The 54,388-nt window shown below is 73.1% G+C and carries 58 protein-coding genes (1 of these 58 cut by a window edge); 35 read left to right on the top strand and 23 right to left on the bottom strand.

The window, feature by feature from the left end; genetic code table 11:
- Positions 1–776: the 3' portion of a LysR family transcriptional regulator gene (locus ACA514_RS23725; protein WP_375043412.1), read on the top strand. Its footprint begins 139 nt before the window's first position; only the last 776 of its 915 coding nucleotides appear in the window; its start codon lies beyond the left edge, outside the window; its stop codon occupies positions 774–776.
- A gap of 50 nt (positions 777–826) precedes the next feature.
- Here the strand turns inward: ACA514_RS23725 and ACA514_RS23720 are convergent, their stop codons facing one another.
- On the bottom strand, positions 827–1,387 hold the full coding sequence (locus ACA514_RS23720) for a TetR/AcrR family transcriptional regulator (RefSeq protein WP_375043411.1): 561 nt from the start codon (positions 1,385–1,387) through the stop codon (positions 827–829).
- An 86-nt stretch (positions 1,388–1,473) separates the two neighbouring features.
- Here ACA514_RS23720 and ACA514_RS23715 point away from each other — a divergent pair, with 86 nt between their 5' ends.
- Entirely contained in the window at positions 1,474–1,935 is a 462-nt protein-coding gene (locus ACA514_RS23715) for a nuclear transport factor 2 family protein (RefSeq protein WP_375043410.1), read from the top strand.
- 117 nt (positions 1,936–2,052) lie between these two features.
- Positions 2,053–2,646 (top strand): hypothetical protein, encoded by a 594-nt coding sequence (locus ACA514_RS23710; protein ID WP_375043409.1) that lies wholly within the window; start codon positions 2,053–2,055, stop codon positions 2,644–2,646.
- A 124-nt stretch (positions 2,647–2,770) separates the two neighbouring features.
- On the opposite strand, the gene ACA514_RS23705 is transcribed toward ACA514_RS23710, so the two are convergent.
- Positions 2,771–3,688 carry an RNA polymerase sigma-70 factor gene (locus ACA514_RS23705; RefSeq protein ID WP_375043408.1) on the bottom strand — a complete coding sequence of 306 codons (918 nt, stop codon included), beginning with the start codon at positions 3,686–3,688 and terminating at the stop codon, positions 2,771–2,773.
- A complete protein-coding gene (locus tag ACA514_RS23700; protein WP_375043407.1) occupies positions 3,685–4,617 on the bottom strand; it encodes an NAD-dependent epimerase/dehydratase family protein in 933 nt (310 codons plus the stop codon). Before ACA514_RS23700 ends, ACA514_RS23705 begins: the two co-directional genes overlap by 4 nt.
- A 449-nt stretch (positions 4,618–5,066) precedes the next feature.
- On the opposite strand from ACA514_RS23700, the gene ACA514_RS23695 reads away from it, so the two are divergent.
- The 16 genes from ACA514_RS23695 (at position 5,067) to ACA514_RS23620 (ending at position 24,672) form a co-directional block, all read left to right on the top strand.
- Positions 5,067–5,936, top strand: a complete 870-nt coding sequence (locus ACA514_RS23695) for a Gfo/Idh/MocA family protein (protein ID WP_375043406.1) — start codon at positions 5,067–5,069, stop codon at positions 5,934–5,936.
- Positions 5,933–6,604: a hypothetical protein gene (locus ACA514_RS23690; protein WP_375043405.1), complete on the top strand. Its 672-nt coding sequence runs from the start codon at positions 5,933–5,935 to the stop codon at positions 6,602–6,604. Before ACA514_RS23695 ends, ACA514_RS23690 begins: the two co-directional genes overlap by 4 nt.
- The gene (locus ACA514_RS23685; protein WP_375043404.1) at positions 6,595–7,437 is read left to right on the top strand and encodes a sugar phosphate isomerase/epimerase family protein; all 843 of its coding nucleotides are present in this window, start codon (positions 6,595–6,597) and stop codon (positions 7,435–7,437) included. The genes ACA514_RS23690 and ACA514_RS23685 overlap by 10 nt, the downstream gene beginning before the upstream one ends.
- The gene (locus ACA514_RS23680; RefSeq protein ID WP_375043403.1) at positions 7,434–8,288 is read left to right on the top strand and encodes a sulfotransferase; all 855 of its coding nucleotides are present in this window, start codon (positions 7,434–7,436) and stop codon (positions 8,286–8,288) included. Before ACA514_RS23685 ends, ACA514_RS23680 begins: the two co-directional genes overlap by 4 nt.
- On the top strand, positions 8,285–8,716 hold the full coding sequence (locus ACA514_RS23675; RefSeq protein WP_375043402.1) for a VOC family protein: 432 nt from the start codon (positions 8,285–8,287) through the stop codon (positions 8,714–8,716). The genes ACA514_RS23680 and ACA514_RS23675 overlap by 4 nt, the downstream gene beginning before the upstream one ends.
- Before the next feature lie 2 nt (positions 8,717–8,718).
- Positions 8,719–9,993: an MFS transporter gene (locus tag ACA514_RS23670; protein WP_375043401.1), complete on the top strand. Its 1,275-nt coding sequence runs from the start codon at positions 8,719–8,721 to the stop codon at positions 9,991–9,993.
- Between the two features lie 73 nt (positions 9,994–10,066).
- On the top strand, positions 10,067–11,314 hold the full coding sequence (locus tag ACA514_RS23665) for a condensation domain-containing protein (protein ID WP_375043400.1): 1,248 nt from the start codon (positions 10,067–10,069) through the stop codon (positions 11,312–11,314).
- Positions 11,308–12,723, top strand: a complete 1,416-nt coding sequence (locus ACA514_RS23660) for an Ldh family oxidoreductase (RefSeq protein WP_375043399.1) — start codon at positions 11,308–11,310, stop codon at positions 12,721–12,723. Before ACA514_RS23665 ends, ACA514_RS23660 begins: the two co-directional genes overlap by 7 nt.
- A gap of 29 nt (positions 12,724–12,752) precedes the next feature.
- Positions 12,753–13,463: a polysaccharide deacetylase family protein gene (locus ACA514_RS23655; RefSeq protein ID WP_375043398.1), complete on the top strand. Its 711-nt coding sequence runs from the start codon at positions 12,753–12,755 to the stop codon at positions 13,461–13,463.
- Positions 13,442–14,245, top strand: a complete 804-nt coding sequence (locus ACA514_RS23650; protein WP_375043397.1) for a glycosyltransferase family 2 protein — start codon at positions 13,442–13,444, stop codon at positions 14,243–14,245. Before ACA514_RS23655 ends, ACA514_RS23650 begins: the two co-directional genes overlap by 22 nt.
- Before the next feature lie 115 nt (positions 14,246–14,360).
- Positions 14,361–14,594: a phosphopantetheine-binding protein gene (locus ACA514_RS23645; protein ID WP_375043396.1), complete on the top strand. Its 234-nt coding sequence runs from the start codon at positions 14,361–14,363 to the stop codon at positions 14,592–14,594.
- A 5-nt stretch (positions 14,595–14,599) separates the two neighbouring features.
- Positions 14,600–17,590 (top strand): AMP-binding protein, encoded by a 2,991-nt coding sequence (locus ACA514_RS23640; protein ID WP_375043395.1) that lies wholly within the window; start codon positions 14,600–14,602, stop codon positions 17,588–17,590.
- A complete protein-coding gene (locus tag ACA514_RS23635) occupies positions 17,587–20,232 on the top strand; it encodes an amino acid adenylation domain-containing protein (RefSeq protein ID WP_375043394.1) in 2,646 nt (881 codons plus the stop codon). Before ACA514_RS23640 ends, ACA514_RS23635 begins: the two co-directional genes overlap by 4 nt.
- A 23-nt stretch (positions 20,233–20,255) precedes the next feature.
- Positions 20,256–21,269 (top strand): guanitoxin biosynthesis L-enduracididine beta-hydroxylase GntD, encoded by a 1,014-nt coding sequence (gene gntD / locus ACA514_RS23630; RefSeq protein ID WP_375043393.1) that lies wholly within the window; start codon positions 20,256–20,258, stop codon positions 21,267–21,269.
- 41 nt (positions 21,270–21,310) lie between these two features.
- On the top strand, positions 21,311–22,570 hold the full coding sequence (locus tag ACA514_RS23625; RefSeq protein ID WP_375043392.1) for a nucleotide sugar dehydrogenase: 1,260 nt from the start codon (positions 21,311–21,313) through the stop codon (positions 22,568–22,570).
- Positions 22,567–24,672, top strand: a complete 2,106-nt coding sequence (locus ACA514_RS23620) for an iron-containing redox enzyme family protein (protein WP_375043391.1) — start codon at positions 22,567–22,569, stop codon at positions 24,670–24,672. Before ACA514_RS23625 ends, ACA514_RS23620 begins: the two co-directional genes overlap by 4 nt.
- On the opposite strand, the gene ACA514_RS23615 is transcribed toward ACA514_RS23620, so the two are convergent.
- Positions 24,602–25,291 carry a response regulator gene (locus tag ACA514_RS23615; protein ID WP_375043390.1) on the bottom strand — a complete coding sequence of 230 codons (690 nt, stop codon included), beginning with the start codon at positions 25,289–25,291 and terminating at the stop codon, positions 24,602–24,604. The two genes, ACA514_RS23620 and ACA514_RS23615, sit on opposite strands and share 71 nt — an antisense overlap.
- A gap of 529 nt (positions 25,292–25,820) precedes the next feature.
- Here ACA514_RS23615 and ACA514_RS23610 point away from each other — a divergent pair.
- The 3 genes from ACA514_RS23610 to ACA514_RS23600 are packed head-to-tail and all read left to right on the top strand — an operon-like array spanning position 25,821 to position 28,362.
- On the top strand, positions 25,821–26,738 hold the full coding sequence (locus ACA514_RS23610) for an SDR family oxidoreductase (protein WP_375043389.1): 918 nt from the start codon (positions 25,821–25,823) through the stop codon (positions 26,736–26,738).
- Positions 26,735–27,667, top strand: coding sequence for an alpha/beta fold hydrolase (locus ACA514_RS23605; protein ID WP_375043388.1), 933 nt, complete (start codon positions 26,735–26,737; stop codon positions 27,665–27,667). Before ACA514_RS23610 ends, ACA514_RS23605 begins: the two co-directional genes overlap by 4 nt.
- Entirely contained in the window at positions 27,664–28,362 is a 699-nt protein-coding gene (locus ACA514_RS23600; RefSeq protein WP_375043387.1) for an SDR family oxidoreductase, read from the top strand. Before ACA514_RS23605 ends, ACA514_RS23600 begins: the two co-directional genes overlap by 4 nt.
- A gap of 24 nt (positions 28,363–28,386) precedes the next feature.
- On the opposite strand, the gene ACA514_RS23595 is transcribed toward ACA514_RS23600, so the two are convergent.
- The 6 genes from ACA514_RS23595 to ACA514_RS23570 form a co-directional block, all read right to left on the bottom strand.
- A complete protein-coding gene (locus ACA514_RS23595) occupies positions 28,387–29,052 on the bottom strand; it encodes a winged helix-turn-helix transcriptional regulator (RefSeq protein ID WP_375043386.1) in 666 nt (221 codons plus the stop codon).
- A gap of 63 nt (positions 29,053–29,115) precedes the next feature.
- On the bottom strand, positions 29,116–29,781 hold the full coding sequence (locus tag ACA514_RS23590) for a response regulator (RefSeq protein WP_375043385.1): 666 nt from the start codon (positions 29,779–29,781) through the stop codon (positions 29,116–29,118).
- A complete protein-coding gene (locus tag ACA514_RS23585) occupies positions 29,778–30,872 on the bottom strand; it encodes a sensor histidine kinase (protein ID WP_375043384.1) in 1,095 nt (364 codons plus the stop codon). The genes ACA514_RS23590 and ACA514_RS23585 overlap by 4 nt, the downstream gene beginning before the upstream one ends.
- A gap of 23 nt (positions 30,873–30,895) precedes the next feature.
- Positions 30,896–31,615: a hypothetical protein gene (locus tag ACA514_RS23580; protein WP_375043383.1), complete on the bottom strand. Its 720-nt coding sequence runs from the start codon at positions 31,613–31,615 to the stop codon at positions 30,896–30,898.
- Positions 31,612–32,331 carry an ABC transporter ATP-binding protein gene (locus ACA514_RS23575; RefSeq protein ID WP_375043382.1) on the bottom strand — a complete coding sequence of 240 codons (720 nt, stop codon included), beginning with the start codon at positions 32,329–32,331 and terminating at the stop codon, positions 31,612–31,614. Before ACA514_RS23575 ends, ACA514_RS23580 begins: the two co-directional genes overlap by 4 nt.
- 102 nt (positions 32,332–32,433) lie before the next feature.
- A complete protein-coding gene (locus ACA514_RS23570; protein WP_375043381.1) occupies positions 32,434–33,183 on the bottom strand; it encodes an SDR family oxidoreductase in 750 nt (249 codons plus the stop codon).
- A gap of 136 nt (positions 33,184–33,319) precedes the next feature.
- On the opposite strand from ACA514_RS23570, the gene ACA514_RS23565 reads away from it, so the two are divergent.
- Positions 33,320–33,919, top strand: a complete 600-nt coding sequence (locus tag ACA514_RS23565) for a TetR/AcrR family transcriptional regulator (RefSeq protein ID WP_375043380.1) — start codon at positions 33,320–33,322, stop codon at positions 33,917–33,919.
- Here ACA514_RS23565 and ACA514_RS23560 read toward each other — a convergent pair.
- Together ACA514_RS23560 and ACA514_RS23555 are read right to left on the bottom strand one after the other, a co-directional pair.
- Positions 33,916–35,055, bottom strand: coding sequence for a sensor histidine kinase (locus ACA514_RS23560; protein ID WP_375043379.1), 1,140 nt, complete (start codon positions 35,053–35,055; stop codon positions 33,916–33,918). The two genes, ACA514_RS23565 and ACA514_RS23560, sit on opposite strands and share 4 nt — an antisense overlap.
- Positions 35,056–35,090: 35 nt before the next feature.
- On the bottom strand, positions 35,091–35,747 hold the full coding sequence (locus ACA514_RS23555) for a response regulator transcription factor (RefSeq protein WP_375043378.1): 657 nt from the start codon (positions 35,745–35,747) through the stop codon (positions 35,091–35,093).
- A gap of 118 nt (positions 35,748–35,865) precedes the next feature.
- On the opposite strand from ACA514_RS23555, the gene ACA514_RS23550 reads away from it, so the two are divergent.
- The 5 genes from ACA514_RS23550 to ACA514_RS23530 all read left to right on the top strand — a co-directional run bounded on the left by ACA514_RS23550 (position 35,866) and on the right by ACA514_RS23530 (position 40,420).
- A complete protein-coding gene (locus ACA514_RS23550; RefSeq protein WP_375043377.1) occupies positions 35,866–36,372 on the top strand; it encodes a hypothetical protein in 507 nt (168 codons plus the stop codon).
- A gap of 8 nt (positions 36,373–36,380) precedes the next feature.
- The gene (locus ACA514_RS23545) at positions 36,381–37,550 is read left to right on the top strand and encodes a hypothetical protein (protein WP_375043376.1); all 1,170 of its coding nucleotides are present in this window, start codon (positions 36,381–36,383) and stop codon (positions 37,548–37,550) included.
- On the top strand, positions 37,547–38,293 hold the full coding sequence (locus ACA514_RS23540) for an ABC transporter ATP-binding protein (RefSeq protein ID WP_375043375.1): 747 nt from the start codon (positions 37,547–37,549) through the stop codon (positions 38,291–38,293). The genes ACA514_RS23545 and ACA514_RS23540 overlap by 4 nt, the downstream gene beginning before the upstream one ends.
- Positions 38,290–39,492, top strand: coding sequence for an ABC transporter permease (locus ACA514_RS23535; protein WP_375043374.1), 1,203 nt, complete (start codon positions 38,290–38,292; stop codon positions 39,490–39,492). The genes ACA514_RS23540 and ACA514_RS23535 overlap by 4 nt, the downstream gene beginning before the upstream one ends.
- Positions 39,493–39,643: 151 nt before the next feature.
- Positions 39,644–40,420 carry an oxidoreductase gene (locus ACA514_RS23530; protein WP_375043373.1) on the top strand — a complete coding sequence of 259 codons (777 nt, stop codon included), beginning with the start codon at positions 39,644–39,646 and terminating at the stop codon, positions 40,418–40,420.
- A 36-nt stretch (positions 40,421–40,456) separates the two neighbouring features.
- Here ACA514_RS23530 and ACA514_RS23525 read toward each other — a convergent pair whose 3' ends face one another.
- The 3 genes from ACA514_RS23525 to ACA514_RS23515 all read right to left on the bottom strand — a co-directional run bounded on the left by ACA514_RS23525 (position 40,457) and on the right by ACA514_RS23515 (position 42,373).
- On the bottom strand, positions 40,457–41,353 hold the full coding sequence (locus ACA514_RS23525) for a LysR family transcriptional regulator (protein ID WP_375043372.1): 897 nt from the start codon (positions 41,351–41,353) through the stop codon (positions 40,457–40,459).
- 109 nt (positions 41,354–41,462) lie between these two features.
- The gene (locus ACA514_RS23520) at positions 41,463–41,828 is read right to left on the bottom strand and encodes an STAS domain-containing protein (protein ID WP_375043371.1); all 366 of its coding nucleotides are present in this window, start codon (positions 41,826–41,828) and stop codon (positions 41,463–41,465) included.
- 185 nt (positions 41,829–42,013) lie between these two features.
- The gene (locus ACA514_RS23515; protein ID WP_375043370.1) at positions 42,014–42,373 is read right to left on the bottom strand and encodes a hypothetical protein; all 360 of its coding nucleotides are present in this window, start codon (positions 42,371–42,373) and stop codon (positions 42,014–42,016) included.
- Between the two features lie 217 nt (positions 42,374–42,590).
- Between ACA514_RS23515 and ACA514_RS23510 the strand changes: the two genes are divergently transcribed.
- The 4 genes from ACA514_RS23510 (at position 42,591) to ACA514_RS23495 (ending at position 44,449) form a co-directional block, all read left to right on the top strand.
- A complete protein-coding gene (locus tag ACA514_RS23510; RefSeq protein ID WP_375043369.1) occupies positions 42,591–42,950 on the top strand; it encodes an STAS domain-containing protein in 360 nt (119 codons plus the stop codon).
- A gap of 177 nt (positions 42,951–43,127) precedes the next feature.
- Positions 43,128–43,574 (top strand): Hsp20/alpha crystallin family protein, encoded by a 447-nt coding sequence (locus ACA514_RS23505; RefSeq protein WP_375043368.1) that lies wholly within the window; start codon positions 43,128–43,130, stop codon positions 43,572–43,574.
- A 56-nt stretch (positions 43,575–43,630) separates the two neighbouring features.
- Positions 43,631–43,972 (top strand): MerR family transcriptional regulator, encoded by a 342-nt coding sequence (locus ACA514_RS23500; protein ID WP_375043367.1) that lies wholly within the window; start codon positions 43,631–43,633, stop codon positions 43,970–43,972.
- Positions 43,973–44,089: 117 nt separating this feature from the next.
- Positions 44,090–44,449, top strand: coding sequence for a hypothetical protein (locus ACA514_RS23495; RefSeq protein ID WP_375043366.1), 360 nt, complete (start codon positions 44,090–44,092; stop codon positions 44,447–44,449).
- A gap of 9 nt (positions 44,450–44,458) precedes the next feature.
- On the opposite strand, the gene ACA514_RS23490 is transcribed toward ACA514_RS23495, so the two are convergent.
- Both ACA514_RS23490 and ACA514_RS23485 read right to left on the bottom strand, forming a co-directional pair.
- The gene (locus ACA514_RS23490; RefSeq protein WP_375043365.1) at positions 44,459–45,367 is read right to left on the bottom strand and encodes a hypothetical protein; all 909 of its coding nucleotides are present in this window, start codon (positions 45,365–45,367) and stop codon (positions 44,459–44,461) included.
- Positions 45,367–46,065, bottom strand: coding sequence for a GntR family transcriptional regulator (locus ACA514_RS23485; protein ID WP_375043364.1), 699 nt, complete (start codon positions 46,063–46,065; stop codon positions 45,367–45,369). Before ACA514_RS23485 ends, ACA514_RS23490 begins: the two co-directional genes overlap by 1 nt.
- A gap of 133 nt (positions 46,066–46,198) precedes the next feature.
- Between ACA514_RS23485 and ACA514_RS23480 the strand changes: the two genes are divergently transcribed.
- The gene (locus ACA514_RS23480; protein ID WP_375043363.1) at positions 46,199–46,732 is read left to right on the top strand and encodes a YbhB/YbcL family Raf kinase inhibitor-like protein; all 534 of its coding nucleotides are present in this window, start codon (positions 46,199–46,201) and stop codon (positions 46,730–46,732) included.
- An 84-nt stretch (positions 46,733–46,816) separates the two neighbouring features.
- Here the strand turns inward: ACA514_RS23480 and ACA514_RS23475 are convergent, their stop codons facing one another.
- The 6 genes from ACA514_RS23475 to ACA514_RS23450 form a co-directional block, all read right to left on the bottom strand.
- Positions 46,817–47,440 carry an acetate uptake transporter gene (locus ACA514_RS23475; RefSeq protein WP_375043362.1) on the bottom strand — a complete coding sequence of 208 codons (624 nt, stop codon included), beginning with the start codon at positions 47,438–47,440 and terminating at the stop codon, positions 46,817–46,819.
- 399 nt (positions 47,441–47,839) lie between these two features.
- On the bottom strand, positions 47,840–49,189 hold the full coding sequence (locus ACA514_RS23470) for an ATP-binding protein (protein WP_375043361.1): 1,350 nt from the start codon (positions 49,187–49,189) through the stop codon (positions 47,840–47,842).
- A complete protein-coding gene (locus ACA514_RS23465; RefSeq protein ID WP_375043360.1) occupies positions 49,186–49,860 on the bottom strand; it encodes a response regulator transcription factor in 675 nt (224 codons plus the stop codon). Before ACA514_RS23465 ends, ACA514_RS23470 begins: the two co-directional genes overlap by 4 nt.
- A 99-nt stretch (positions 49,861–49,959) precedes the next feature.
- Positions 49,960–50,427 (bottom strand): DUF5666 domain-containing protein, encoded by a 468-nt coding sequence (locus ACA514_RS23460; RefSeq protein ID WP_375043359.1) that lies wholly within the window; start codon positions 50,425–50,427, stop codon positions 49,960–49,962.
- Between the two features lie 87 nt (positions 50,428–50,514).
- On the bottom strand, positions 50,515–52,353 hold the full coding sequence (recQ, locus tag ACA514_RS23455; protein WP_375043358.1) for a DNA helicase RecQ: 1,839 nt from the start codon (positions 52,351–52,353) through the stop codon (positions 50,515–50,517).
- A 45-nt stretch (positions 52,354–52,398) separates the two neighbouring features.
- Positions 52,399–53,052 carry an HAD family hydrolase gene (locus ACA514_RS23450; protein ID WP_375043357.1) on the bottom strand — a complete coding sequence of 218 codons (654 nt, stop codon included), beginning with the start codon at positions 53,050–53,052 and terminating at the stop codon, positions 52,399–52,401.
- 195 nt (positions 53,053–53,247) lie between these two features.
- Between ACA514_RS23450 and ACA514_RS23445 the strand changes: the two genes are divergently transcribed.
- Positions 53,248–53,754 carry a hypothetical protein gene (locus tag ACA514_RS23445; protein ID WP_375043356.1) on the top strand — a complete coding sequence of 169 codons (507 nt, stop codon included), beginning with the start codon at positions 53,248–53,250 and terminating at the stop codon, positions 53,752–53,754.
- Positions 53,755–53,871: 117 nt separating this feature from the next.
- A complete protein-coding gene (locus ACA514_RS23440) occupies positions 53,872–54,261 on the top strand; it encodes a phage holin family protein (RefSeq protein ID WP_375043355.1) in 390 nt (129 codons plus the stop codon).
- Positions 54,262–54,388: the final 127 nt, after the last annotated feature.

The following is a 54,388-nucleotide window of genomic DNA, read 5'->3' as shown; positions in this document are numbered from 1 at the left end:
AGCTGCTGGAGCGCACCACCCAATCCACTTCACTCACCGAGGCCGGGCTGCTGTTGCAGGAGCGCGGGCAGGTGCTGTGTGCGGACGCCGACCGGCTCTGGCACGACGTACGCGGCTTCTCCTCCGGCGCGCAGGGCAGCCTCATCTTCGGCTACAGCGCCAGCACCGGCTACGAGACCGCCCCCACCGTGCTGGAGGCGCTGGCCGAGGCCCACCCCGGCATCGACGTCACCACCCGGTTGCTGTCCACCGGCGAGATCGTCTCCGGCGTCGGCGACGGCACCCTCGACGCGGGCCTGGTCCGCTGCCCGCCGCCCACCCCGCAACTCGTCCGCACCCTTGTACGACTGGAGCCGCAAGGGGTGCTGATGCACGATGCGCATCCCCTGGCCGGCCACGACCGGATCGATGTCGCCGCGCTCGCCGACGAGACGGTTCTCATCCACCCCCGCGAGGCCAACCCCGGCCACCATGATGCGATCATCGCCATCTTCGACCGCGCCGGCTTCGCACCGAATCTGCGCCGGCGCCAACTGTTCGACGCCGCCCATACCCCGGTGGCACAGGGCCGGGCCGTCTCCATCGTCGGCGCCTCCGCCCTTCCCGGCCTCCCCGCCGGCCTGACCTGGCGCCCGCTCACCCCCACCACGGGGATCGAGATCCACCTGCTCACCCGAGGCGATACCCACCACCGTCCCGCCCTGGCCCACCTGCTGCGCACCGTCGCCGAAATCACCCGCAGTCACGGCTGGCTCCTCCTGAAAACCGCCCCCTGATATCCATGAACCCGGACATGTGATCCGGCTCGGCGCAAGACGATCGTCGGTCAGCCGATGAGGGCTTCGGTGGCCGCTCGCGCGGCGCGAGCCGCCTTCACGTCTCCCGTGATGGACGCGGTGACGATCGCGCCCTCGGCGATGAGGCACACAGGCTGCGCCGGCGCGTCGGAGGCCGCCTCGACCCACCTCGCGATCTGATCGTGGAAGGCCTGCTTGTGCGAGCGCACTTCGGCGAGGACCGCGGGTGAGGCGGAGCCCAGTTCGCCGTAGGCGTTGATCCAGGCGCAGCCGCGAAAGCCGGGCTCGGCGAACCATCGTTCGAGCCAGTCGAAGATCGACAGCACCCGTTCACGGGGGTCCTCGCGCTGCTCCACGTACTCGGCGAGGCTTGCCCGCCATCGGCGGTCCCGTCGTTGCAGCACCGCGACGACGAGGGCTTCCTTCGTCGCGAAGAGCCCATAGATCCGCTTCAACGGCATCCCTGCGGCGGCGCGAACGGCGTCCATGCCGACCGCCTGGATACCGCGCTCGTAGAAGAGCGCCTCGGCGGCGTCCAGGAGCGCCTCGCGGTCGCGGGACAGCCGTTCTTCGCTGATCGGCGCAGGCAACGCGAGCCTCCTTGACGTTGAGAACGATCGTTCCCTACGGTAGTCGACATCAGTGGAGAACGACCGTTCTCAACAGAGAGGGCATCATGAGCGAACCCCGCCCGCCGTTCCCGCCGTTCACCGAGGAGACCGCACTCCAGAAGGTGCAAGCGGCCGAGGACGCGTGGAACACCCGCGACCCCCGGCGTGTGGCGTCGGCCTACACGCTCGATTCGGTCTGGCGGAACCGCGACGTGTTCGTGACGGGTCGTGAGGAGATCGTGGAGTTCCTGACCTCCAAGTGGGAACGCGAACTCGACTACGCCCTGCGCAAGAGCCTGTGGGGATTCCGCAAGAATCGCATCGCCGTCCGATTCCAGTACGAGTGGCACGACGCAGCCGGGCAGTGGTGGCGCAGTTATGGCAACGAGCTGTGGCAGTTCAGCGCGGACGGCCTCATGGAACGACGCGAGGCCAGCATCAACGACGTACCGATCGACGCGGCCGACCGGCGAATCTTCGGCCCGCGTTCCGTGGAAGATCGCGGTATCGAGATTCCCCTCCAGTAGCCGGCACGGTGACTCGTCCCCGCTGGTCGTCGTTCCTGCTCCAATGGCCTCCTGCATTTAGCATGACCGCTGGAGTGCCCTGCATGACGTCGCGGAAGCAGAGGCCGGGAGGCAACGATGCTGTTCAGGCGGGAGGTCCTCGAGGGGATCGCGGGCGGGCGGATCGACCGGGTGTTCCGGGTGTGGGCCGAGCCCCGGGTCCGCGCGGGGAGCACCCAGCGCACCTGGGCGGGGATCGTCGTCATCGACTCGGTCACGGCCGTCACCCCCGAGGAGATCACCGAGGAGGACGCCCTCCGTTCGGGTTTCGAGAACCGCGCGGCGCTGCTCACCGCCCTGTCCAAGAGCACCAAACAGGGCGGCTACCACCGCGTCATGCTTCATCTCGGCGGCCCCGACCCCCGCGCGGAGCTGGCCGCCAACGCCGACCTGACCGATCGGGAACTGGCCGACCTCAAAAGCACCCTGGACGCGATCGACTCCCGCAGCCGCCGCGGCCCCTGGACCCGCAAGGTCCTCGGCCTCATCGAGGAACACCCTGGCCTGCGCGCCTTGGACCTGGCCGAGCGCCTGGGCCGCGACAAGCTCCCTTTCAAGGCCGACGTCCGCCGCCTCAAAGTCCTCGGCCTCACCGAAAGCCTGGAGACCGGTTACCGCCTCTCCCCGCGCGGAAAGGCCCTCATGGCCTACCTGCGGTCCTCGACCGGATGATCTGTCCGGAGTGCCGGTTACAACGGCCCATCGCCGGGTGTGCGGATTCCGGCCCGGCGCCTGGGCCGCCGGGAAGGCCTCGTCCAGCAGCGGCAGCGCGTAGCCGGCGCCGTGTGCGGCGCGCCTACCTCCGGCGGGCCCGCTGGGTTTCGCGCAGGACCGCCCATGCGTCCGCCACGGGGCCCACGTGCCCGAGCTTGTCGGGGTTGGTCACCGTGCGGATCGTCTGGATCCGGCCGTCGAGGATGTCGAGCGCCCAGGTGTTGACGACCTTGCCGTCCCGGTCGCGGAAGATCGCGCCCGGCTGACCGTTCACCGGGTGCGGCTGCACGGCGCCGCCGGTCCGGACGAACGGCGGCAGGAGCGTGGCGAGCAGCCGGGACACCTCGCCGACACCGGAGACGCCCCCCGCCCACTGCGGGGCCTTGCCGCCGCTGTCGGCGACCAACCGGACGTCGGCGGCGAGCAGCTCCCGGAGTCCGTCGACGTCCCCTCGGGCGAGAGCGTCGAAGAACCGCGCCGCGAGTTCCTCGCGCTCGCGCCGGTCGGCCTCGAACCGCGGGCGCCCGGCGCCCATGTGGCGGCGTGCCCGCACCACCAGCTGGCGGCATGCCGCCTCCGAGCGCCCCACCGCCGAGGCGATCTCGCCGAAGCCGAACCCGAACACCTCCCGCAGCACGAACACCGCGCGCTCGAGCGGGCTGAGCCGCTCCAGCAGCAGCAGAGCCGCCATCGAGACCGAGTCGGCCAGTTCCGCCGACCGCTCCGGGTCCTGGTACGGGTCGGTGAGCAGCGGCTCGGGGAACCAGGTCCCGACGTACTCCTCGCGGCGGACGCGCGCCGACCGCAGCACGTTGATCGAGATACGGGTGACGGCGGCCGACAGGTACGCCTTGGCGGAGGCGGGGACCGCCGGGGAGGCGTCGTAGCGCAACCAGGTCTCCTGGACGGCGTCCTCGGCCTCCGCCACGCTGCCCAGGATCCGGTAGGCGATCGAGAAGAGCAGCGGCCGCAGCTCCTGGAACTCCTCGGACCGGGTCATGCCAGCTCCTCCCGGAAACCCTGCCGCCAGGAGGGGTGGCGCAGCCGCCAGCCGAGTTCCGCCTTGGCCTTGGCGTTGGAGAAGCCGCGCCCCTCGGTCATCATGATGACCGCCTGGTCCCCGGCCAGCAGCCGGGCCAGCCATACCGGGATCCGCCGCGGCGGCTTCGCGCCCGCGCAGGCCGCCAGGTGCGGCAGCCACTCGCTCGCCGGTGCGGGATCGTCGTCGACGATGTTGAACACGCCCCTCGCCCGTTGCTCGACGGCGAGGACGGTGGCGCTCGCCGCATCGTCCAGGTGCACCCACGAGCTGTGGCCGGTGCCGCGTCCCACCAGCGGATACTGCCTCTTGCGCACCAACTCGACCTGGTCGTCGATGGCGCCCGGCCCGTAGAACGCGCCGTAGCGCAGGACGGCGCCGCCGGCCTTGAGGACCACGTCCTCGACCCGGGCCAGCATCTTCAGATTCACGTGCGCCGCCGTTCCTTCGAGCAGGTCCAGGGGATCCTGCTCGGTCTTCACCCAGCCGCCCTCCCGGATGCCGTTCCAACTGGCGTAGCCCTGGGCGACGAAGTGGGACACACCGGTCGCCTCGGCCGCGGCCAGCAGATGGTCGGTGCCCTCGCCGCGCAGCCGGTTGGTGAGTGCGAACCAGCGGTCGGGGTGCTTGATGTCGGGCCTGCCGGCATGCGCCATGGAGATGGCGGTCATCTGGTGCACGATCACGTCCGGCCGGGCGGCCGCCACCGCCTCGCCGACCGACACGGGATCCAGGCCGTCCATCAACACGCCTTCCGCACCGAGCCGCGTCAGCCGGCCCAGCTTGGCCTCACTCGTGGTCGTGGCCGTCACCTGATGCCCCCGGGCCAGCAGCTGCGGCACCAGCCGCCGCCCCAGAACGCCGCTCCCGCCAGCCACGAACACCCGCATGACCACCATCTCCCGGACGTGACGTCTGCCTTCGTTACCTGAGACAAGAAAGCTCTGCCGCCTGTGACACGGCACTCGCCCCGTGGCCGTCCAGGCGAGCGGGCCGGACGGGGCGTGAGCACAACGCACTAAAGGGTGCTAAAGGCGTTTAGCCGGAGTAAGGCGCACAAGATTGTTGGCCGGCCGGGCGCCATCCTAGGGTTCACGATGGCACGATCATCACTGCCGGGCCCGTCGGGAAAGCGTGGCGGGTGTGATTATCCGCTTTTGCCGAAAAGTCGATCGGATGGCTTTCTCCAGGTCAAAAACATATAAAACCGATCGAGAATTAAAAGTTGTCGGCCTGTCCACATTGTGTCACTTCCGCGGGTTGCCTCCGATGAGAGCGCGCCCTTATGTTTCTGGGGTTCGCGACCGAAGGAATCCGTCGATCGGAGGACCCTTTGCGTGTGGTGATCGCGGGATTCGGAAAGGCCGGGCGGCAGCACGCCGAGGCGATCCGGCAGGTACCGGGCGTGGCCGTGCACGCGGTCCTGGAGTCCGATCGCGGGGTCGGCGTCGAACCGTTCACCAGGGCGTCCGGGTGGCCCGAGGTCCTGGCGGACCCGGAGGCCGACGCCATCGCCCTGTGCCTGCCGCCCGGGGGACGCGCCGAACTGGCCGCCGCGGCCGCCGAGGCCGGCAAGGCCGTGCTGCTGGAGAAGCCGCCGTGCATGTCGGTCGCGGAACTCGACCGGCTCCCCGGGTCAATGGGGGTGATGCTGCAGCATCGTTTCCGGCTCCCGCGAGACCTGCTGGACCGGCCTTTCAAGGACGCGACCGGAACGCTGCTGGTAAGCCGCCCGAGAGACCCGGCGACGCACTACACCGGTTGGCGGGGCGATTCCGAGCGGGCGCTCGGCGGAATTACCGCGCATCTCGGCGTCCACTACCTGGATCTGGCATGCCAACTGCTGGGAGAAGTCGAATCGGTCGATCTGCGCGACCATCGGGAGTGCGCTCCCGGCATCGATGTGCGGGTCAGCGGGCTCGTCCGGTTCACGGCGGGCTCGACGCTGGCGTTCACCATCGCGGCGGACGTCCCGGCACGCGCCGAGCACCTGGTGATCGCCGGCGACGACCGGTTCCTGACGATCGCGGACGGCGCGGTGCACCTGCGTGCCGGGGACCGCGTGCGGACGCTGCCCGCCGAGCCGACCGGCGCGATGCGCGCCAAGGTGTACGAGGAGTTCGCGCGCGGGCCGGACCTGTGCTCGCTGGAACGGGCGCGGCCGGTGACGGTCGTCCTGGACGAGATCCGGAAGGCGGGAGCGCGATGAGCGCGCGCCTCGGGTTGTCGTCCGGTTCGGCGCCGGGTCTGGGCGCGCCGGAGTTCGCCGCGCTGGTCCGGCGGTCGGGCGGGACGGTCGCCGACCTGCGCGCAGGCAAGGGCCATCGCTGGGAGGAGCAGGGCGTCGCGGGCCTGTGCGGCCTGCCGGTGTCGTTCGTCGGGATATCCGTGACGCTCGGCCGGCCCGGGGGAGACGCCGAAGCCGCCGGGCGGTTCCCGGGCGAGAGCGTGAAGGTCTTCGCCGCGCCGGGGGCGCTCGACGCGGCGGCGACCGCCGGCCAGCTGCGCGCGCTCACCGCCGACCGGAAACCGGAACAGGTGCTGGTCGAGACCCATCGGGGCGGAGCGGGGCCGGCCGAGCTGGTGAAGCTCTGCGAGCGGTACGGCTGCCGCCTGGTGCTGGACAACCTGGGCCTGTACGAGATCGCCGCCGACTTCCGCGGAGCGCTCGGCGATCTCGCGCCGCTGACGGCGGCGGTGCAGGTGAAGGGGTTCGGGCCGGACCGCGGGCACCGGCCGCTGACCGGACGGGACCTGGACTGGCTGGCGGCGTTCCGGAACGCCCGCGTCGACGTCACCGTGGAGTCGCGCGCCGGGACGCCGCACCAGGACCTGCGCGTCCTCCGGACCGCCTGGGAGGCCGCGGGATGCGCCTAGCCGTGATCAACGACGAGGTCGACCAGGACCTCGGCCGGGCCGCCGACGCGGCGGCCGGGTGCGGGTTCACCGGCATCGAGGTCCGCTCGGTCGGCAACGTCCCGCCGCACGAGCTCACCGACGAGCGGCTCGGGGAGGTCGTCCGGGAGCTGGCGGGCAGGGGACTGGCCGTCGCCGGGTTCTGCCCGCCCGCGCTGAAGGTCCGGCGCCCGCGCACGGACGAGGACGTCGCCGCGGCCCGCGCCCTGCTCGTCCGGGCCGTCGCGCAGGCGCGCGTGCTCGGCGCGCCGCACGTGCGGATCTTCACCTTCTACCGGGACGGCGACCCCGATCCCGCCGGGGCCGCCGAGGCCGCGAAGCGGGTGCTCGACGGAGTGGACCTGGACGGGGTGAAGCTGCTCGTCGAGACCGGGACGCGAACCAACACCCCGACCATGGAACTCGTCCTGCGGTTCCTGGAAGCGGTGGACGTGGACGGTCTGGGCGTGCTCTGGGACCCCGGCAACAGCGTGTTCAGCGGCATGCACGCGGCGCCGTTCCCGTCCGAGTACCGGCTCGGCAAGGAGCTGATCGAGCACGTGCACGTCAAGGACCCCGCCGGGACGAGCGGGTACGTGCGGCTGGGCGACGGCGACCTGCCGTGGGGCGACATCGTCGACACGCTGCGCGCCGACGGCTACACCGGATGGCTCTCGCTGGAGACGCACTGGCGCATCGGCCGCGTCCTGAACCAGCGGCAGCGCGACACCCCGTGGGGTGACGACTTCACCGACGGCGGGCACGAGGCCAGTGTCGAGTGCATGCGCCGGCTCAAGGAGATGGTGGACCGGTGACCGCGTTGCTGCTGCTGGGGGCGCAGCGGTCGGGCACCACCGTGCTGGCCCACGCGCTGAGCCGGGCGTACGCGGACGCGGGCGGCATCTTCACCGTGAACGGGAAGCTGCCGTACCTGCTGCCGCGCTGGACCACCGCCGCCGACCTGGCGGGACGGCATTTCCGCGCCGACGAGATCGGGTACGCGCTGCGGCGCAGGCCGCCCGCCGGCGAAGGCGCCGACCGCTGGCTGAAGGGCGTCGACGACGTGCTCCGGGACGCGGCCGCAGCGGTCGCCCGAGGAGCCCACGACCCGCACGGCCGGGACGACGCGCACGGCCGGGACGACGCGCGCAGCCGGGACGACGTGCGCGGCGCGCCCGCCGATCCGGCCGCGGCGCTCGTCGCGGACGTCATCGCCAAGGCGTACGCGCCGTGGCGGCGCTGGGGCGACAAGTACAACGAGTACCTCCTGGACCTGCCGGCCGTGCTGGCCGCGGTCCCGGACGCGCGGATGGTCCTGCTCGTCCGGCATCCGCTGGAGGCGGCGGCGTCCCAGCTGGAATGGACCGGCGACCGGCCCTGGCGTCCCCGGACGGTCGAGGACGCCTGCGCGAAGTGGGCGGCCTGGCACCGTCCCTGGCTGGAGACCGCTCCCGGCCTGGACCCGGGACGCCTCCTGGTGATCGGCTACCGGGCGCTCTGCGAGGGGCGCGCGACGGGCCGGCTCTCCGCCTTCTGCGACCTCGATCTCGAACCGTACGTGACCGGACTGCGGGCGACCCGGCCCGCTCCCGGTACCGACCATCTGCCCGCCGGCACCGCCCCGGTCTGGCGGGCCCTGTGTGAAATGGAGAGCTCGACGACATGACGGACTACGAAATCTCGGAGCAGGGATACGGGCCGGACCACGAGTCGCCGTTCAGCTACGGGCTGCACCACGTGCAGATCGCCATCCCGCCCGGCAGCGAGGACGAGTGCCGCGGGTTCTACGTGGACGTCCTCGGCATGGTCGAGATCCAGAAGCCGCCGGTGCTGGCCGCGCGGGGCGGGCTGTGGGTGCGGGCCGACGCGCTGGAGATCCACCTCGGCGTCGAGCAGGACTTCCGCCCCGCCCGCAAGGCGCATCCCGGGATCCGCGTGGCGGACCTGGACGGGCTGGCCAAGCGGCTGACCGGCAACGGCGTCGAGGTCACCTGGGACGACAACTTCCCCGGCCACCGGCGCTTCTACGCGTTCGACAACCTGGGGAACCGGCTGGAGTTCCTGCAGCGCGACGGCTCCCGACCGGAGTGGTGAGCATGAGCGGGCTGCTGGGCCGCCTGGTCGGCCTTCCCGACGTCCCGGCCGTGCGGCGCTGGGCGTGGGTCGCGGTGGCCGACTCGCTCGGCACCGGGCTGATCACGCCGCTGGTCATCATCTACTTCACCCAGCAGATCGGGATGAAGGCCGTCACGGTCGGGCTGGCGATGAGCATCGCCGGGATCGGCAGCGCGGTGCTGGTCCCGTTCGGCGGGGTGTTCGTGGACCGGTTCGGCGCGAAACCGCTGGTGATCACGGCGTTCGCGCTGGCGGGGATCGGCACCACCGGGTACATGTTCGCCCGCGGCTTCGGCGTCCTGGTGCTGACGGTGCTGCTGGCCAACATGGCGGACGCGTCGGGACGTCCCGCCAAGCACGCCTTCATGGCCCAGATCGCCGAGGGCGAGGCGCGCAACCGGCTGCTGGCGTTCAACCGGTCGGTGCGCAACGCCGGGTACGGCGTGGGCGGCCTGCTGGCCGCCATCGTGCTCGGCCTCGGCTCGCACGTCTGGTACGTGCTGGCCTTCGGCCTGGACGCGCTGTCGTTCTTCGTCGCGATCGTGCTGGTGGTCGGCATCGCCGCGCCGCCGCTCGGTGCCGCCGCCGAGCAGGACGCGGAGGCCGCGCCGGCGAAGTCGCGCGGCGGCTACGCGGAGGTGCTGTCCGACTGGCGCTACACGCTGCTGTCGGTGCTGAACGTCCTGGTCCTGCTCGAAGCGACGATCTTCACCGTCGGCGTCCCGCTCTGGGTCGTCCAGCACACCGACGCGCCCAAGTCCGTGGTCGGGGTGCTGTTCACCGTCAACACCGTCATGATCGTCCTGCTCCAGGTGCGGGCGACCAAGGGCCTGGAGGGGCCCGCCGACGTCCGCCCGTCCTACCAGCGCGCCGCGCTCGGCATGACGATCGCGGTCGCGGGCTACCTGCTCGCCCAGTACGTCGGGGCGGTCCTCGCGGTCGTCCTGCTGGTGCTGGCGGTGGTGCTGCACTCGGTCGGCGAGCTGTCGGCCTCGGCCAGCGAGTGGACGGTCTCGATCGGGCTGGCCCGCGAACGCCTGCGCGGCCGCTACCTGGCGGTGTTCGCGCTCGGCGACTCCATCGGCAAGGCGGCCGGGCCGGTGGTGGTGACGTTCCTGCTGTCCCGGGCGACCTCGGCCGGCTGGCTGGTGCTGCTCGCCCTGGTGGCCGGGAGCTGCCTGGTCAGCGCCGAGCTGGCCGTACGGCATCCGCGCAACCGGGCGCCCGAGGCCGCGCTCACGGAGGCGGCCGCATGACGGCGCGCACCGCCCCGATGCCCGCAAGGCCGATGCCCGCAGGATCGATGCCCGCACGAAGGAGGGTGTCCTGGTGACCCGTCTGCTCCCCACCCAGTACCGCTGGACCCGCATGGACTTCGGCGAGTGGCGGCACTTCAACCTCGGCACGCTGTTCACGGTCCCCGCCGGGCTCCCGGACGCGACGCTCGCCCGCGCCGCGCGGCGGGTCGTCGACCGCAACCCGGCGCTGCGCACCGCCTACCGGCGCGGCGCCGAGGGCTGGACCGCCGAGGAACGGCCGGCCGGTGCCGAGACCGCGGTGCGGACGGCCGAGCTGCCCGACTACCGGGGGCGCGCCGGCGCGATGGAGGACGAGATCGCCCGGCTGCAGGGCACGCTGCGCCCGGACGAGGGCGAGGTGTTCCGCGTCGTCCACTTCCCGTTCGGCGACGAACCGGGACGGCTGCTGGCCACCGTCCACCACCTCACGCTCGACGGCTTCTCGATGGGGCTGGTCGGGGCCGAGCTGGACCGCGCGCTGCGGGACCGCGAGCCCGGCCCGCTGTGCGCCGCGCCCGCCGACTACGTCGCGGCCGTCGAGAAATGGGTCGCGTCCGACGAGGCCGCGGAGGACGCCGGCCGGTGGCTGGACCGGCCGTGGGACCGCGTCGCCAACCCCCCGCCCGACCTCGACGGGGACGCCACCCTGCCGACGATGCGGATCGACAGCGGCGAGCTGGAGGCCGACGTGACGGCGGCGCTGACCGCCGCCTGCCGCAAGGCCGCGCTGCGGCCGAGCGACGTGCTGCTGGACGCCGCCGCCCAGGCGGTGATGGCGCGCTGGGACCTGCCCGCGGTGGCCGTCGACGCCTACCACGTCGGACGCCACCTGACGCCCATGGGCATCGACGTCATCGACACGATCGGGTACCTGCAGAACACGTTCCCGATCGTGTTCACGGCGCGCGACCGCTTCGACCCCGCCGATGTCCGTGCCGTCCCCGACCGCATGTTCGGCTTCGACGCCCTGCGCTTCTTCACCGGCCGGTTGGACGACCTGCCCGCCACCACGCTGCGCTACAACTTCCGCGGGCACATGGGCCGGCTGAACAGCAGGCCGGGCGCCTACCTCGGCGAGGCGGACGAGCCGATCCGCAGGCGGCGGGCGCAGACGCAGACCGAGGCCTACACGCTGATGCTGGAGGGCGACGTCATCGACGGCCGGCTCGTGCTGCACATCAAGTACAGCACCGGCCAGTACGAACCGGGCAGTATCGGCGACCTCCTCGCCGGCGCGCTGGACCGGGTCCGCGCCACCACCCGGGAGCTGGCATGCTGACGATCAGCGATCTGGTGGTGACGGTCGGCGGGCCGGGCGACGAGCTGGTCCTGCTGCGCGGCGCGGACCTGCGGGTCGCGGACGGCGACACGGTCGTGATCCGCGGCGCGCGGGGCGCGGGCAAGTCGACGCTCGCCGCGGTGCTCCGCCGCGAGCTGCGGCCCCGGTTCGGCCGGATCGACGGCCGCGCGCTGGTGATCGACGACGCCGACCGGGTGCCGCCGGACCGGCTGGCCGAACTGCTGGACTCCTGCCGGGCCCGCGGCGAGACGCCGGTGCTGCTGGCGGCCGACGAGCACTTCGTCGGGGCGCCGCGTCCGGCCGAGGTCGTCCTGCGGCTGGCCAGGGGCATGCTGATCGCCGAGCCCCGGACGGACGGGCCGGCCCCGGCGCCGGCCGAGCTGCGGATGCCGCCGGACGAGCTGAAGCGCAAGGCGGCCGCCGCCCTGCGCGAGGCCGGATGCCCGGACGAGCCCGCCGCGCTGGTCGCCGACGTGCTCGTCGAGGCGGACGTCCGCGGGCACCACTCGCACGGCATCGGGTTGCTGCCCACCTACCTGGCGCGTGTGGCGGCGGGCGGCGTCGACCCCGCCGCCGCGCCCGTCCTCACCGAGGAGGGCGCGACCGCCCGCGTGGACGCGCAGGGCGGCTTCGGGCAGCCCGCGGCGGCGCTGGCCGCCGAGTGGTGCGCCGCGACGGCGGCACGGCTCGGAGTGGCCGCGGTCGGCGTGCACAGCAACAACCATGTCGGGATGATGGCCGCCTACCGGTGGCCGTTCCAGCGGCACGGCGTCGTCGGGCTGCTGCTCAACGTCTCCGGGCCGAGCCTCGCGGCGCCGGGCGCGGTCAAGCCGACCCTCGGCAGCAACGCGGTGTGCATGGTGACGCCGACGGAGAAGGACGAGCCGTTCGTCGTCGACTTCGCCACCGGAGTCGTCGCGATCGGGAAGATCCGGGCCGCCGCGCAGCGCGGCGAGCCGATCCCGGCGGGCTGGCTGCAGGACGCGGCGGGACGCCCCACCCTCGACCCGGGCGACCTGGAACGCGGCGGCTCGGTGCCGGTGTTCGGCGACTACAAGGGGCTGTGCGTCACGCTGATCGCCGAGGTGCTGGCCGGGATGCTGGGCGGCCAGACGGTCAGCCCGCTGGTGGCCAAGCAGCGCGCCCAGCCCGCACGGCCGATGAACTGCGGGCAGCTCTTCGTCGGGATGTCCCCCGGCGCGTTCGGGCTGGACCAGACCGACAAGCTGCTCGGCGTGCTGCACGACGCGGTCGTGGACGGCTATCCGGACGCTCCGCCCGCACTGCACTTTCCCGACCAGCTGGAGGCCCGCAACAGCGCCGTGGCCAGGGAGAACGGCGTCCCGGTGCCGGTGTCGGTGGCGTCCGCGCTGGGCTGGGCCCGATGATGATCCTCGACGGTCCGATCTTACCGGAGATGCCGCCCGACGTGCGGCAGGCGGCGGCGGGCGCGGCGCCCGGCTGGCCGCTGGTACTGTACTTCCACCACGTCCACCCCACCCTCGACCACTACACCTCGCTGACGCCCGGCGCGTTCGAGCGCGGGCTGGAGACGGTGCTCGCCGAGTACGGCCCGGCCCTCGACCCGGCCGGCGTCGGCGCGGACCTCGACCCGCCGGCCGGGCCGAGAGTCCTGATCACCTTCGACGACGGGCACCGCGACAACCTCGACCACGCGCTGCCGGTGCTGGACCGGCTCGGCGTGCGGGCCCTGTTCTTCGTCATCACCGGGCTCGCCGACGCCGCTCCCGACCGGTCGATGACCTGGGACGAGGTGGCGGGCCTCGTGGCGGACGGGCATCGCGCCGGCTCCCACACCGTGACCCACCGCAAGCTCCCCGCCCTGGGCCCGCGCGAGCAGCGTGCGGAGATCACCCGCTCGCTGGCGGCGGTCCGCGACCGGCTGGGCGACCCCGCTCCGCCGCTGGCCCACCCCTACGGCCTGCCCCCCGCGGCCGGCGCGGTCCCGGACGGCGTCCTCGCCTTCGGCACCGTGAAGGCGCCGCCGCTTCCCTGGACGGCCGCCCCGCACGACGTCCGACGTACCTATCTGCCGGTCGGCCGCGAGGAGTCGTGGCCGCGGCTGTGTCGCGATTGGAGACGGCAATGGTGGCACCCATCACCGTGATCATTCCCAGCCGGGACCGCTATCGCGATCTGCGCCGCTGCCTGATCGCGCTGGCCGAGTGCGACGGCGCGCTGCTGCACGAGGTGCTGGTCGTGGACGACGGCTCCCGGCCGCGGATCACCGACGCCGTCGCGGTCGGAGACCTGCCGGTGCGCGTGCTGCGCAACGACCGGCCGATGGGCGCGACGCCGGCGCGCGCGCACGCCGCCGACCACGCGCGCTCGCCGATCCTGGCGTTCCTGGACGACGACGCGCTGCCCCGGGCGGACTGGCTGACCGAGATCGCCGCGCAGTTGACGCCCGACCGCGGCGCCATCACCGGGCGGGTGCTGCCGTTCGACGCGGGGCTGCTCTCGGAGGCCCGCCAGTCCCGCTACGTGGAACGCTACCGGGGCCTCGAGCCCGGGCAGCGGGTCACGTTCTTCGCCGGCGGCAACAGCGCGGTCTGGCGGGACCGGTTCCTGGCCGCCCGCGGCCCCGCCGTCAACGTCCCCGGCAGCGACAACGACCTGGTGAGCGGGTTGTCCGGGCTCGGCCTCGGGGTGCACTTCGCACCCTCGATGGTGATCGTCCACCGCAACGGCAAGGGGCTGCTGCGCGCGTTGCGGGACGCCTACGGGTCCGGGCACCACGCGCGCCCGCTGCCGGTGCGCGACGCGCTCCGGGACATGGCGCGGCCGGTGCCGGGGGCGTCCCCCCGGGTGCGGCTGACCAACCGGATGCTCAACCTCGTCCACCTGGCCGGACGCAGCGTCCCGCGCTCCACCAGGCAGCATCCCTGACCCGCCCCGGGTACTCCGTCCCGCCGACCCGTCCCGCCGACCCGATCGATCCCGCCCGGCCCGTGGTGGTTCCCGCGCGGCCCCATCGTCCCGCGAACAAGGCAAGGAGTCCGATATGTCCGTGTCCGAAGCCGACTCGGCGGTGCTGCAGACCCTCAGCGAGCTCTGGGAGGAGGTCCTGGAGGTCGACGGCGTCACCGCCGACGACGACTTCTTCGAACTGGGCGGCGACAGCCTGCTCGGCGTGACCATGATCGGCAAGGCGCGCCATGCCGGCCTGTCGTTCTCCTATCAGGACCTGAAGGACAACCCGGTGCTGGGGCGGCTCGCCGCCGTCGTGGCGGGCTGACCGCCGTGTCCCGCACCCTGACCGGGCTGTTCGGCCGGCACGCCCGCGCGCACCCCGGCCGGCCGGCCGTGCTGGACGGCGGCCGCGCCCTGACCTACGCCGAGCTCGACGCCGCCTCGGACGAGGTCGCCGCCGGGCTGGCCGCGCTCGGCGCCGGCCGCGGCGACCGGGTCGCGCTCCGGCTGCCGCGGTCCGCCGACCTCGTCATCGGGGCCCTCGGCGTCCTCAAGAGCGGGGCCGCGTACTCACCGCTCGACGTGGCGTGGCCCCCCGCGCGCGTCGCCCGGATCGCCGAGCGGCTCGGCGCACCGGTCGAGGTGGACGCCGGCACCCTGCCCCGGCTGCGCGCGCAGGGCCGTGCCGCCGCCCCGGCCCGTCCGGCGGTGCGGGAGGACGACCCGGCCGTGGTGCTGTTCACCTCGGGATCCACCGGCGAGCCCAAGGGGGTGCTGTGCCCGCACCGGGCGATCGGCCGCCTGATCCCGCACGCCGGCCATCTCGACCTCACCGCGCCCGTGGTGATGCCGCTGGCGGCGGCGGTCCCGTGGGACGCGATGTCGCTGGAGCTGTGGAGCACGCTGTGCTCCGGCGGGACCCTGGTCGTCGTCCGGGACCTGTACCTCACGCCCGGCCGGCTCCGCGACCTGGTGACCGGGCACGCCGTCGACTCGCTGGTGCTGGCCACCTCGGTGTTCAACCTGCACGTGGAGGAGGACGCCGGCGCGTTCGCCGGCCTCCGGCAGGTCGCCGTCGGCGGCGAGCAGCTCTCGCCCGGCCATGTCGCCGCCTTCACCGCGCGGCACCCGGACATCGCCCTGGTCAACCTCTACGGACCGGCCGAGAACGGGATCCTGACGACGACGCACCGCTTCACCGCGGCCGACTCCGCCGAGGGACGGGTGCCGATCGGCGTGCCCGTCCCGGGGACGTCCGTGCACCTGGTGGACGGGGAGATCTGCGTCAGCGGCGACGGCCTGGCACTCGGCTATCTCGGCGATCCGGCCGGCACGTCCGAGCGTTTCACGGAACTGGCGATCGACGGCCGCCCCGTTCCCGTCTACCGGACGGGAGACCGCGGGCACCGCACGCCCGACGGCCTCTACCACTACGGTGGCCGCACCGACCGGCAGGTGAAGATCCGCGGCCACCGGATCGAGCCCGCCGAGGTGGAGCACGCCGCCGAACGCCTCACCGGGGTGACCCGCGCCGCCGTCGTGCCGGTCGACGGGCCGGACGGCCGCGCCACCGGCCTCGCGCTCTTCTTCACGGGCGACCGGGACGGCGCGGACGTGCTCGCCGACCTGCGGGCCCGGCTCCCCGGCTACCTCGTCCCGGCCGCCGCCGAGCACGTCGGGCGGTTCCCGCTGACGGGCAACGGCAAGCTGGACCACGCCGCGCTGGCCAGGTCCGCGGCCGGGTCCGCAGCGGGGTCCGCGGCCGGGTCCGTTACTGCTCGTGCCGCGGCCCCGCCCGCGCCCGCCCTCGACACCCCCGGCACGGACGCGGAGCGCGTCGCCGCCGTCTTCGCGGACGTGCTCGGCCTCCCGCACGTGCCGCCGGACGCCGACTTCTTCTCCCTGGGCGGCGACTCGCTCGCCGCCGGGCGCCTCAGCGGCAGGCTCACGGCGGCGCTCGGTACGCCGGTGCCGCTCTCGGCCGTCTTCGAGTGCCCCACGCCCGCCGATCTCGCGGCCCGGATCGCCGGGCAGCGTCCGCACACCGGTGGCGCCGCGTCCGGCGAGGACGAGCGGCCGGGCGCGTCCGACCGGCGGGACGGCGCCGTCCCGCTGCTGCCGTCCCAGCTGACCTTCTTCGTCGCGCAGCAGATGGACCCCGACGACCTCACCGCCCTCTGCCCGATCGTCTGGGACCTCGGCGGCGCCCTCGACACGGCGGCCATGCGGCAGGCGCTCGATGACGTGAACGCGCGCCATGAGGCACTGCACAGCCGGTACACGGTGCTGGACGCGCCGGTCGCGGTGCGCCCGGCCGGCCGTCCGCGGCCGGTCGAGCTGGTCACCGTGGCACGTCCGGCGGACGTCCTTCCCGCGCTCATCGCCCCGCTGGACATCCAGGACGGGCGGCTGTGGCGGGCCGCGCTGGCGCCGGGCCGGTTCGGGATCGTCGTCCACCACATCGCGTTCGACGCGCGGGCGGCGTCCGTGCTGGCCCGCGACCTGTCGGCCGCCTACCGGGCACGCGCCGAGGGGCGGGCGCCGCGGTTCGGCGGCCCTGCGCCGGGCCTCGCCGAGCTGGCGTCCGGGTACCGCCCGCCCGCACCCGACGATCTCGCGGAGCAGCGCGCCTACTGGCGCACCGCGCTCAGCGGGGTGACCGCGCTGGAGCCGCCGCCCGGGGCGGGACCGTCCGGCGGCCTCGCCGCGACCGTCCGGCGGTTCGACGAGGCGGCCCTCACGGCGGCGGTCCGGTCTCGCGGGACCACCGCGACGGTCGCGGCGCTCGCCGCCTACGCGCACGCGGTCGCCGCCCTCACCGGCCGGACGGACGTCGTCGCCGGCCTGCCGGTCGCGCGGCGCGGCGACGCGGCGGCGGAGCGCGCGGTCGCCTGCATGATCGAGATGACCTGCGTCCGGCTGCGCGCGCCGTCGCTGGACGCGGCGCGCGAGGCGCTCGTCGAGGCGTTGCGCCGTCCGGACGTCCCGGTGCACGAGATAGCGCGCCTGTCCCGGCTGCGGCCCCCCTACGACACGGTCGTCTCGGTCCAGGACAACCCCGAGCCGGTGCTCGACGTGCCCGGGATCCGCGCCCGGCACGTGTGGGTCGACACCGACGAGCTCGACACCGGCCTTCTCGTCGAACTCCTGCCCGGCGGACGCCTGCGGGTGAGCCGGCGCCGCGAGGCGGTGTCCGCGGGCTTCGCCGACGCGCTCGCGGACGCGATGGCCGGTTTCCTTTCCGGGCTCGCGGACCGGGATCCCGTCGCCGCGGCGAGCGGGACGGCGGACGGCACGGCGAGTGCGGGGGCGAACCGGTGAGCGCCCGGCGCAGGCGGCTGTGGGAACAGCGGGTCCTCGACCCGGCCGGTCCCTGGCACGACATCACCTTCACCGTGGACGTCGCGGGCCGCGCCGACCGCCTCACCGCCCTCTTGCGCGACCTCGCGGCGGGTCCCGCCACCGAGCCGGAGGGCGGCTTCCGGGACGCGCCGTCGGCCGAGTTGAAGGACGGCGCCGTCACGGCCACGGTGCCCGCGGTCTGGGGCACGCCGGACGATTTCGTCCAGGCGATGGCGACCGGCGCGCCTCCGAGGGACCGCGACGCTACCCCCGCCGACCTGGACCATTGGGCCGAGAAGCTCGCGGACGCCGTCGACCCCCGGCTGCCCGAGGACGGCGACGCCGCCGCGGACGCCGATCCCGCCGGAGTGCTCCACTTCGGCGAAGCGCACACCGCCGGCGCGGGCGACGGCCTGCTGCTCGCCGCGCTCGCGGTCGTCGCCTGGCGCTGGACCAGGCTCACCGACCTGGCCATCGGTGTACCCGAGGGCATGGTCCGGCTGGAGGTGGACGCCGGGATCCCGCTGGGCGAGCTGGCCCGGCGGGCGCGCGAGGCCAGGGCCGCGGCCGCACGGCACGCCGGAACGTTCGAACGGGCCATGGAGGAGACCGGGATCCGCCTCCTGCCGAGCCTGCGGCTGATGGACGCGGTGCGCGACGCCCCCGTCCACGCGGACGGACTGACGCTGACGCCGCACGTCCCCGCGCACGGGCCGGTCGGGTCCACGCTCGCCGTCGGCCCCGCCCATGCCGCCTACGACGCGCGCCGCCTCTCGGCGGGAACCGTCGAACGGATCCTGGCGCAGATGCGCATGGTCATCGGCGCGGCGCCGGACACCCCTCTGGGCGCCCTGCCGCTCATGGAACCCGCCGAACGGACGACCATCCTCACCCGTTTCAGCGCCACCGCCCCGGCCGCGGGCGACGGCCGCGCGCTGCACGAGACCGTCGACGGGCCGCCGGACGCGACCGCGGTGGTCTGCGGCGACGACCGGCTGACCTACCGGGACCTGGCCCGCCGCTCCGACCGGCTCGCCCGGTACCTGCTGGACGCCGGGGTGCGCCGCCAGGAGGTCGTCGGGGTCGGCATCGGCCGGTCCGCGGACCTGGTCACCGGCTTCCTCGGCGTGCTCAAGGCGGGCGCCGCCTACCTGCCCCTCGACCCCGGCTACCCGCCCGACCGGCTGGAGTTCATGCGGGCGGACGCGAACGCCGGCACGATCGTCACCGGCGAACTGATCGCGGCGCTCGACGCCGCCGGCGCGCCGGGCCTCGACGGGCCCGTCCCCGTCGACGAGGCGGACTTGGCGTACGTCATCTACACCTCCGGCTCCACCGGCGCGCCCAAGGGCGTCCAGGTGGAGCACCGGCAGATCGTGAACTCCACGGCGGCCCGGTACGCCGTCTTCCCCGGCCCCTACGACTCCTACCTCGCCCTCGCCGGTCCCGCGTTCGACGCCCTCGGCGCCGGGATCTACCTGACGCTCAGCCGCGGCGGGACGCTGGTGCTGCCGACCGACGCCGAGGTGACCGATCCCTGGTCGCTCGCCAAGCTCATCGACCGGGAACGGGTGACGCACTTCGACGGGGTGCCCGCCCAGTACGCGGCCGTGCTCGACGCCGCGCCCGGCGTCCTCGCCGGGATCCGCTGCGCCGTCGTCGCGGGCGAGGCCTGCCCGCCCGGGCTCCCGGCACGCCATTTCGAGGTCACCGGCGACGCCGTCCTCGTCAACGAGTACGGGCCGACCGAGGCCACCGTCTGGGCGCTGTGCCACACCTGCGAGCGCCCGTCCGGACCGGCCGGGCGGCGGGTGCCGATCGGCAGGCCGGTCGCGGGCGCGCTGGCGTTCGTCCTGGACGACGACCTGAACCCGCTGCCGATCGGCGTCCCGGGCGAGCTGTGCGTCGGCGGGGCGGGGGTGGCCGTCCGCGGCTACCTCGGCCGGCCCGAGGCGTCCGCCGAGCGGTTCGTGCCGAACCCGTTCGGCGCCGGCCTGCTGTACCGCACCGGCGACATGGTGCGCTGGCGTCCCGACGGGACCGTCGACTTCCTCGGCCGGATCGACCAGCAGGTGAAGATCCGCGGCTACCGGGTGGAGCTCGGCGAGGTCGAGGCCGCGCTGCAGCGCCATCCGGGCGTCCGGGAGGCGGCGGTCGTGCCCGCCCGGGTGGGCGACCACATGCGGCTGGTCGCCTACGTCGCCGCCGACCCGTCCGTCGGCGACGCGGAGCTGACCGCCTTCGCGGGGAGCCGGCTGCCCGCCCACATGGTCCCGGGCGTGTGGATCCGCCTCGCCCTCCTGCCGCGCACCCGCAACGGGAAGCTGAACCGCGCGGCCCTGCCCCCGCCGCGGCCCCCCGCCCGCGGCGGCGCGTCCGCCGCCCCCCGCACCCCCCTGCAGCACGCCGTGCTCGACCTGCTCGGCTCCCTGCCGGGCGCCGCCCCGGCCGCCGACCTGACGGCCGAGGTCCCCGCGTGGGCGGGCCCCCGGTACGGCCCCGCCCTCGTCACGGCCCTGCTGCGGGACCGCTTCGGCGACCCGGTGCCGCACGTGTCCGCCGGGGACACCGCCCGCAGGATCGCCGCCGAACTGCGACGGCTCGGAACCCACCTCCAGTGACGCAGCGAAGGAGAAGGACGACGATGGACACACCCGTCTCGTACACGATGTCCCTGGCCGACATCGGGGAACTCGAAGCGCTGATCGACAAGATCGATTCGCTGGACATCGACCCGGCCGCCCCGCGGCTCTTCGACCAGGCGTGGGAACTGACCGCGATGGTCCCGCACGGGGTGCGCCGCTTCCTGGCCGAGTTCTGCCTGCACGAGCAGGCGGCCTTCGGCATGGTGCGCGGCTGGCCCGTCAACGACCGGGCGATCGGGCAGACCCCCGCGAACTGGACGCAGGCCGCCGAGCAGGCGCGCGGCCGCCGCGAGGAGTTCGTCCTCGCGCTGTTCGCGATGTGCCTGACCGGCGACACCTTCAGCTGGTCCACGCTCCAGGGCGGCCGGCTCATCCACAACGTCGTCCCGATCCGGGGCGACGAGTCCGAGCAGAGCGGCCACGGCCAGGTGCTCCTGGAGTGGCACACCGAGGACGGCTTCCACCCCTACCGCTGCGACTACCTCCTGCTGTTCGGCATGCGCAACCACGACCGGGTGCCGACCCTGGTCTCCTCGATCCGGGACGTCCGGCTGGACGAGGCGGACATGGAGATCCTCCGCCGGCCGCTGTTCCACATCATGCCGGACAACGAGCACCTGAGGCAGATGGCCGACATCCATCCCGGTCACCCGAGCCTGCTGCGGGCCCGCGCGATGCGCGAGGAGCCCGAGGCCGTCCCCGTCCTGTTCGGCGCGCAGGACTCGCCGTACTTGCGGATCGACCCGTACTTCATGCGCTGCGCGGACGGCGACCCGGCCGCCGGGGAGGCGCTGCAACGCCTGATCGACGAGCTGAACCGGGTGCAGCAGCGCGTCGAGATCGAGCCGGGGACGTTGCTGATCGTCGACAACTACCTCGCCGTGCACGGCCGGGCGGCGTTCAGCGCGCGCTTCGACGGGACGGACCGCTGGCTGAAGAAGACGCTGGTCACGCGGGACCTGCGGACGTCGCGCGACATGCGCGAGTCGCCGTCCAGCCGGGTCATCGTGTGACCGCCGTGCGATCGCCGGAACCCGTGGAAGGAGCCTCGCCCATGGACCTGGTCGTCGTGGGTCTCGGCTATGTCGGCCTGCCGCTGGCGCGCGAGGCGTGCCGCGCCGGGCTGACCGCCGGCGGCCTCGACCGGGACCCCGCCGTCGTCGCGGGCCTGGCGGCGGGCCGGTCCCACGTGGACGACGTGCCGGACGCCGACGTGGCCGCGATGCTCGGCGCGGGCTTCACGGCCACCGCCGATCCCGCGGTGCTGGGCGCGGCGCAGACGGTCGTCATCTGCGTGCCGACGCCGCTGGCGCCCGAGGGCGGCCCGGACCTGGCGGCGGTGCGCGGCGCGGCGCGGCGGGTGTCCGACCATCTCCGCCGGGGGACCCTGGTCGTGCTGGAGTCCACGACCTACCCCGGCACGACCGACGAGGTCGTCCGGCCGATCCTGGAGGAGTCCGGGCTGACCGCGGGGGAGGACTTCCACCTTGCCTTCTCGCCGGAGCGCATCGATCCGGGCAACGGCCGGTACGGCGTCGCCAACACCCCCAAGATCGTGGGCGGGTACACGCCCGCGTGCGCCGCCGCGGCCGAGGCCTTCTACGGCAAGTTCGTCGAGACGGTCGTCCTGGCCAAGGGCACCCGCGAGGCCGAGATGGCGAAGCTGCTGGAGAACACCTACCGGCACGTCAACATCGCGCTGGTCAACGAGATGAGCGTGTTCTGCAACGAACTCGGCATCGATTTGTGGGACGCGATTTCCTGCGCCGGGACCAAGCCTTTCGGATTCCAGTCGTTCTTCCCCGGTCCGGGCGTCGGCGGGCACTGCATCCCGATCGATCCCAACTACCTTTCCTACAAGGTCCGGACGCTGGGTTACTCGTTCCGATTCGTGGAGCTGGCGCAGGAGATCAATACCGGGATGCCGCGGTATGTGGTGCACCGCGCGCAGCAACTGCTCAACAACCGGGGCATGGCGTTGCGCGGTGCCCGCGTCCTGCTGCTCGGCGTCACCTACAAGGCCGACGTCGCCGACCAGCGCGAATCCCCGGCGCGGCGGATCGCGGAGCAGTTGGCCCGGCACGGCGCGCACCTGTCCTACCACGACCCGTACGTGCGGACCTGGCAGGTCGGCGATCTGCGGCTGTCCCGGGTGCCGGACCTGCCGGACGCGTTGGAGACCGCCGACCTGACGCTCCTGGTCACCGACCACAGCGTGTACACCGCCGCCCTGCTGAGCGAGCACGCACGCTTCCTCTTCGACACGCGAGGCCGCACCAGCGAGCGGCCTATGGCGAACACGGAGCTGCTGTGAACCCTCCGGACCTCGCAGGCGCCGATCCCGCCGCCTTCCGTACGCTGTACCTGTGGGCGGACGACCCGGAGCGCGGGTTCTGGCCCGGCCCGGTCCAGGACCAGGTCAGCGAGCTGATCGCGCCGGGTCCGGGCCGTCTCGATCCGGACGGCCTGCACCGCGAGGCGACCGAATGGGCCCGGACGCAGAGGTCCCGGTTCCGGACGCGCGCCGGCCTGCCCGCGGTCCGCCGGATCGTGCTGAACTGCGCCCCGCTCGCGCTGAAGGCCGGGGCATGGCTGCAATGGCTGGTCGGTCCCGGCAACGCCGACCGGCAGTTGAGCATGCACGTCCTCGCGCTGTACGCCGATGACGTCGGCGTCGGACGGCCGGGCGCGGACCGTGCGGCGCGCTACCGGCGGCTGATGGAGGGCGCCGGCCTCGCCGGGCGGATCGTGCCGGAGGACCGGCTCGCCGCCGACCGGCAGATCGCCGACCGGAGCTTCCGTCTCGCGGCGCTGCTGCTGGCGGCGAGCCGCTACCCGGCCGCCTTCACTCCCGAACTCCTCGGAGCCGACCTCTGCCTGCGCTGGGTCGGCGTGCTGCCGCCGCTGCACGCCGTCCAGGAAGGTCTGGACGGCCTGGACGAGTGCGCTGCCACGGCCGGGACGTGGGCGGCGCTAGACCTCGCCGCCTCGGCCGACCGGTCGCTGGCGGCGGTCCGGACGTACGTGCGGGACAACCCCGGCGATGACCGGCCATGGCGGGCCGTCCGGTGGACGCTCGACGAACTGCGGGCGTGGAGCGACGAGCTGTACGACCTGAGCGGCCGGGCGCTCGACCCCGCGTTCGAGATGGCGGAACTGCTGCGGCACCGTGCGCGCGAAGCGAGCGCGTACCACCACGACTACCGGTTGGAGGGCAGAACGCTCGCCGAGTGGTTCGGCGCCGGCGCCGATCGGATGCTCGGCGTGCTGGCACGCAGCAGGCTCGTCCGGCCGGGCCGTCCGGACGCCAGCCCGCTGCTGCGCGATCTGATCGGCGAGGGCGGTCCGATGTTCCGCGTCTTCTCGCCCGAAGACCTGGCCGTCATCAGGCGCTGGATCGCCTCCCTCGGCGAAACGACGACACCGGATAGCGCCGCCCCGGCGCCCGCCGGTTGGTCCCCTGTTCCCAGCGCGCCGGAGCGCGCGCAGGCACGCGAGGCCGCTCCCGAAGACGCCCCCGCGACGGTACGCGAGGCGTACCGAAGGCTGCTTCAGCGCGACGATTCGCCTGCCGTCCGCGGTTACGCACTCGACTACACGCGCGAATGGCTGGAACGTTCGCGGGCGGGCATCGAACGGATGAAGAGCCCGCCCCGCCAATGGGAGCCCGGCATGCTGCGCCGCTGGCTGCGCGACCAGCACGACCGGCACGACGAGCAGTTCCGGGCGGGCGAGAGCCTGGCCGTCCCGCCCCGCGAGACGGTCGTCGACACCTTCCTCCAGCTCGCGCCGCTCAACCTGATCGACGGCGGCTGGCTCGCCGGCTTCACCGACCACCGGCACGCCGTCGGCGACCTGGGCCGCGTCCTGTTCGCCACGTACTGGGACGAGCTCGGCAACGGCGAACTGCCGCTCAACCATCCGCTCATCTACCGCGACCTCATGCGCGACATGGGCTTCGAGCTGCCGCCGACCGCGTCCCGCGAGTTCGCCGAATGGCCGGGCTTCCGCGACGAGTCGTTCGAGCTCCCGGTCTACTGGCTGGCGCTCGGCCGGTTCCCGCGCACCTTCCTCCCCGAGACGCTCGGGCTGAACCTGGCGATGGAGCTGTCCGGGGTCGGCGGGACCTACCGGCGCGACCGGACCGCGCTGCGCACCCACGGGTTCAGCAGCCGGTACGCCGACGTCCACAACACCATCGACAACGTGGCGACGGGCCACTCGGCGTGGGCGGTGGACGCGATCGACTGCCATCTCGCCGCCCTGGCCGAACGGTCGGGGGCCGAGGCGGCCGCGGACGCCTGGCTCCGGATCAGGACCGGCTTCCGATCGCTGCGGCCACCGGTCAGAGCCCCTGATCGGGCCGCCAGGAGTACTGGTGCTCGGGCCGTCCCGTGCTTCCATAACGGAGGGTGACCCGCACCTTTCCCGCCTGCGCGAGGGACGCCAGGTAGCGCTGGGCGGTGGTGCGCGAGATGCCGATCTCCGTGCCGATCTCGGCGGCCGACCGCGGGCCGTCCGAGCGTTCCAGCGCCTCCATCACCAGTTGGCTGGTGATCTTCGCGTGGCCCTTTCCCGCGGGTCGCGGGGCCCCCGGCCCGCCGTACAGCGTGCGCAGCGCCTCGTCGATGTCGGCCTGGCTCAGGTGCCCGGTGACCCCGACCTGCCTGCGGAACCGCAGGTACGCGGTGAGCCGCTCGGCCAGGTGGGCCCCGGTGAACGGCTTGATCAGGTAGTGGTAGACGCCGCCCGACAGCGCCGCGCGCACCGACTCGGCATCGGCCGCCGCGGTGGCCATGATGACATCGGCGTCCAGCCGGCCCAGCAGGTTCAACCCCGACTCGTCCGGCAGGTAGACGTCCAGCAGCACCAGATCGGGCCGCAGCTCGGCCGCCATGGCGCGGGCCTCGGCGGCGGACCCGGCCCGTCCGGCCACCCGGAACCCGGGCACCGCCCGGACGAGCTGCGCGTGCACCTCCGCCACCCGGAAGTCGTCGTCCACGACCAGCACCGAGATCTCGGCCGGCTCGCTCATTCGGTCGCCCCCTGTCGGTCGGCAGCCTCGTCTCCCGTTCGGCCGGCACGCCCGCGCTAACGCGCCCGAATGCGGTCCGGGAGGTATTTCCGCTGCACAGCGCCAGTTGTCTCGTCCGCCGCGACGACGTCGCGGCGAAAGGAGGGATCTCGACGGTTCGACACCTTGCGGATTAAAACTCGTATGGGAGCGGTGCATTCGGTGCCAGCCTGTGTCATTTGTCCGCATCCAGCGCGATCATTGTGCCGCATCATGCTGCCGTGTGCCGATCCATTTTGGAACCCCCGGGCCGACAAAGAGCCGCGCGGCAGCGGTTGTTGAAAGGCTTACTTACGGCACTGCGGTCCGGCTCGACCATCACCTCGACGTCCCCCGCCTTGGCGGCGATCTCCGCCTGCCCTGGGGGCAGGTTCGGTGGAGGCTCTCGCGGAGGTCGGCGCACACCGCTGGGCGATGGCTTGGTACGAAAGTTGTACTACTGGGTATCGTTATGTAACCTGGGCCGATCCTCGAGCGGAGAGAAGGAACATTGATCCTCATCACAGGAGCGAACGGGCGGCCCGGGTCGGCGGCCGTGCGCGAGTTCGCGCGGAACGGGCGGCCGGTCCGCGCGCTCGTGCGGGACCCGGCGAAGGCCGAAGGGCTGCGGGGCCTGCCGGGCGTCGAGATCGTCCACGGCGACATGCTCCGGCCGGAGACGCTGCAGGACGCGCTGGCCGGGGTGGACCGGGTGCTGATGATCTCCAGTGCCGGCCCGCAGATGCTGGAGACCCAGTGCACGTTCATCGACACCGCCGTCAGGGCGGGTGTCGGGCACATCGTGAAGTTCTCCGGCCGGGACTCCATCGACGGGTTCGACAACGAGCGGTTCCGGTCCAGCCGGAGCCACGAGCAGATCCAGCGGTACCTGTTCGCCTCCGGTACGCCGTGGACCGTCCTCCAGCCGAGCCAGTTCATGCACGTGTACTTCGAGGAGGTGCCCGACGTCGTCAAGGGAGAGCTGCGCCTCCCGCTCGGTGACACGACGCTCGCCCCGGTCGACATCGATGACATCGCCAAGGTGGCCTACAAGGTGCTCACCACGCCCGGGCACGAAGGCCGGATATACCCCATGACCGGCCCGGAGGCCATCACCATGGCCGACGCCGCCCGGCACATCGCCGACGCCATCGGCAGGCCGGTCCGCTACGTGGACGTGTCCTTCGAGGACAAGGAGCGGGCCTGGTTGGCCGCGGGGTATCCGCCGCCGCGCGCGACCGCGTTCGTGCAGCTCTTCCAGGAGCGCCGCAGGCTCGGCCGCTCGTCGGTCGACCTCAGCACCCATGAGCGCTTCGGCGTCGAGCCGACCACGTTCGCCCGGTTCGCCCGCCGCCACGCCGACGTCTTCCGCGGCGACGCCGACTACACCGTCACCCCTGGCCTGGTCATGGACGGGAGCCGGCGTTGACCGCGGACACGCGACCGGCGGGCCCCGCGGACGCGAAGATCTTCGTGCTCGTCCACGGGGGCGCACACGGCGCCTGGGCGTTCGAGCGGGTGACGTCGCTCCTCGTCAAGGAAGGCCACCATGTGGTGGCGCAGGACCTGCCGGGGCACGGGCTGAACGCGCGCCTTCCGCGGTCGTACGCCGCACGGCCCCTGGATCCGCAGGAGTTCGCGACCGAGCCTTCGCCCCTCGCGCACGTGACCCTGCGGGACTACTGCGAGCAGGTGACCGCCACCATCAGGCGGCTCTCCGCACTCATGCCGCACCACCGGATCGTCCTGGTCGGGCACAGCATGGCCGGGCTCGTCCTCAATCAGGTGGGCGAGACGGTCCCCGAGCTCATCGACCACCTGGTCTACCTGTCCGCCTGGATGATCGCCGATGGCACGTCGTTCAGCGACTACATGGCCGCGCCGGAATTCTCCACCGGACTGATCCCGACCGTCCTTCTCGCCGACCCGACCGTCGCCGGCGCGCTGCGGATGGACTTCCGGTCCGTCGACCCGGACTACCGCGCGCGCCTCAAGGCGGCCTTAGGCGCTGACGTGGACGACCACGACTGGAACGCCGTCACCCACCTCCTGACGCCGGACACCCCCATCGGGCCGCTCGCCGAACGGGTGACCATCACGCCGGACCGGTGGGGCCGGATCCCGCGGACCTACATCAGCTGCACCGACGACCGGGCCGTCCCGCTCGCGGCCCAGAGGCGCTTCATCGCCGAAGCCGACAGGCGCACACCCGACAACCTCACCGACGTAAGAGAACTGCCCACCGGCCACTCGCCCTTCGCCTCCCAGCCGGGACGACTGGCCCAGTTCCTGCTGACGCCCGGCCTTCACCCGGCCGGGGCGGCCGGTCATCGCAGGGCCACCAAGGAGAAGTCATGAAGATAGCGGGAAGCACGGCATTCGTGACGGGCGCCAACCGCGGGTTGGGGCGGCGCTTCGCCGAGCAGCTCGTGGCCCGGGGCGCCACCGTCTACGGCGGCGTCCGCAACGTGGCGTCGCTCGACGTGCCGGGCGTGGTCCCGGTGCGGATCGACGTCACGGACCCGGCGTCGGTGGCCGCGGCGTCGGAGGCCGCACCGGACGTGTCGCTGCTGATCAACAACGCGGGCTCCTACACCGGGGCGTCGGTGTCGGACGGGTCGCTGGAGGACGTCCGCCTGGAGATGGAGACCCACTACTTCGGCACGCTCGCGGTGACCCGGGCGTTCGCTCCGCGACTGGCCGCCGCCGGCGGCGGCGCGATCCTCAACGTGCTGTCGGTGCTGTCGTGGCTGACCTTCCCCGGCTACAGCGGCTACGCGGCGGCGAAGGCGGCGCAGTGGTCGCTGACCAACGCCCTGCGGATCGAGCTTGCGGCGCAGGGCACGCAGGTCACCGGGTTGCACGTCGGCTATCTGGACACCGACATGGTCGCGTCCGTCGACGCCCCGAAGAGCGACCCGGCGGTGATCGCCGCGCTGGCGCTCGACGCCTTCGAACGGGGGGCCGTGGAGGTTCTCGCGGACCAGGCCGCGCAGCGGACCCAGGCCGACCTCGCGGGCGGCGTCGCGAAGCTGTTCCCGGCCGTCGCCTGACCACGGCGGCCGGCGTGCGGTCGCTTACGGAGCGGGGGCGACCTCGGGACGGGAGAACGCGGCGAGGAGGCGCTCGAAGGCCTCCCGGTCGCCGCTCAGCGTGGCCCGGCCCGAGCGCAGGGCCTCCTCCGGGCTCCGGCTTCCGGTCATGAGGGACGCGAACGTCCTGGCGTCGGTGTCGATCGCGGCGTCGGGGCGGTCCGCGTCGCCGCGTTCGATGCCGAGGCTTCCGCCGGCGACGCGGACGACGTAGTGGTCCTCGCCGAAGCGGATCGCGTAGGTGGCGTCGAGGCGGTCGCCGGGCGCGGGGGAGAAGTCGTCGCGCAGCGCCAGCATGATCGCGTCGCTGCTGATGTGGGCGTCCAGGTCGCGGAACGGTGAGCGGCGCCCCCAGCGGCCGAGCTCGACCAGGACCGGTTCGAGCTCGCGGCCCCAGTCCGTCAGCTCGTACACCCACGACGCGCTCGGGGGAGCGAGCTTGCGGCGGCGGACGAGGCCGAGCCCTTCGAGTTCGCGAAGGCGGCGCGACAGCCGGTTGGGCCCCGCGTTGGGCAGCCCGGCCCGCAGGTCGGTGAACCGCTTGGGGCCGAACAGCAGTTCGCGGACGACCAGCAGGGCCCAGCGCTCACCGATGAGGTCCAGCGCATGCGCCGTCGCGCAGGCCTCGCCATAGGTACGGGTGCTCTCCACGCTCCGATTCTAACCGGCGAGGTTCCACGACGAATCTCGTTGGTTCCCTTACCGTACTAACGCTCAGGGGCGGCGGCCGGGGACGACGATGCCGTGCTCGTAGGCCAGCACGACGGCCTGGACGCGGTCGCGGAGGTGGAGCTTGGCGAACACGCTGCCGACGTGGCTCTTCACGGTGGCCTCGGTGACGACGAGCCGCGCCGCGATCTCCTGGTTGGACAGGCCCTGGGCCACGAGCAGGAGCATTTCCCGCTCGCGCGGGGTCAGCGCGGTCAGCAGGTCCGGTGACGGCCGGACCGGGTCGGTGCGGCCGGCGTAGTCCTCGATCAGGCGGCGGGTGATCGACGGGGACAGCAGCGCCTCGCCCTGGTGGACGACGTGGATCGCCTCCAGGAGCCGCTCGCGGGGCGCGTCCTTCAGCAGGAATCCCGATGCCCCCGCGCGCAGCGCGCCGAACACGTATTCGTCGAGGTCGTAGGTGGTGAGGATCAGCACCCGGGGCGGATGGTCCGCGGCGGTGAGGCGGGCGGTGGCCTCCACGCCGTCCATCCGCGGCATCCGGACGTCCATCAGGACGACGTCGGGCCGCAGCTCCGCCGCCCGATCGAGGGCCTCGGCGCCGTCCGCGGCCTCGCCGACGACCTCCAGGTCGGGCCGGGTCTGCAGGAACAGCCGGAAACCGATCCGGATCAGTTCCTGGTCGTCGGCGATCAGCACCCGGACCGTCACGTCCGCTCCCCGATCGGCAGCCGTGCCGCGACCCGGAACCCGCCGCCGGGGACCCGGCCCGTCTCCAGCTCACCGCCGAGCACCGCGACCCGCTCCCGCATCCCCACCAGGCCGTGCCCGCCGGGTTCCGGCTCGCCGGTTCCCGCGCCGTCGTCGTGCACCCGCACCTCCAGGTCCGCTCCGCCGTAGCTCAGCCGTACGCTGACCAGTGTCGCCCCGGCGTGCTTCAGCGCGTTGGTCAGCGCCTCCTCGATGATCCGGTAGGCGGACAGCTCCACCCCGCCCGGCAGGCCCAGCGGCTCCCCGGCGATCTCCAGCCGGACCGGCAGCCCCGCCGCGCGGTACCCGGCGACCAGCTCGTCCAGGTCCGCCAGTGACGGCTGCGGCCGCGTCTCCGCCGCGTGCCGCCCGCGCAGCAGGAACAGGATCCGGCGCAGCTCGGCCAGGCTCTGCTCGGCGCTGGTCTCCACCTGCGCCAGCGTCCGCGCGGCCACCCGCGGTTCCGTGTCCAGGACGTCGCGGGCGCCGCGGACCCCGATCAGCATCACCGTCACCGAGTGGGCGACGATGTCGTGCAGTTCGCGGGCGATCGACTCGCGTTCGCGCTGCGCCGCGATCAGGTCGAGCTGCTCCCGGTCGCGTTCGAGGGTGGCGGCCCGTTCCTCCACGGCCTGGACGTAGCGGCGGCGCGTCTGCATGTAGGCGCCCAGCATCCACGCCCCGATCGACACCGGCGGGCTGCAGACGTTGTCGGCCTCCAGGAACACGGCCATCGGTGCCAGCACCGCGAGCGAGACGCGCCGGTCGCGTGTCTCGGCGAGCGACCACAACGCGACGACCGCCGTCGCGCCTCCGGGCGAGTATCCGGCCGCGGTCACCGCGGCGGCCGCCGCGGCCGTCACCGCCGTCACCGCCACCCCGAACCGGCGGCGGGCCAGGAGCACCGCACCCGTGAGCACGGTCACCGCGATCGGCAGGGGCGCGGCCCGGGTGCCGTCGTTGAACAGCAGCCCCACCTCCACGATCGTCGCCGCCACGGCGAGCGCGATGTCGAACAGCACCGGACGGTGCGCGGCCCGCAGGCCCCGCACCGCCCGGATCCTCGCCGCGACGCTCACGCCAGGTCACGCCGTCGTTCGCACCCGACCGCGACCAGCACCACGAGCACCGTCCAGACCGCGAACACCGCGCCGGCCTGCGGGACCGTGAGCGTCGTGTCGTGGGTCCCGCCCGTCATGACGCCCGCCGCGCCGAACGGCGTGAGGTTCGCCTCCCGCTCCCACGCCCCGCTCGCCAGGGGCAGCACCACCAGGTCCACGATCAGCAGGACCACCGCGCCGACGACCGGGCCGCGGATCAGCGCGCCGAGCGCCGCGCCCATCACCGTCGCCAGCACGAGCGCCAGGACGTTGCCCGCCACGACCCCGGCCACCTGGCCGGACGTCAGGTCCGGGCCGGGCTGGTGCGCCAGCAGCGGCAGACCCACGCCGACCGCGACCGCGTTGATCAGCAGCGCCAGCCCGAGACCGGTCAGCGCGTACGCCGCGATCCGCACCGCCAGGACGGTTCCGCGGTCGCGCCGGGCCACCAGCGCCGTGGGCGCGGCGGTCCGGTGCCGGTACTCGCCCGCCGCGCCGACCAGCCCCCACAGCAGCAGCAGGACCGGCAGCCCCGACAGCGCCTCCTCCTTCTCCGCCACTTCGTCGAGCGTCCCCGACGCCACGGCGACGACCACCGCGTTCAGCACGGCGAAGGCCGTCCCCCCGGCCGCGAACCCCCAGACGGCACGGGTCGTCACCGACTTGAGCAGCTCCCCGCGCAACAGGCCGATCATCGCTCCAACCCTCCGGTGAGCTCGAGGAACACGTCCTCCAGCGACTCCACCTCACTGATCGGTCCCTCGTGCACCAGCCTGCCACGGTCGATGACGACCACGTCGTCGACGGTCTGCGCGGCCTCCGCGAGCAGGTGGCTGGACAGCAGCACCGTGCCGCCCTTCGCCGCCCGGTCCCGCAGCATCGTCCGGAGCCAGCGGATCCCCTGCGGGTCCAGCCCGTTGGCCGGCTCGTCCAGCACCAGGATCTCCGGGTCGCCCAGCAGCGCGGCGGCGAGCCCGAGCCGCTGCCGCATCCCCAGCGAGAAGGCGCCGACCCGGCGGCCCGCCGCCCGCGTCAGTTCGGCGACCTCCAGAACCTCCTCGACGCGGCCGCGCGGCAGCCCCGCCGACAGCGCCAGCGCCCGCAGATGCGCGCGGGCCGACCGGGCCGGGTGCGCGCCGCACGGCTCGATGTGGACGCCGATGCGGCGCGCGTCCGGCACCGTCGAGGCCACCGGCGCTCCCAGCACCGACACCGCGCCCTTCGTCGGCCGCGCCAGTCCCACGACCGCCTTCAGCGCCGTGGTCTTGCCCGCGCCGTTCGGGCCGAAGAAGCCCGTCACCGCGCCCGGCCTGACCGTGAACGTCAGGTCGTCCACCACCGTGCGCCGGCCGTACCGTTTCGTCAGCCCCTCGACCCGGATCGCCGGGGCGGCCTCCGTCTGTGATGTCATGGCGCCCAGCCTCGGCCGCCCGCGTCTCCCGGTCATCCGACCACGGTCGAAACCCGGCCTCCGACCACGGCATGACTTCCACCGCCGGCGGCGGGGCGGGGATCAGTAGGTGAGTTCTCCGATGCCGCCGTCGACGCGCAGGACGGTGCCGGCGGTGTAGGCGGACTCGTCGGAGGCGAGGTAGACGGCCGCCTTCGCCAGCTCGGTGGCGGTGCCGATGCGGTGGAGGGGCACGGTCCGCCGGAGTTCGTCGTAGATGGCGGCCTGCTGTTCGGGGCCAAGGGGCTTGAACGTGTCCGTGACGGTCGGCCCCGGGCTCAGCCCGTTGACCCGGACGCCCCGGTCCTTCAGCTCATAGGTCAGCCCGCGGGAAAAGGACAGCAGGCCTGCCTTGGCGGCACCGTAGACCGCCGCGTTCTCGTGCCCGATGAAAGCGGAGACGGAGCCGACGAGGATGACCGAGGCCTGCCGCGAGAAGAGCGGCAGCAGGGCCTTGACCAGGAAGAACGGCGCCTTGAGATTGGTGGCGACGAGCCTGTCGAACGCCTCCTCGGTCCATTCCTCGATCGGGAGATGGGTGACGTCGGCGGCGTTGCTCATCAGGATGTCGAGCCGCGGCCACTCCTCCTGCAGCCGCGCGGCGAGCGCCGCCTGGCCGGGCACGTCGCCGGCGTCGCTGAGGACGGGCAGCAGCGGGCCGTCCAGTTGCCGGGCGGCCTCGTCCAGCCGTTCCTGCGAGCGGCCGGTGATCGCGACGGCCGCCCCCTCGGCGAGGAATTGGCGGGCGGTCTCCAGCCCGATCCCGCCCGTTCCGCCCGTGATCAGCGCGTACTTTCCCTCGAGACGACCCATCGGACTCGTTCTCCCCACTCTGGCGGCAACCGGCGCGCTCGCGCGTCGCCGACTTCTGTGCCTGCGTTCAAGAAGTCCCTCGGCCCTCACCGTACGACCTTTTGTGCGAGCGGTCAAAAAGTCGTAGCCTGGGGAGATGGCTCGGACAGGTCGCCCCCGCGCATTCGACAAGGACCGGACCCTGGAGCGCGCGCTCCTGCTGTTCTGGTCCCGGGGCTACGGCGCGACCTCCGTCCAGGACCTCGTCGACGCGCTCGCCCTGGAACGCGGCAGCCTGTACGGCGCCTTCGGCGACAAGCGGCAGTTCTACCTGGCGGCGGTCCAGCTGTACTGGGACACCTATGAGCGCGAGCTGGTCGCGGCACTGGAGGCCGGGCCGGTGCTGCCGGCGCTGCGCGAGGTGCTCGCCAACCCGGCCCGGGCGCAGGAGTACGCCTCGGACGCCGGCGTCCCGCAAGGGTGCATGATCGGCAACACCACCGCCGAACTCGTTCCGCAGGACGCCGAGGCCCGCGAGATCGTCGCCCGCTCGCACGCCCGCTTCACCGAGATCGTCGCCGACGCCCTGCGGCGCGCGCAGGCCGCCGGCGAGGTCACCCGGGCCGCCGCCCCCGAGGCCCAGGCGCAGCTACTGCTGTTCACCGTCCAGGGCCTTTCCCTGGTGTCCCGCGCAGGACTCGACACGGCCGCCGCGCTCGCCGCCGTCGACGCCCTGATCGACTCCCTTCGCGCTTAAGAGAGGGGTGGGTTCGGGGGTCGGGTGGAGGGGAAGGTGGCTTGGACTGTTAGGCCGCCGGTTCGGCGGGGGTGCGCGGTCAGGGTTCCGTCGTGGGCCAGGGCGATCGCGTGCGCTATGGACAGGCCGAGGCCGTGGTGGCCGTCGCCGCGCGCGGTCCGGTCGAGCCGCTGGAACGGTTCCAGGAGCCGGGCCACCTGCTCGGGCGGGACCACCGGGCCGGTGTTGCTGACGGTGATCACGGCTTGGCCGTCGCGGGACGCGGTCGCCACCTCGACGGTTCCTCCGGGCACGTTGTACTGCATCGCGTTGTCGATGAGGTTGGCCACGAGGCGCTCGACCAGGGCGGGATCGCCCGCGGTGGCGGCCGGGGCGATCCGCGGGTCCAGGCGCGGGGCGTCGGCGGACGTCCCCGGCCGGGCCGCCAGTACCCGCCGGGTGAGCGCGGCGAGGTCCACCGGGACGCGGCTCTCCAGCCCCCGCTCGCTGGTGGCGAGGGTGAGCAGGGACTCCAGCAGCCGTGCCTGCTGGTCGCTGATCGTCAGGACGCGCTCGAAGGTCGCGCGGAACGCCTCGAGGGTCGGCCGGCGGTCGGTGAGCGTCTCCTCCAGCAGCGCGTGTTCGAGGGTGAGCGGGGTGCGGAGTTCGTGCGCGGCGTTGGCGACGAAGCGCTTCTGCGCGTCGAGCGCGGCGTCCAGGCGCCCGAGCAGGCCGTCCACGGTGTCGGCGAGGTCCTTGAGCTCGTCGCGGGGGCCGGTGAAGGCCAGCCGCTCGTGGACGTTGCGCGCCGAGATGTGCCGGACCGCGGTGGTCATCGTGCGCAGCGGGCGCAGCACCCGCCCCGCGACGAGCCAGCCGAGCGCCAGCGAGACCACCAGCATGATCGCCATGGCGATCCCGGCCTGGGTGAGGAACCCGTGCACCAGCGCGTGGTGCTGCTGCTCCCTCCAGGCGCCGATCGAATCGGGCGTCCCGGGGGGCAGGCCGAGCCGGGACGCGCAGTCCTCCTCCGTCATGTCGAGGCACGGCATCCGCACCTTGAAGATCGTGTTCCTCCGGAGGAGCAGGAACGTGATCGCCAGCAGGGCGACGCCGGAGACGGCGAACAGCGCCCCGTACAGCAGGGTGAGGCGCATCCGGACCGTCCGCGGCACCCTGTGCGCGAGCGGCCTCATATCCGGTAGCCGCTCTGCGGGACGGTCTCGATCAGGGGCGGGGACCCCAGCTTGGCCCGCAGGCGGTTGATGGTCGCCTTGACCGTGGTGGTGAACGGGTCGGCGGCCTCGTCCCAGACGCGTTCCAGCAGTTCTTCGGCGGAGACGACGCGTCCTCCCGCGGCGAGCAGGTACTCCAGTACCGCCAGCTCCTTCGGGCTGAGCGCCAGGCGCAGCCCGGAGCGGGTGACGACGCGCTGTGCCGGGTCGAGCCGCAGGTCGCCGTGCTCCAGGATCGGCGGCAGCGCCGGCTGCGCCCGCCGCCCGAGGGCGCGGATCCGCGCGACCAGTTCGGCGTACGCGAACGGTTTCGGCAGGTAGTCGTCGGCTCCGAGGCTGAGCCCGTCGACCCGGTCGGCGATCGTGCCCGACGCGGTGAGCATCAGGACGCGGGTCCGGCGGTGCGGCCCGGCGGCCAGGGCGCGGCAGACGTCGTCGCCGTGCACCACGGGGAGGTCGCGGTCGAGGACGACCACGTCGTAGTCGGTCAGCGCCGTGCGGTCGAGCGCGGCCCGGCCGTCGAGGGCGACGTCCACGGCCATCCCCTCGCGGTGCAGGACGCGGGCCACGGAGTCCGCCAGCTCGGCGTGGTCCTCTGCCACCAGCACTCTCATCGCAGGTCAGCCTGCCCGGTCGGCGGTCACAGCCGGGTCACAGCCTCGCGCACCGCCATGTGACCGCCCCTTCCCTAGAACTTGTCCTCGCAAGGGATACACCCCGGAAAGGGGAACGATGAACAGGGCTTCTGTGTTGCTGGCCGTCTCGGCCGCCTCCCTCGCCATGGTCACCGCGGGGTGCGGCGGGTCCGGCGGGTCGGGGTCCGGCTCGTCCGGCGCGAAGGCGGCCGCCACGGCGGACCAGGGAGTGAAGCACGCGCAGTGCATGCGCCAGAACGGGCTCCCCGGCTACCCCGACCCCGGCCAGGGCGACGGGGGCACGACGAAGGATCTCCCGTCCCGCGACTCTCCGGAGTTCAAGAAGGCGCAGCAGGCGTGCCAGTCGCTGGAGCCGCCCGAGAACCAGCCCGGCACGCCGGAGAACGCGGAGCTCCAGCGGAAGATGCTGAAGTACGCCCAGTGCATGCGCAAGAACGGCGTCCCGAACTTCCCCGACCCGCAGAACGGGCGCATCCTGGTGAAGCTGGGCACCATCGACGGCAACTCACCGCAGTTCAAGAAGGCCGCGCAGGCGTGCCACCACCTCGAAACCGGCGGTGCCGGCAAGGGCGCCGGCGGGTGAGGGACGCGATGAGCACCCGAGTGACCGAACCGGGCCTGGAGAAGCGGGACGCGCCGACCCGGCCCCGGAGCAGGCGCCGCAGAATACTCGGCGGTGCCGTGCTCGCGGTCGTGGCCGTGGGCGGCGGCGTGGCTCTCGCCGTGACAGGCTCGTACGGCGACGACGGCAAACCCTCGACGGGCGCCGGTGACGGGACGTCGCTCGTGGCGGTCCAGGAGGGCCCGCTCTCCTCGCAGGTCGACCAGAGCGGGACGCTCTCGTACGCGGGCGGCGCCGACGGGACCCCGTACCCGGTGGTCAACCAGGCGAAGGGCACGTACACCCGGCTGCCGGTGGCGGGCACCCAGATCGACTGCGGCGAGACGCTGTACAAGGTCGACCAGAAGCCGGTGATCCTGGTCTGCGGCAGCACGCCCGCCTACCGGGATCTGGCCGTGGGCGACGACGGCAAGGACGTCCGGGCGCTGAACAAGACCCTGGTGGACGAGGGCTACGCCGACAAGTCCGAGGTCGATCCCGGCTCGAAGCACTTCGGCTCGGCGACCGTGACGGCTCTGGAGAAGCTCCAGGACGAGCGCGGCGCCGACGTGACCGGCAAGCTGGAGCTGGGCCAGGCCGTGTTCCTCCCCGGGCCCCTGCGGATCGGCAAGGTGACGGCGCAGAACGGCACGAGCGCCGCACCGGGCCGTCCGATCATGGAGGCGTCGTCGAACCGGCGCGAGGTGATCGTGAAGCTCGACGCCTCCCAGCAGTCCGAGGTCGGGAAGGGCGACCGGGCGCAGATCACGCTGCCGGACAACCGGATCACGTCCGGCGTGGTGAGCAGGATCGGCACGGTCGCGGCGGCCGCGGCGTCCTCCGACAAGGACTCCGGCTCGCAGCCCGCCACGCTCCCGGTCTCCATCACGCTCGAGCACCCGAAGGACGCCGGGACCCTTGATCAGGCGCCGGTCCAGGTGCAGATCACCACGGGCGGCGTCGAGCACGCGCTGATCGTGCCGGTGACCGCGCTCATCGGCCGGGCCGGCGGGGGATACGCGGTCGAGGTCGCGGCGGGGGACGGCGGCCGGACCCGGATCGTGCCGGTCACGCTGGGACTGTTCGACAACGCCAACGGACGGGTGCAGGTCTCCGGAGCCCTGACGTCCGCCGACCGAGTGGTGGTGCCGTCGACATGAGCGAGACGAGTCGTTCAAGGGCGCAGCCCCTGCACTCCGGGATCGCGCCGAACGTCCTCGAACTGGAGCGGGTCACCAAGACGTACGGGACGCAGCCCCCCGTCCATGCGCTGCGCGGTGTGAGTTTCACCGTGCGGCGTGGGGAACTGGTCGCGATCGTCGGGCCGTCGGGGTCGGGCAAGTCCACGCTGCTGCACATCCTCGGCACGCTCGACCGGCCCAGCGACGGCACGGTACGGATCGACGGAGAGGACGTCGCGTCGCTCACCGACCGGCAGCTCGCCTCCCTGCGCGCGCGCAGCATCGGCTTCGTCTTCCAGCAGTTCTTCCTGTCCGAGCACACCACCGTGCTGGAGAACGTCGCGGACGGCCTGCTGTACGGCGGCGCGAGCCGCGCCGAGCGGCGCGAGCGCGCGGCCGAGGCGCTCGGCCGGGTCGGGCTGGAGGACCGGGCGGGCTTCCGCCCGGGCAAGCTCTCGGGCGGGCAGCGCCAGCGCGTGGCGATCGCCCGCGCCCTGGTCGGCCGCCCGGCCATCGTGCTCGCCGACGAGCCGACCGGGAACCTCGACAGCGGGACGGGCGCGTCGATCATCGAGCTGCTGCACGAGCTCAACGCCGGCGGGGCGACGATCCTGGTGATCACGCACGACGGCGGGCTGGCCGCCCGGATGCCCCGCCGGCTGCACGTCCTCGACGGGCGGATCGTCACCGACACCGCGGTGCGTTCGATGGAGGGCGTATGAGGCTGTCCGACCAGCTGCGCGTGGCCGGGATCGGGATCCGGGCCCGCCGCCTGCGGGCCGCGCTGTCCGCGCTCGGGATTGCGATCGGCACCGCCGCGATCGTCGCGGTGCTCGGCCTGTCCGCGTCCTCGCAGGCCGGGCTCCTGGCGCAGATCGACCGGCTCGGCACGAACCTGCTGACCGCGAACACCGGCCAGTCGGTCACCGGCGGGACGGCGCGGCTCCCGGTCGCCGCCCCGCAGCGGATCTCCCACCTGCCCGATGTCGAGCAGGTGGCGCACGCCGGTGCGCTCGAGAACGCGAGCGTCTACCGCAGCCCGCTGATCCCGGCGATCAATACCAACTCTCTGGCGGTCCGGGCCGCCAGCCTCAACCTCCCCGAAGTGATCGGGACCGGTGTGGCGCAGGGCCGCTGGCTGAACACGGCGACCGAGCGGCAGCCGGTCACGGTGCTCGGCGCGCTCGCCGCGCAGCGCCTCGGGATCGATCGCGTCTATCCGGGCGAGCGGATCTGGCTGAAGAACCAGTGGTTCTACGTCGCCGGCATCCTGAAGCCCGCGACGCTGTCGACCGACATCGACACCAGTGCCCTGATCGGCTACCCGGCCGCGGAACGTTACCTCAGCTACGCGACCGTCGATCAGGGCAAGGCGGTCGCCGGCCCTCCGACCACGGTCTACGCGCGGGCCCGTATGGACAAGGTGGACGCGGTGCAGGGAGTGCTCGCGCAGACCGCGAACCCCGAGTCGCCCGGTGACGTCGACGTCAGCCAGCCGTCCGACGCGCTCACCGCGCGGGCCGCCGCGGAGGGCGCGTTCAACAGCCTGTTCCTCGGACTCGGCGTGGTCGCGCTGATCGTGGGCGCGGTCGGGGTCGCGAACATCATGATCATCTCGGTGCTGGAGCGGCGGTCGGAGATCGGGCTGCGCCGGGCGCTCGGTGCGACCCGGGGGCACATCCGCACCCAGTTCCTGTCCGAAGCGGTCATGCTCGCGCTGCTCGGCGGGGTGGCCGGAGTCGCGGCCGGCGCGCTGACCACCGCGGTCTACGCGGACGCGAAGGGCTGGGCGGTGGTCATCCCCGTCCAGGCGTGGACCGGCGGGATCGGCGCCGCGATCCTGATCGGTGCGATCGCCGGCCTGCTGCCGGCCCTGCGAGCCGCCCGCCTCTCCCCGACCGAGGCGCTGCGCACCCTGTGAGCGCCGGCCACAGGTGCATAGGAAACCCCTATAGCGTCTACTGACATTTCGTCTTTGCCTCTGGTTCTTTCTCGGCCGTACCGTGAAACGGCTCGACGATCGCTCATTTTCATGTCGGGCGAACGAATACGGAATCGAGAGGACCAGTGGCATGACCACGATCGCAAACGGATCGGGAACGCAGGAACTCGCGGGAAAGCGGGCATTGGTCACGGGTGGTTCACGCGGGATCGGAGCGGCCGTCGTCCGGGCGCTCCTGGACGCGGGCGCCGAGGTGCTCACGACCGCCAGGTCGGCGACGGGCACGGTGCCGGAGGGGGCCGCCTTCGTGCAGGCCGACGTGCGGACGCGGGCCGGAGCGGAGGCGATCGCCGCAGCCGCGCGGGAGGCGTTCGGCGGGGTGGACGTCCTGGTCCACAACGCGGGCGGGGCGGGACCGTACCCGAGTGCCTCCGCCATCCCCGACGAGGTGTGGCAGGACGCGCTGGACCTGAACTTCCTGGCGTCGGTGCGGCTGGACGCGCTGCTGGCACCGGGCATGCGGGAACGGCGTTCCGGGGCGATCGTGCACGTCTCCTCGGCCGCGGTCCTCACCCCGATGGGGCAGTTCCTGCACTACACGGCGGCCAAGGCGGCGCTGGAGAACTACAGCCGGGGGCTGGCCTCGGAGCTGGCCCCGTCCGGGATCCGGGTCAACACCGTGAGTCCCGGCAGGACCGCCACGCCCGGCGGCGAGGCGACGCGCGAGCAGTGGGCGGCCCTGGCCGCGGCGCCGGGCGAGGTCGGCGCCGACGACACCACGCCGCTGGGACGCGACGGCCGACCCGGCGACATCGCCGACGCGGTGCTGTTCCTCGTGTCCGAGCGGGCGAGCTGGCTGACCGGAAGGAATCTCATCGTGGACGGCGGCGAATTCCCCATGGGGTGACGCCTTTCGCCATTCCGGAACGCCGGGTTTCCACCCTCAGGACGCCGGTGAAAAGAAAGCGGATTCCGACCAGGTCTCCTGGCGCAGGAGTTCGAGCAGGGCCGTTTCCGCCGGGCCGGGGGCTTGCCGGACCACGGCGATGACGGGCTGGGACACGGCCGGGGACACCGGGCGGACGAGGTGCTCGTAACCGTGGGGCACCGCCGAGGCCGGGACGAGCGTCACGCCCAGCCCGTGGGCGGCCCAGCGCACGGCCGTCGCCGTCTGGGACACGCGGGCGACCGTGGCCGGGGCCAGATCGTTGTCCCTCAGCACGTTCAGCAGCACGCCGTCGAGCGCGCTGTCGCGGTCGAACCGCACCCACGGCTCCCCCTGCAGCTCGCGCAGCTCGACCCGGTCCGCGGCGAGCTGCCGGTGCCCGGCGCCCAGCACCACGACGAACTCCTCGTCGCCGAGGTGGTGGGCGTCGGCGGGGCTCCGCTCGCACGCCGCCATCAGGGCCAGGTCCAGGACGCCCCGGCGGCACAGCCGCTCCAGCTCGGCGGAGCTCGGCTCCTCGAAGACGGAGACCTCCAGCCGCGGGAAGCGGCGGCGCAGCACGCCCAGCGCGCCCGGCAGCTGCCGCGTCCCGAAGCCCATCTGCGCCGCGACCACCAGCTCGCCCACCAGCTCGTCGGCCCCGGCCCGCGCCGTCGCCCGCGCCCGCCGCGCCGCGTTCACCGCGACCTCCGCCTCCCGCAGGAACGCGCGGCCGACCACGGTGGGCACCAGCCCGGTCGGCGTGCGGGCGAACAGCTGGACACCGAGTTCCCGTTCCAGACCGCGGATCTGCTGGGACACCGATGGCTGAGCGACGCGCAGCAGCTCCGCCGCCGCCGTCACCGAGCCCTCCTGGGCAACGGCCAGTGCGTACTCGTACTGACGAAGGCTCATCGGCTCCCGGCCCCCCTCCCCGCGGTGGCCGGCGGCCCGCGCCGCCCGCCATCGTTGTAATCACAATTACAGTACGCGAGGCGGACGATGCCGAAGACGAGCCGGGTCCCTACGCCGTGTGCTCGTGGACGGTGACCGCCAGATCGACGGTCGAGTAGATCGGCATGAACCGGGTGAAGCCGGTGGTGCGCAGCACCTCGCGGATCCGCAGGTTCACGGCGGTCAACGCGAGGGTGCCGGTCCCGCGGCCGGGCTCGGACCGGCCGGCGTCGGTGCGGTCGCCCGTGCTCAGCAGCCGGTGGATGCCCGCCAGCACGCTGAGGCCGCTGGAGTCGATGAACGCGACGCCGGCGAAGTCCAGCACCAGGTGGCGGGCACCGCGTCCGAGCAGGGAGGCCAGATGGTCCCGCAATTGCGCGGCGGTGTAGACGTCCACTTCGCCGATCACGGTCACGACGGCGAGATCCTTGTGCACCGGATCGAATCTGCTCTCGACGGTAAGGCCCATGACGGATCGCGCCACCTCCGCGTCCAAGGGATCACCGGCATACCCGCGCCAGGCCCGATCATTCAATTCTCTCGTTTCGGACCGACTTGGCGGAAAGACCGAAATGACGGGCGGATGAAAACGAGGATGATTTCGCGGCGCGGGGGCCGGTGTCAGGTGTGCGACGAATCGCGGAGGCGCCGCCACCAATGCCACCCCTCGGTGCCTTCCATCATGCCGGTCATCACCCCGGTGACGGTGGCGGCGGCCTTGGCGCGGGCGCGGGCGGTGCGGCGCTTGGCCAGCCACGCCCCGGCGACCAGCGGCGTGCCCGTGAGCACGTAGACGCCCAGCAGGCCCAGCCCTTCTCCCCAGGTGCCCTGCAGCAGGTACGCCAGCCCGAAAACGGCGCACCCGATCGAGGTCAGCGCCAGCCCGCACACCAGCGTGCCCGCGGCCGCGACACCCGCGCCGACGACCACCATGCGGGTCCCCGACCACACGATCCCCCGCACCCCCGGTCGCGCCGGCACCGCCGCCACCAACCTCTCGTCTCGTTTCGTATTCGCACGGTGACTGAAAGTCATAAGCGTTCCACGCTGCCAGATCATCCGGTGAGCGGCTAGGACCAGGCGATTACCCGGCGTGTCGCGTCCGACTGGAGGAACACCGGGGGGCGCTCAACGTGGATGCCCGCGACCATCTTTACCCTCCGTTGATACGGGTACGACGGCGACGACAAGGAGCGTGATGATGGTGGCCGATCGGCGGGCCGACAAAGCCGTGTTCAGCGTCGACAGCCGGGGTGAGTGGGCGCGGATCACCGTGACCGGCGAACTGGATCTCATCACGGCGCCGTTGTTCAAGGACCATCTGGCGCAGGCGATCACCGGCCGCGTCCCGCCGCGGGTGCTGGTGGACGTCAGCAAGATGAGGTTCTGCGATTCCTCGGCCCTGAACGAGTTCCTGCGGGCGCACAAGCGGATCAGCTCTCTGCGCGGACGCCTTGTCCTGCTGGGCCCCACCGAGCGCTTCACCAGGATCCTGCGCACCATGGGCCTGGACCGCGTGTTCGAGATCAGCGAAGGCCCGGCCGCCACGATCGCCTGACCGGCCCCACTGCCGCCGGTGTCACTGCCCGCCCGCTGGTGCGGGTAGGGCGCGCCTGCGGAGGTTGACATCGTCGCGCGCCACATACCTATAATCTGAGTTGTAGGTTTCCTCCCGATGGAGGACAGGGTTCCCGGGGGTGGAGGCCCCGGGGAGATCTTCGGAGGTGAAGCGACGATGCTGCTGACGTCGATCGATCCGTTCGTGCAGGAGTTCGAGCGCCAGTTCGACCGGGCGGTCCGGCAGGCCGGGCTGAACGGCCGCGGCGAGGGCGCGGGCATGCCGATGGACGGGATCCGCCGCGCCGACGACGTCGTCCTGCGGTTCGACCTGCCCGGGGTGGACCCCGGCTCGATCGAGGTCACCGTCGACCGGGGCGTGCTCACGGTGACGGCCCGCCGCGAGGAGGAGTTCGGCGAGGGCGAGCGCGTCTTCGTCCGCGAGCGGACGATGGGCGCCTTCACGCGCCGGGTGTACCTGTCGGAGCACCTGGACGCCGACGCGATCGAGGCCGCCTACAACAACGGCGTCCTCGCGGTCCGAATCCCGGTCCTGGAGAAGGCGCGGCCGCGCAAGGTCGCCATCCAGCACGCCGGTGAGGCGCCGCAGGCGATCGGTAGCTGACCGGCGGCACCCCAGGGGCTTGGGCACCGCGACCGGCAGAAAGGAAACGGCAGCCGGTGAGACTTCCCATGGACGACGAGCACGCCGCCCTGTTCACCGTCGGCCAGGTCGCCGACATGCTGCAGGTGCAGCAGGCGTTCCTGCGCCGCATCGACACCCAGCAGGTCGTCTCGCCGCAGCGCTCGGCCGGCGGCCAGCGCCGCTACAGCCGCTCGGAGATCGGCCGCATCCAGCAGGTCGTCACCATGATGGACGAGGGCATGACGCTCCCGGCGATCCGGCGGATCTTCGAGTTGCAGCACCGGCTCGCCGAGATCACCCGCGAACGCGACGAGCTCGCGCGCCTGCTGGCCGCCCGGTCCCGTGCCCAGGCCCCTTCCGGTAACGCCGGTCGATAATCACACGGCTTTTCCGGATCAGTCGTCTCATAAGGGGTAGGACGTCCCTCACCACCCTCCCCTTGACCGTGCACGTCTGCCGCCTTGGCCGGCACAACGACCGCAGGAGCGCCCCCCATGCCGACCACCGAAACGGTCGCCGAACCGCCCGCACCCGTCCGCGGACATCGCCGGCGGACGCCACCGACCAGCCGTGACCGCGACGCCGAAATGATCCGTGCGGTGCTGAGGAAGAGCGGGCATCCGGAGTTCTCCCGCCCCGGCGACGGCTTCTACGTCGACGGCGGCTACGACGGCACCCCGTTCCTGGTGTCCTGCGCGTGCCGGACGCGGCCGCGGCGGCTCAGCCCGGCCGCCGAGGTCGCCTCCTACATCACCACGCTGACGGCGGCCGGGATGCACGTCGAACCGCAGACCGGTCCCGACGCCAGCCCCCTGGTCTTGCAGGTCCGGCCCGGGATTCCCGACCTCGCCTGAGAGCAGCGGTCAGCCCTTCCCGAAGTGCACCGCGGGGAAGGCGCCCGCTGCCCTGAGGGCCGCGGTGAAGCCGCCGGCCAGCTCGGTGAGGCGCGCGGTGGCGGCCGGGCCGAGGTGGTCGTAGGGCGCGGAGTCGAGGCGGTCGGTGAGCGCCTCGGCCTCGGCGCGCAGGGCCGCGCCCGACCCCGTGAGGTCCCCCGATCCGTCCAGGAGGCCGCGCTCGCGCAGCCGGTTCCGGGCGGCGGCCCACTGCCGCGCGGACCATCCGCGGGTCCGCATGAACAGCTCCGACGTCGGCGCCCGGCCGGTGGCGTTGTGCAGGACCAGCGCCTCGATCCCGGACAGCCCGGCGACCGCCAGGGCGGCCAGGTGGCCGTCGCCCCGGTGCTCGCGCAGCAGCGTCGCGGCGTGCCACAGGGCCAAGTGCGGGTCGTCGGGCACGGGGAGATCGGCGTTGGCGGCGTACAGCGGCCGCGCCTCGCGGCGGCACGCCTCGGTGGCGCGCAGCGCCAGTTCGGCCGCCTCGGCCATCTCCTTGGACGCGAGGGCGTCGTCCCCGAGCAGGCGCCGCAGTGTCAGGTCCGCGCCGCGCAGCCGGGCCGCCAGTACCGCGGACGGTGCGGCGACGGTCCACGCGGCGGGGATGTACCGCCGCACATGCTCGTGGTCGAAGTTGTAGAACGTCGCGGTGACGGTGCCGGCGTCGACCGTGCCGAGCGGTGCCGCGCGACCCGCGTAGTAGGCCATGGGCCCGCGCTCCAAGCCGATCGCCGCGAATTCGTCCTGCGGCTCGGGGGCGAAGTACACGCAGGAGTGCAGGGGCGCGACGGCGTCGTGGCATCGGCGCCCGGTGCTCGCCTCGAACGGCGCGGTGCCGTTGGTCGGGTGCGGTCGTCCGGCCGGGTCGGCGAGACGCATCAGGCCTCCTTCGCGGTGTCGTCGCCGTCGGCCAGTACGGCCGCGGTCCGGGTGAGGTGCTGGACGAGGACCTCGGCGGCGGTGTCGGCGTCGCGGGCCAGCGCCGTCTCCTCCAGGCGGCGGTGCTCGGCGATGCCGTCCCGGCCGGGGTTGCGGTACGTCGACCAGCGGCGGGCCAGCTCGCTGGCGGCCCACAGCCGGTCGAAGGTCTCCAGCAGGACGGGGTTGCCGCAGCCTTCCAGCAGGGTGCGGTGGAAGACCCGGTGGGCTTCGGACCATTCCTCGCTGTAGTAGTCGCCCTCCTCCGGCGTGTACGGCGGGGTGCGGGCCAGGCGGTGGTGGGCGGCGCGCACGCGGGCCTCCCAGTCGACGTCGCCGCGCTCGATCGACATGCGGAGCACGACCGGCTCGATCGTGCGCCGGGCCTCGGTGATCTCCTGCCAGCGGCGGTCGGAGAAGGCGGGGACGGCGAAGCCGCGGTTGGGCAGCCGGTCGGCGAGGCCCTCGCCGACCAGCCGGACCAGCGCCTCGCGGACCACGGCCAGGCTCACGCCGTGCGCCTTGGCGAGGTCGTGCGGTTTGAGGGCGTCGCCGGGGGCGTGCCGCCCGCGCATGATCGCTTCGCGCAGCCGCGCGTGGACCTGCTCGGACAGCATCCGCTTGCCCGGCGGGGCGGAGCCGGGGTCTGTCTGCGTCATGGCATCACTATAGACGATCTGGCAGATAATCGATTTTTCGTGTTACCGTCGATTTGTGGGCGGCCGGGGACACCGGTGCATCGCCGGCCCGTCACCGCCCTCTACCAGCACGGACTTGAAAGGAACGAGCGCGATGACCGCCAACGACCCCTTCGCCCGCCTTCCCGAGGCGGCCTCCTTCACCGTTGCCAGCACCACCGTCGCCGACGGCGCCGCCTGGCCGCCCGAGCAGTTCTCCTCGGGCGTCCCCGGCGGCAAGGACGTCTCCCCGCAGCTGTCCTGGAGCGGTGCCCCCGAAGGCACCAGGAGCTACGCCGTCACCGTCTACGACCCGGACGCCCCCACCGGGTCGGGGTTCTGGCACTGGGCGGTCGCCGACATCCCGGCCACCGTCACCGAGCTGCCCGAGGGCGCCGGCGACGACACCGGCTCGGGCCTGCCCGAGGGCGCCTTCCAGGTGCCGAACGACGCCCGCCTTGCCCGCTTCATCGGCGCCGCCCCGCCGGCCGGGCACGGCCCGCACCGCTACTTCGTCGTGGTGCACGCCCTCGACGTCGACTCCATCGGCGTCCCCGCGGACGCCACCCCGGCGTACCTCGGTTTCACCATGGCCGGGCACATCCTCGGCCGCGCCGTCCTCACCGCCACCGCCGAGACCCCCGCCTGACAAGAGGTCCTGCCGACACGAAAGGGCGAAGGCCCTCGACCGCGCTCGCGGTCGAGGGCCTTCGCCTTCGGAACGGGCGGGGGGTCAGGGCTTGGTCGGCGTGAAGTTGAGCATCGGCTTGCCGACGAACAGCGCCGTGCGGCCGAGCATGCCGTTGATGACGCCGGCCGCGGAGGTGTACCAGGCGACGAGGGCGGTGATCACCCCGACGATGCCGCCGACCTTGATCGTCGTCTCGTTGGTGGAGAACTCGCCGATGAACAGGACGATCTCGGTGATCTCCAGGGTCAGGAAGACGGCGAACACGGCGAGGTTGACCTGCGTGCTCCACAGCAGCATGTACGTGTTGAAGATCGCGAAGGCCAGCAGGATCCAGCCGAGGTCGTTGTGCACCTGGTCGGGCGCGGTCGCCTTCGGCGAGACGAGCAGGACGTAGAGGCCGAGGCCGATCCAGAAGCCGCCGTAGGTGGAGAAGGCGGTCGAACCGAACACGTTGCGGTTGCGGAACTCCCACATCCCGGCCAGCAACTGGACGAGGCCGCCGTAGCCGAGCGCGTAGCCGAGCCAGGCGTCGGTGCCGTCCGTCCATCCGGCGTTCTTGGCGGAGAGCAGGAAGGTGGTGAGGGCGAACGCGGCGAGCCCGAGCGGGGCCGGGTCGGCGACCGCGGGCGGGGTTTGAGGAGTGGACTCTTGCTCGACGTAGGTCATGATGCCTCCTCGCTGGAGTCCCCACGTCGCGGCTTGCTCGGGAGCAGGCGGGGATGGACGAGGGAACGCGGGAACAGACGTTCGGAAAGGCCGCACCGGCGGGACAGGGACTCGCCTTGCCGCATGCTGGTCCGACCTCACCGTCATGCCGTGCATCTGGCGCGAGGTTGGACGCGCGTCAGATGCGCCCAGTAACTGCGGAGACCCGCAGTGTCGCTGGCCTCGGAGCGATCATAACTCCGCATGTGTCTCAGGTCACTGTCCTGTTTCACGTCACTTCACCAAAGAATCGCCAGAAGATGACGGACGTCCGGCGCCCGATGCGGCGTTCGTGAGGCGATGCGCTGAACAACGCGGAACATCCTGGGACGCGCCGGTCACCTGCCGGCGGCCGGGCGGTCACGTCACGGGCGGGGGCGGTTCCGGGAGGGTGATGCGGACGGTCGTGCCGGCGGACGGCCGGGAGCGCAGCTCGGCGCGCCCGCCGTGGGCCGCGGCTATCGCGGCGACGATCGGCAGGCCCAGGCCGGTGCCGGTGCTGCCGTGCTCGGCGCGGTGGAAGCGTTCGAACGCGCGGGCCGCGTCCTCGGGCGCCATGCCCGGGCCCTCGTCGGCGACCTCGATGACGCCGGGGGCGAGCCGGATGGTCGCGGGCGTCCCCGGCGGGGTGTGGGCGGCGACGTTGGCCAGCAGGTTCGCGAAGACCTGCCGGATGCGCGCCTCGTCGACGTCCGCGACGAGCGTGCCGGGCGCGTCCAGCCGGACGGGGTGCTCGGGCGCGGCGGCGGCCGCGTCCGCCATCGCGTCCCCGGCCAGCGCGACGAGGTCGGTCGGGGCCGGCTGCAGGGAGGCCTCGCGGTCCAGCCGGGCGAGTTCGAGGAGGTCGGTGACCAGCCGGTTCATCCGGCCGGCCTCGTCCTCGATGCGGCGCATCGCGTCGGGCAGCTCGTCCGGGCCGAGGGCGCCGTGCCGGTACAGCTCGGCGTAGCCCTGGATGGTCGTCAGCGGGGTGCGCAGCTCGTGCGAGGCGTCGGCGGCGAACGCGCGGACGCGGGCCTCCGAGCGGCTGCGCGCCCAGAACGCCTGCTCGATGCGGTCCAGCATCACGTTGACGGCGGTGGCGAGCCGGGCGGTCTCGGTGCGGTGGCCGGGGCCGGGCATGCGGGCGCGCAGGTCGCCGCCCGCGGTGATCGCCTGCGCGGTGGCGGCCATCCGGTCCAGCGGCCGCAGCCCGCGGTGGATCAGCCACCGGCCGAGCAGGGTCAGCAGCGCGAGCAGCAGGGCGGCGGTGGCGACCTCGGTGAGCACCAGGTTGCGGACCGCGGAGTGGATCTCGTCCAGCGGGGACGCGACGACGACGGTGCCGCTGCCCCAGGGACGCGCCACGGCCCGCAGCCCGGGCATGGAGAACGGTTCGAGCGAGCGCGCGCGGGCGGCGAGGTCGTCCGGGCCGAGCCGGCGGACCTCGGCGACGGCCCGGTCCGGCGGCGGCGCGTCCCCGCTGAGGACCCGCACCCGCCCGGCCCGGCCGACGGCCAGCACGACGAACCGGGCCGGCGCCACGCCCTGCTCCGGCAGGCCGGGCCGGACGAGCCGGGCGACCGCCCGGTCGCGGGTCGCCTGGAGCTGCCCGTCCACCCGGTGCATCAGGTAGCCGTGCAGGACGAGCGCGCTGACCAGCCCCATGACCGCCAGCCCGGCGAGGGTGACGGCGAGCAGGCCGGCGAGCAGCCGGGCGTTGAGCGTCATGGTCGCAGCGCGTACCCCACCCCGCGCTGGGTGTGGATGAGCGGCGTGCCGAGCGGGTCGAGCTTGCGCCGCAGGTAGCTGATGTAGGTCTCGACGACCTGCGGGTTGCCGTGGTCCCAGCCCCACACGCTCTCCAGCAGCTGGGTGCGCGACAGCACCATGCCGGCGTTGCGCATCAGGTGCGCCAGCAGCCGGAACTCCGTCGGCGACAGCTCCACCTCGACGCCACCGCGCCGGACCGTCCACTGGCCCTCGTCCAGCTCCAGGTCGGCGACCCGCAGCACGGACCCGGTGGGCGGCGCGGTCCGGCGCAGCACCGCCCGGACCCGGGCGATCAGCGCCTCGATCGAGAACGGCTTGGTGACGTAGTCGTCGCCGCCGAGCGTGAGCCCGGTGACGGTGTCGGACGGGGTGTCCCGCGCGGTCAGGAAGATCACCGGGACCTGGTCGCCGCCCGCCCGCAGCCGCCGGCACACCTCGAACCCGTCGAGGTCGGGCAGCATGACGTCGAGCAGGACCAGGTCGGGCCGCTCGTCGGCGGCGGCGCGCAGCGCCTGCCCACCGGACGCCGCCGTCACCGTGGCGAAGCCGTGGAAGCGCAGCGCGACCTCGATGAGGTCGCGGATGTTGGCCTCGTCGTCCACGACGAGCACCCGCCGGTTCTCGCTCATCCGCTCCCGTTACCAGCCTCCGGCCGGGTTTCGGCCCGGCCACCGTCCTGCTCCGAAACTACCCGGCACCGCCACCGGAGCCGCCGGCCCGCCGCCGGGTCAGCGCTTCTTCGGTTCGCGGACGAGCTTGGCGGTGCGCGTGTCGCCGGAGCGCTCGCCGAGGACGAAGACCTGGGCGCCGTTGGCCAGCGCGGACAGCGCCGACTTGGCCCCGTCCTTGCGGACGCGGGTGCCGGAGTTCGTCGTCCAGGTCCACGAGGCGCCGTCGGCGCTGCGGACGGTGAGGGTCGTCCCGGAGATGCCGGTGATCGTGCCGCGCTGCCAGTCGGCGAGGTGGAAGCCGTCCTTGCGGCGGACGGTCGCCTCGCCGTGCACGCCGCGGGCCCGGCGGAGCGCGGCCAGGCGCTTGCCGTGGCCGGGGTGCGCCTTCGGCGCCGCGGTCGTGGTGGAGGAGGGGGAGGGGGACGGGGAGGGGTTCGCGGCGGCGGGGACGGCCAGGTACAGGCCGAGGCCGAGCAGCCCGGCCGCGCCGGCTCCGGCGGCGATGGTCTTCCTGTTCGTTCGCATGACGGCCATCGAACCGGGAGCGGCTGGTAGGAGTCCACCCGGAATCCTGGGAGGACCCTGAGAGTCCGCCGCGAGGTTCCGGACCGGTCAGGCGGTCTCCGCGAGGGTCGCCAGGACCTGCTCGCCGTACTTGGCCAGCTTGTTCTCGCCGACGCCGGTCACCCGGCCCAGCTCGGCGAGGGACGCCGGCAGGGCCGTCGCGATCTCGCGGAGCGTCGCGTCATGGAAGATCACGTAGGCGGGGACGCCCTGCTCCTTGGCGGTGGCGGCGCGCCAGGCGCGCAGCCGCTCGAAGACCGGCGCGGCCCCGGCCGGCAGCTCGACGGGCGCCTTGCGGTCCTTGGCGGCCTTCGCCGCCTTCGTCGCGGCCCGTTCGGGTTCGCGGCGCATGAGCACCTTGCGCTGCCCGCGCAGGACCTCGGCGCTCTCGTCGGTCAGCACGAGCGTCCCGTGGTTGCTCTCCACCGCGACCAGGCCCTGCGCCAGCAGCTGCCGGACGACCCCGCGCCACTCGGTCTCGCGCAGCTCCGTGCCGATGCCGAACGACTTCAGCCCGTCGTGGTCGAACTGGATGACCTTGGCGTTCTTCTTGCCGAGCAGGATGTCGACGATGTGCCCGGCGCCGAACTTCTGCCGCCGCTCCCGCTCCAGCCGGACGATCACCGACAGCACCTTCTGCGCCGGGACCGTCGCGTCCCACGTCTCCGGGGGGGACAGGCACGTGTCGCAGTTGCCGCACGGCTCGCCGGACTGCCCGAAGTAGTTCAGCAGCTGGACGCGGCGGCACTCGACGGTCTCGCAGAGCGCGAGCATCGCGTCCAGGTGCAGGGCCTGGCGGCGGCGGAACGCGGCGTCGCCCTCGCCGCCGTCGATCATCTTGCGGAGGTTGACGACGTCGTTCAGCCCGTAGGCGAGCCAGGCGGTGGACGGCAGGCCGTCGCGCCCGGCGCGGCCCGTCTCCTGGTAGTAGCCCTCGACGGACTTGGGCAGGTCGAGGTGCGCGACGAAGCGGACGTCCGGCTTGTCGATGCCCATGCCGAACGCGATGGTCGCGACCATGACGAGGCCCTCCTCGCGGAGGAAGCGCGCCTGGTTCTCGGCGCGCGTCCGCGCGTCGAGGCCCGCGTGGTAGGGCAGCGCCTCGATGCCGTTCTCGGTGAGGAACGCCGCGTTCTTCTCCACCGAGTTGCGCGACAGGCAGTAGACGATGCCCGCGTCGCCCTGGTGCTCGGTCTGCAGGAGCCGGAGCAGCTGGCGCTTGGCGTCGGTCTTCGGCTCGATCCGGTACTGGATGTTCGGGCGGTCGAAGCTCGCGACGAAGTGCCGGGCGTCCTCCAGCTGGAGCCGGGCCGCGATCTCGGCGCGGGTGGCCTGCGTCGCGGTCGCGGTGAGGGCGATGCGCGGCACGTCCGGCCAGCGCTCGTGCAGCCCGGACAGCATGAGGTAGTCGGGCCGGAAGTCGTGCCCCCACTGCGACACGCAGTGCGCCTCGTCGATCGCGAACAGCGCGACGTCGCCCCGGTCGAGCAGTTCGACGGCCGCCGGGACGCGCAGCCGCTCCGGCGCGAGGTAGAGCAGGTCGAGCTCGCCCGCGAGGAACTGGGCCTCGACGACGCGGCGCTCGTCGAGGTCCTGCGTGGAGTTGAGGAAGCCCGCCCGGACGCCGAGCGCCCGCAGCGCGTCCACCTGGTCCTGCATCAGGGCGATCAGCGGCGAGATCACGACGCCGGTGCCCTTCCGGACCAGCGCCGGGATCTGGTAGCACAGCGACTTCCCGCCGCCGGTCGGCATCAGGACGAGGGCGTCCCCGCCGGCGACCACGTGCTCGATGATCTCCCCCTGCCCGTCCCGGAACGCGTCGTAGCCGAACACGCGCCGCAGCGTGCCGAGCGTCTCCGGGGCGTCGAGGAAGTCGGGGGAGGCCATCGGCCCATACTACGAGCGGTCACCGACAGCCGTCCCCGGGACGGATCAGAGGTCGCCGATCAGTTCGGGGGTCAGCTCGTCCAGGTCCTTCGCGACGTGCGCGGCGAGCGCCAGCGCGTCGTCCGACGGCGGGTGCGCCTCGCGCGGGATCGCGATCACCGTCATCCCGGCCGCGTGCGCGGACCGCAGGCCGTTGCTGGAGTCCTCGATCGCGACGCAGTCCTCCGCGCGCACCTCCAGCTGCGCGGCCACGGTGAGGTAGCCGTCGGGCGCGGGCTTGCCGGCGTCGACCTCCTCGGTGGACACGGTCGCGCGGAACAGCCCCTCCACCCCGAGCCGGCCGAGCACCAGGTCGATGAGGGCGCGCGGGGACGAGCTGGCCAGGCCGAGCGGGCGGTGGGCGGCGAGCCGGCGGACGGCGTCCACGGCGCCCGGCAGCAGTGGCGGCCCGTCCTGGTACCGCTCGGACATCTGATCGATCACCGTATAGGCGACCTCCTCGGCCGTCACCCCGTCGACGAGGTCGGTCGCGATGTAGGAGGCCCATTCCACGGTGCTCATGCCCATGAGCCGCTGCTGGGTGTCGGGCAGCCAGCGGCCGCCGCGGGACGCGACGTAGCCGCGCCGCACCTCCTCCCACACCGGTTCGGAGTCGATGAGCACGCCGTCCAGGTCGAAAACGATGGCCTCCAGAGGCATGGTCCCTCCCGGGATTCGGCGCCGCCTACGGCAACGATCATTACCCAGCGCGCTCGGCGGGCAACCCGGCGCCGTCAAACGGACTAACGGCCACTGACCTGGATTTATCCGGCGAACTCGACATGATCGGCTTCCGGTCTGGCATGGTGGTGGGCCTCCGCCCCCCTCCGGAGTCACCGCAGAGGAGATCTGCACATGGCGTTCATCGGACTGCTCCTGCTCGCCGCGGCCGCCATCGTCGCCGCCGGCGTCGTGCTCGACAACACCGACCCCTCGCACCTCACCGCCTTCGGCCAGGCCGTCCCCGGCATCCACAACGAATGGCAGGTCTTCCTCGCCGGCGCGGCCGTCGCCGTCGTGCTCGTCGTCGGCATGATGCTCACCTTCAAGGGCGCCGGACGGATCCTGCGCGCCCGCCGCGACCTGCGCTACCTGCGCGAGGAGCACGAGGAGTCGCTCACCACGCTGGAGATGGAGAAGCGCCGGCTCCAGCAGGAACTCGCCCGCGCCCGGCAGAACGGCCCCGCGGCGGGACGGCCCGCGTCCGCGCCCGCGCCCGCGCCGGCGGCGCCCCCGCTTCCCCGCCAGCCGGCCGCCGCGCCGGCCGGGCCCGCCGCGCCGGCACCGGCCGCGCCGGCGAGCCGCGTCGGGCCGCGGTCGCAGGTCTCCGCCCGCTCCCCGTTCTTCGACCGCAACGACTGACGGCGGGCCGGTCGTCCCGCCGGAGGCCGCCCGGTCGTTCCGGATGATGAGCGAGATGCCCGGCGAATCGCCGCGCAGAGGGATGGTTTTCGCGATCTCCCCCACCATCATCGTGGTGTGCGCATCCTTCTCAAGGTCGTCATCACCGCGGTCGCCCTCTGGGCCGCCACCGCGCTGATCGACGGCATCACGCTCACCGGCCGGGACACCGCCCACCGGGCGCTCACGCTGCTCTGCGTGGCGGTCATCTTCGGCCTGGTCAACGCCGTCATCAAGCCGATCGTGAAGACGCTCGGCTGCGCCTTCTACATCCTCACCCTCGGCCTGATCGGGCTCGTGGTGAACGGCCTGCTGCTCTGGCTGACCAGCGCCGTCGCCGACCGCCTCGACCTGCCCTTCCACGTCGGCGGCTTCTGGCCCGCCTTCTGGGGCGCGATCGTCGTCGGCATCGTCGGCTGGATCCTGCACCTGCTCGTCCCGGGCGACGACGACGATGACGACGACTGATCTAGGTCGTGTCCGACGGATCTTGGGTGAGGTCGCGGAGCCAGATCTTGATGGAGGCGACGTCGATGGTGCCGTCGTAGACGAAGGCTCTCTTGTCGTAGCGGGTTGCGACCGCCCGGAACTGCTT

The sequence above is a fragment of the Actinomadura sp. NTSP31 genome (genome assembly GCF_041951385.1).
In the GTDB taxonomy this organism is placed as follows: domain Bacteria; phylum Actinomycetota; class Actinomycetes; order Streptosporangiales; family Streptosporangiaceae; genus Spirillospora; species Spirillospora napierensis.
This window is presented reverse-complemented; position numbering and strand designations above follow the sequence as displayed.

What these genes read in the sequence shown, in the direction of transcription:
- ACA514_RS23475 (WP_375043362.1), bottom strand. Translation starts at nt 47,440, where the DNA reads ATGACCTACGTCGAGCAAGAGTCCACTCCTCAAACCCCGCCCGCGGTC.
- ACA514_RS23565 (WP_375043380.1), top strand. Translation starts at nt 33,320, where the DNA reads ATGGCTCGGACAGGTCGCCCCCGCGCATTCGACAAGGACCGGACCCTG.
- ACA514_RS23545 (WP_375043376.1), top strand. Translation starts at nt 36,381, where the DNA reads ATGAGCACCCGAGTGACCGAACCGGGCCTGGAGAAGCGGGACGCGCCG.
- ACA514_RS23505 (WP_375043368.1), top strand. Translation starts at nt 43,128, where the DNA reads ATGCTGCTGACGTCGATCGATCCGTTCGTGCAGGAGTTCGAGCGCCAG.
- ACA514_RS23670 (WP_375043401.1), top strand. Translation starts at nt 8,719, where the DNA reads ATGAGCGGGCTGCTGGGCCGCCTGGTCGGCCTTCCCGACGTCCCGGCC.
- ACA514_RS23625 (WP_375043392.1), top strand. Translation starts at nt 21,311, where the DNA reads ATGGACCTGGTCGTCGTGGGTCTCGGCTATGTCGGCCTGCCGCTGGCG.
- ACA514_RS23470 (WP_375043361.1), bottom strand. Translation starts at nt 49,189, where the DNA reads ATGACGCTCAACGCCCGGCTGCTCGCCGGCCTGCTCGCCGTCACCCTC.
- ACA514_RS23685 (WP_375043404.1), top strand. Translation starts at nt 6,595, where the DNA reads ATGCGCCTAGCCGTGATCAACGACGAGGTCGACCAGGACCTCGGCCGG.
- recQ (WP_375043358.1), bottom strand. Translation starts at nt 52,353, where the DNA reads ATGGCCTCCCCCGACTTCCTCGACGCCCCGGAGACGCTCGGCACGCTG.
- ACA514_RS23600 (WP_375043387.1), top strand. Translation starts at nt 27,664, where the DNA reads ATGAAGATAGCGGGAAGCACGGCATTCGTGACGGGCGCCAACCGCGGG.
- ACA514_RS23660 (WP_375043399.1), top strand. Translation starts at nt 11,308, where the DNA reads ATGCTGACGATCAGCGATCTGGTGGTGACGGTCGGCGGGCCGGGCGAC.
- ACA514_RS23535 (WP_375043374.1), top strand. Translation starts at nt 38,290, where the DNA reads ATGAGGCTGTCCGACCAGCTGCGCGTGGCCGGGATCGGGATCCGGGCC.
- ACA514_RS23675 (WP_375043402.1), top strand. Translation starts at nt 8,285, where the DNA reads ATGACGGACTACGAAATCTCGGAGCAGGGATACGGGCCGGACCACGAG.
- ACA514_RS23570 (WP_375043381.1), bottom strand. Translation starts at nt 33,183, where the DNA reads ATGGGTCGTCTCGAGGGAAAGTACGCGCTGATCACGGGCGGAACGGGC.
- ACA514_RS23575 (WP_375043382.1), bottom strand. Translation starts at nt 32,331, where the DNA reads ATGACATCACAGACGGAGGCCGCCCCGGCGATCCGGGTCGAGGGGCTG.
- ACA514_RS23485 (WP_375043364.1), bottom strand. Translation starts at nt 46,065, where the DNA reads ATGACGCAGACAGACCCCGGCTCCGCCCCGCCGGGCAAGCGGATGCTG.
- ACA514_RS23645 (WP_375043396.1), top strand. Translation starts at nt 14,361, where the DNA reads ATGTCCGTGTCCGAAGCCGACTCGGCGGTGCTGCAGACCCTCAGCGAG.
- ACA514_RS23655 (WP_375043398.1), top strand. Translation starts at nt 12,753, where the DNA reads ATGCCGCCCGACGTGCGGCAGGCGGCGGCGGGCGCGGCGCCCGGCTGG.
- ACA514_RS23700 (WP_375043407.1), bottom strand. Translation starts at nt 4,617, where the DNA reads ATGCGGGTGTTCGTGGCTGGCGGGAGCGGCGTTCTGGGGCGGCGGCTG.
- ACA514_RS23690 (WP_375043405.1), top strand. Translation starts at nt 5,933, where the DNA reads ATGAGCGCGCGCCTCGGGTTGTCGTCCGGTTCGGCGCCGGGTCTGGGC.
- ACA514_RS23465 (WP_375043360.1), bottom strand. Translation starts at nt 49,860, where the DNA reads ATGAGCGAGAACCGGCGGGTGCTCGTCGTGGACGACGAGGCCAACATC.
- ACA514_RS23615 (WP_375043390.1), bottom strand. Translation starts at nt 25,291, where the DNA reads ATGAGCGAGCCGGCCGAGATCTCGGTGCTGGTCGTGGACGACGACTTC.
- ACA514_RS23550 (WP_375043377.1), top strand. Translation starts at nt 35,866, where the DNA reads ATGAACAGGGCTTCTGTGTTGCTGGCCGTCTCGGCCGCCTCCCTCGCC.
- ACA514_RS23525 (WP_375043372.1), bottom strand. Translation starts at nt 41,353, where the DNA reads ATGAGCCTTCGTCAGTACGAGTACGCACTGGCCGTTGCCCAGGAGGGC.
- ACA514_RS23580 (WP_375043383.1), bottom strand. Translation starts at nt 31,615, where the DNA reads ATGATCGGCCTGTTGCGCGGGGAGCTGCTCAAGTCGGTGACGACCCGT.
- ACA514_RS23490 (WP_375043365.1), bottom strand. Translation starts at nt 45,367, where the DNA reads ATGCGTCTCGCCGACCCGGCCGGACGACCGCACCCGACCAACGGCACC.
- ACA514_RS23445 (WP_375043356.1), top strand. Translation starts at nt 53,248, where the DNA reads ATGGCGTTCATCGGACTGCTCCTGCTCGCCGCGGCCGCCATCGTCGCC.
- ACA514_RS23650 (WP_375043397.1), top strand. Translation starts at nt 13,442, where the DNA reads ATGGTGGCACCCATCACCGTGATCATTCCCAGCCGGGACCGCTATCGC.
- ACA514_RS23715 (WP_375043410.1), top strand. Translation starts at nt 1,474, where the DNA reads ATGAGCGAACCCCGCCCGCCGTTCCCGCCGTTCACCGAGGAGACCGCA.
- ACA514_RS23710 (WP_375043409.1), top strand. Translation starts at nt 2,053, where the DNA reads ATGCTGTTCAGGCGGGAGGTCCTCGAGGGGATCGCGGGCGGGCGGATC.
- ACA514_RS23460 (WP_375043359.1), bottom strand. Translation starts at nt 50,427, where the DNA reads ATGCGAACGAACAGGAAGACCATCGCCGCCGGAGCCGGCGCGGCCGGG.
- ACA514_RS23495 (WP_375043366.1), top strand. Translation starts at nt 44,090, where the DNA reads ATGCCGACCACCGAAACGGTCGCCGAACCGCCCGCACCCGTCCGCGGA.
- ACA514_RS23510 (WP_375043369.1), top strand. Translation starts at nt 42,591, where the DNA reads ATGATGGTGGCCGATCGGCGGGCCGACAAAGCCGTGTTCAGCGTCGAC.
- ACA514_RS23540 (WP_375043375.1), top strand. Translation starts at nt 37,547, where the DNA reads ATGAGCGAGACGAGTCGTTCAAGGGCGCAGCCCCTGCACTCCGGGATC.
- ACA514_RS23560 (WP_375043379.1), bottom strand. Translation starts at nt 35,055, where the DNA reads ATGCGCCTCACCCTGCTGTACGGGGCGCTGTTCGCCGTCTCCGGCGTC.
- ACA514_RS23450 (WP_375043357.1), bottom strand. Translation starts at nt 53,052, where the DNA reads ATGCCTCTGGAGGCCATCGTTTTCGACCTGGACGGCGTGCTCATCGAC.
- ACA514_RS23705 (WP_375043408.1), bottom strand. Translation starts at nt 3,688, where the DNA reads ATGACCCGGTCCGAGGAGTTCCAGGAGCTGCGGCCGCTGCTCTTCTCG.
- gntD (WP_375043393.1), top strand. Translation starts at nt 20,256, where the DNA reads ATGGACACACCCGTCTCGTACACGATGTCCCTGGCCGACATCGGGGAA.
- ACA514_RS23530 (WP_375043373.1), top strand. Translation starts at nt 39,644, where the DNA reads ATGACCACGATCGCAAACGGATCGGGAACGCAGGAACTCGCGGGAAAG.
- ACA514_RS23555 (WP_375043378.1), bottom strand. Translation starts at nt 35,747, where the DNA reads ATGAGAGTGCTGGTGGCAGAGGACCACGCCGAGCTGGCGGACTCCGTG.
- ACA514_RS23480 (WP_375043363.1), top strand. Translation starts at nt 46,199, where the DNA reads ATGACCGCCAACGACCCCTTCGCCCGCCTTCCCGAGGCGGCCTCCTTC.